Origin of the sequence: Massilia aurea (assembly GCF_024753205.1) — a bacterium.
GTDB classification, from domain to species: Bacteria; Pseudomonadota; Gammaproteobacteria; order Burkholderiales; family Burkholderiaceae_D; genus Telluria; species Telluria aurea.
On the sequence record NZ_JANUGZ010000003.1, the window covers coordinates 806,256 to 861,307 of the forward strand.

Annotated in this window: 57 protein-coding genes and 1 pseudogene (2 of these 58 cut by a window edge); 27 read left to right on the forward strand and 31 right to left on the reverse strand. The window is 64.5% G+C overall.

What is annotated here, in order from left to right; genetic code table 11:
• The 3 genes from ctaD to NX775_RS14155 all read right to left on the reverse strand — a co-directional run.
• Positions 1–949: the 5' portion of a cytochrome c oxidase subunit I gene (gene ctaD / locus NX775_RS14145; protein WP_258836578.1), read on the reverse strand. Its footprint begins 659 nt before the window's first position; only the first 949 of its 1,608 coding nucleotides appear in the window; it begins with the start codon at positions 947–949; its stop codon lies beyond the left edge, outside the window.
• A gap of 39 nt (positions 950–988) precedes the next feature.
• Positions 989–2,182 (reverse strand): cytochrome c oxidase subunit II, encoded by a 1,194-nt coding sequence (gene coxB / locus NX775_RS14150; protein WP_258836579.1) that lies wholly within the window; start codon positions 2,180–2,182, stop codon positions 989–991.
• Between the two features lie 298 nt (positions 2,183–2,480).
• The gene (locus NX775_RS14155; RefSeq protein ID WP_183557008.1) at positions 2,481–3,395 is read right to left on the reverse strand and encodes a methyltransferase domain-containing protein; all 915 of its coding nucleotides are present in this window, start codon (positions 3,393–3,395) and stop codon (positions 2,481–2,483) included.
• A gap of 60 nt (positions 3,396–3,455) precedes the next feature.
• Here NX775_RS14155 and NX775_RS14160 point away from each other — a divergent pair, with 60 nt between their 5' ends.
• Entirely contained in the window at positions 3,456–4,187 is a 732-nt protein-coding gene (locus NX775_RS14160) for a ComF family protein (RefSeq protein WP_258836580.1), read from the forward strand.
• Positions 4,188–4,211: 24 nt separating this feature from the next.
• Positions 4,212–4,682 carry a tRNA (uridine(34)/cytosine(34)/5-carboxymethylaminomethyluridine(34)-2'-O)-methyltransferase TrmL gene (gene trmL, locus NX775_RS14165; RefSeq protein WP_258836581.1) on the forward strand — a complete coding sequence of 157 codons (471 nt, stop codon included), beginning with the start codon at positions 4,212–4,214 and terminating at the stop codon, positions 4,680–4,682.
• Positions 4,683–4,974: 292 nt separating this feature from the next.
• Here the strand turns inward: trmL and NX775_RS14170 are convergent, their stop codons facing one another.
• Positions 4,975–5,652, reverse strand: coding sequence for a TetR/AcrR family transcriptional regulator (locus tag NX775_RS14170; RefSeq protein ID WP_258836582.1), 678 nt, complete (start codon positions 5,650–5,652; stop codon positions 4,975–4,977).
• A 75-nt stretch (positions 5,653–5,727) separates the two neighbouring features.
• Here NX775_RS14170 and NX775_RS14175 point away from each other — a divergent pair, with 75 nt between their 5' ends.
• Both NX775_RS14175 and NX775_RS14180 read left to right on the forward strand, forming a co-directional pair.
• Positions 5,728–6,159, forward strand: a complete 432-nt coding sequence (locus NX775_RS14175) for a pyridoxamine 5'-phosphate oxidase family protein (RefSeq protein ID WP_258836583.1) — start codon at positions 5,728–5,730, stop codon at positions 6,157–6,159.
• Positions 6,160–6,219: 60 nt separating this feature from the next.
• Positions 6,220–7,374, forward strand: a complete 1,155-nt coding sequence (locus NX775_RS14180; RefSeq protein WP_258836584.1) for an epoxide hydrolase family protein — start codon at positions 6,220–6,222, stop codon at positions 7,372–7,374.
• Between the two features lie 5 nt (positions 7,375–7,379).
• Here the strand turns inward: NX775_RS14180 and NX775_RS14185 are convergent, their stop codons facing one another.
• Genes NX775_RS14185 through NX775_RS14200 form a run of 4 tightly spaced genes read right to left on the reverse strand, consistent with a single transcriptional unit; the run spans position 7,380 to position 11,413 of the window.
• The gene (locus NX775_RS14185) at positions 7,380–8,561 is read right to left on the reverse strand and encodes an SGNH/GDSL hydrolase family protein (protein ID WP_258836585.1); all 1,182 of its coding nucleotides are present in this window, start codon (positions 8,559–8,561) and stop codon (positions 7,380–7,382) included.
• A complete protein-coding gene (locus NX775_RS14190) occupies positions 8,561–9,730 on the reverse strand; it encodes an aminotransferase class V-fold PLP-dependent enzyme (protein ID WP_258836586.1) in 1,170 nt (389 codons plus the stop codon). The genes NX775_RS14185 and NX775_RS14190 overlap by 1 nt, the downstream gene beginning before the upstream one ends.
• Before the next feature lie 5 nt (positions 9,731–9,735).
• Positions 9,736–10,209 carry a D-glycero-beta-D-manno-heptose 1-phosphate adenylyltransferase gene (rfaE2, locus tag NX775_RS14195; protein ID WP_258836587.1) on the reverse strand — a complete coding sequence of 158 codons (474 nt, stop codon included), beginning with the start codon at positions 10,207–10,209 and terminating at the stop codon, positions 9,736–9,738.
• Positions 10,210–10,222: 13 nt separating this feature from the next.
• Positions 10,223–11,413: a PilT/PilU family type 4a pilus ATPase gene (locus NX775_RS14200; protein ID WP_258836588.1), complete on the reverse strand. Its 1,191-nt coding sequence runs from the start codon at positions 11,411–11,413 to the stop codon at positions 10,223–10,225.
• 147 nt (positions 11,414–11,560) lie between these two features.
• Here NX775_RS14200 and NX775_RS14205 point away from each other — a divergent pair, with 147 nt between their 5' ends.
• Positions 11,561–12,508, forward strand: a complete 948-nt coding sequence (locus NX775_RS14205; protein WP_258836589.1) for a LysR substrate-binding domain-containing protein — start codon at positions 11,561–11,563, stop codon at positions 12,506–12,508.
• Here the strand turns inward: NX775_RS14205 and NX775_RS14210 are convergent.
• Both NX775_RS14210 and NX775_RS14215 read right to left on the reverse strand, forming a co-directional pair.
• Positions 12,486–14,183, reverse strand: coding sequence for a mechanosensitive ion channel family protein (locus NX775_RS14210; RefSeq protein WP_258836590.1), 1,698 nt, complete (start codon positions 14,181–14,183; stop codon positions 12,486–12,488). The two genes, NX775_RS14205 and NX775_RS14210, sit on opposite strands and share 23 nt — an antisense overlap.
• Before the next feature lie 365 nt (positions 14,184–14,548).
• Positions 14,549–15,208 carry a PAS domain-containing protein gene (locus NX775_RS14215; RefSeq protein WP_258836591.1) on the reverse strand — a complete coding sequence of 220 codons (660 nt, stop codon included), beginning with the start codon at positions 15,206–15,208 and terminating at the stop codon, positions 14,549–14,551.
• A gap of 145 nt (positions 15,209–15,353) precedes the next feature.
• Here NX775_RS14215 and NX775_RS14220 point away from each other — a divergent pair, with 145 nt between their 5' ends.
• Positions 15,354–17,921, forward strand: a complete 2,568-nt coding sequence (locus NX775_RS14220) for an HWE histidine kinase domain-containing protein (RefSeq protein ID WP_258836592.1) — start codon at positions 15,354–15,356, stop codon at positions 17,919–17,921.
• Between the two features lie 9 nt (positions 17,922–17,930).
• Here the strand turns inward: NX775_RS14220 and NX775_RS14225 are convergent, their stop codons facing one another.
• Positions 17,931–18,356, reverse strand: a complete 426-nt coding sequence (locus NX775_RS14225; protein WP_258836593.1) for an SbtR family transcriptional regulator — start codon at positions 18,354–18,356, stop codon at positions 17,931–17,933.
• Between NX775_RS14225 and NX775_RS14230 the strand changes: the two are divergent.
• Both NX775_RS14230 and NX775_RS14235 read left to right on the forward strand, forming a co-directional pair.
• Positions 18,347–18,475: pseudogene (locus tag NX775_RS14230) on the forward strand (SDR family oxidoreductase); the annotation flags it as partial. The gene NX775_RS14225 and the pseudogene NX775_RS14230 overlap by 10 nt on opposite strands.
• Before the next feature lie 86 nt (positions 18,476–18,561).
• Positions 18,562–19,407, forward strand: a complete 846-nt coding sequence (locus NX775_RS14235; protein ID WP_258836594.1) for a rhomboid family intramembrane serine protease — start codon at positions 18,562–18,564, stop codon at positions 19,405–19,407.
• 96 nt (positions 19,408–19,503) lie between these two features.
• On the opposite strand, the gene NX775_RS14240 is transcribed toward NX775_RS14235, so the two are convergent.
• Both NX775_RS14240 and NX775_RS14245 read right to left on the reverse strand, forming a co-directional pair.
• Positions 19,504–20,076, reverse strand: a complete 573-nt coding sequence (locus NX775_RS14240) for a PEP-CTERM sorting domain-containing protein (RefSeq protein WP_258836595.1) — start codon at positions 20,074–20,076, stop codon at positions 19,504–19,506.
• Positions 20,077–20,107: 31 nt separating this feature from the next.
• Complete coding sequence (locus NX775_RS14245) at positions 20,108–21,610, reverse strand: PhoX family protein (RefSeq protein ID WP_258836596.1); 1,503 nt, start codon at positions 21,608–21,610, stop codon at positions 20,108–20,110.
• A gap of 304 nt (positions 21,611–21,914) precedes the next feature.
• Between NX775_RS14245 and ubiA the strand changes: the two genes are divergently transcribed.
• The 4 genes from ubiA to NX775_RS14265 all read left to right on the forward strand — a co-directional run bounded on the left by ubiA (position 21,915) and on the right by NX775_RS14265 (position 23,827).
• A complete protein-coding gene (gene ubiA / locus NX775_RS14250; RefSeq protein ID WP_258836597.1) occupies positions 21,915–22,769 on the forward strand; it encodes a 4-hydroxybenzoate octaprenyltransferase in 855 nt (284 codons plus the stop codon).
• A 66-nt stretch (positions 22,770–22,835) separates the two neighbouring features.
• Positions 22,836–23,156: an ElaB/YgaM/YqjD family protein gene (locus tag NX775_RS14255; protein WP_258836598.1), complete on the forward strand. Its 321-nt coding sequence runs from the start codon at positions 22,836–22,838 to the stop codon at positions 23,154–23,156.
• Between the two features lies 1 nt (position 23,157).
• Positions 23,158–23,541, forward strand: a complete 384-nt coding sequence (locus NX775_RS14260) for a phage holin family protein (RefSeq protein WP_258836599.1) — start codon at positions 23,158–23,160, stop codon at positions 23,539–23,541.
• Positions 23,525–23,827, forward strand: coding sequence for a hypothetical protein (locus tag NX775_RS14265; protein WP_258836600.1), 303 nt, complete (start codon positions 23,525–23,527; stop codon positions 23,825–23,827). The genes NX775_RS14260 and NX775_RS14265 overlap by 17 nt, the downstream gene beginning before the upstream one ends.
• A 63-nt stretch (positions 23,828–23,890) precedes the next feature.
• On the opposite strand, the gene proC is transcribed toward NX775_RS14265, so the two are convergent.
• Both proC and NX775_RS14275 read right to left on the reverse strand, forming a co-directional pair.
• A complete protein-coding gene (proC, locus tag NX775_RS14270; protein WP_258836601.1) occupies positions 23,891–24,703 on the reverse strand; it encodes a pyrroline-5-carboxylate reductase in 813 nt (270 codons plus the stop codon).
• Positions 24,704–24,713: 10 nt separating this feature from the next.
• Entirely contained in the window at positions 24,714–25,415 is a 702-nt protein-coding gene (locus tag NX775_RS14275) for a YggS family pyridoxal phosphate-dependent enzyme (protein ID WP_258836602.1), read from the reverse strand.
• Positions 25,416–25,469: 54 nt separating this feature from the next.
• On the opposite strand from NX775_RS14275, the gene NX775_RS14280 reads away from it, so the two are divergent.
• Positions 25,470–26,513 carry a type IV pilus twitching motility protein PilT gene (locus NX775_RS14280; RefSeq protein ID WP_183556967.1) on the forward strand — a complete coding sequence of 348 codons (1,044 nt, stop codon included), beginning with the start codon at positions 25,470–25,472 and terminating at the stop codon, positions 26,511–26,513.
• 9 nt (positions 26,514–26,522) lie between these two features.
• Positions 26,523–27,659, forward strand: coding sequence for a PilT/PilU family type 4a pilus ATPase (locus NX775_RS14285; RefSeq protein ID WP_183556964.1), 1,137 nt, complete (start codon positions 26,523–26,525; stop codon positions 27,657–27,659).
• A 40-nt stretch (positions 27,660–27,699) separates the two neighbouring features.
• Here the strand turns inward: NX775_RS14285 and NX775_RS14290 are convergent, their stop codons facing one another.
• Together NX775_RS14290 and NX775_RS14295 are read right to left on the reverse strand one after the other, a co-directional pair.
• Positions 27,700–29,871, reverse strand: a complete 2,172-nt coding sequence (locus NX775_RS14290; protein ID WP_258836603.1) for a TonB-dependent receptor plug domain-containing protein — start codon at positions 29,869–29,871, stop codon at positions 27,700–27,702.
• A gap of 104 nt (positions 29,872–29,975) precedes the next feature.
• Entirely contained in the window at positions 29,976–32,249 is a 2,274-nt protein-coding gene (locus NX775_RS14295) for a TonB-dependent receptor domain-containing protein (RefSeq protein ID WP_258836604.1), read from the reverse strand.
• Positions 32,250–32,441: 192 nt separating this feature from the next.
• On the opposite strand from NX775_RS14295, the gene NX775_RS14300 reads away from it, so the two are divergent.
• Positions 32,442–32,930, forward strand: a complete 489-nt coding sequence (locus tag NX775_RS14300) for a glutathione peroxidase (protein ID WP_258836605.1) — start codon at positions 32,442–32,444, stop codon at positions 32,928–32,930.
• A gap of 12 nt (positions 32,931–32,942) precedes the next feature.
• On the opposite strand, the gene NX775_RS14305 is transcribed toward NX775_RS14300, so the two are convergent.
• The 9 genes from NX775_RS14305 to NX775_RS14345 all read right to left on the reverse strand — a co-directional run bounded on the left by NX775_RS14305 (position 32,943) and on the right by NX775_RS14345 (position 40,035).
• Positions 32,943–33,842, reverse strand: coding sequence for a DUF2145 domain-containing protein (locus NX775_RS14305; RefSeq protein ID WP_258836606.1), 900 nt, complete (start codon positions 33,840–33,842; stop codon positions 32,943–32,945).
• Complete coding sequence (locus NX775_RS14310; RefSeq protein ID WP_183556956.1) at positions 33,842–34,306, reverse strand: hypothetical protein; 465 nt, start codon at positions 34,304–34,306, stop codon at positions 33,842–33,844. Before NX775_RS14310 ends, NX775_RS14305 begins: the two co-directional genes overlap by 1 nt.
• 72 nt (positions 34,307–34,378) lie before the next feature.
• Positions 34,379–34,693 carry a hypothetical protein gene (locus NX775_RS14315; protein ID WP_183556954.1) on the reverse strand — a complete coding sequence of 105 codons (315 nt, stop codon included), beginning with the start codon at positions 34,691–34,693 and terminating at the stop codon, positions 34,379–34,381.
• 96 nt (positions 34,694–34,789) lie between these two features.
• A complete protein-coding gene (locus tag NX775_RS14320) occupies positions 34,790–35,431 on the reverse strand; it encodes a hypothetical protein (protein WP_258836607.1) in 642 nt (213 codons plus the stop codon).
• A 170-nt stretch (positions 35,432–35,601) separates the two neighbouring features.
• Positions 35,602–35,859, reverse strand: a complete 258-nt coding sequence (locus NX775_RS14325) for a Txe/YoeB family addiction module toxin (RefSeq protein WP_258836608.1) — start codon at positions 35,857–35,859, stop codon at positions 35,602–35,604.
• Positions 35,834–36,133, reverse strand: coding sequence for a type II toxin-antitoxin system Phd/YefM family antitoxin (locus tag NX775_RS14330; RefSeq protein ID WP_258836609.1), 300 nt, complete (start codon positions 36,131–36,133; stop codon positions 35,834–35,836). Before NX775_RS14330 ends, NX775_RS14325 begins: the two co-directional genes overlap by 26 nt.
• Positions 36,134–36,256: 123 nt before the next feature.
• Complete coding sequence (glcF, locus tag NX775_RS14335) at positions 36,257–37,483, reverse strand: glycolate oxidase subunit GlcF (RefSeq protein WP_258836610.1); 1,227 nt, start codon at positions 37,481–37,483, stop codon at positions 36,257–36,259.
• A 12-nt stretch (positions 37,484–37,495) separates the two neighbouring features.
• Entirely contained in the window at positions 37,496–38,554 is a 1,059-nt protein-coding gene (gene glcE / locus NX775_RS14340; RefSeq protein ID WP_258836611.1) for a glycolate oxidase subunit GlcE, read from the reverse strand.
• The gene (locus tag NX775_RS14345) at positions 38,554–40,035 is read right to left on the reverse strand and encodes an FAD-linked oxidase C-terminal domain-containing protein (protein ID WP_258836612.1); all 1,482 of its coding nucleotides are present in this window, start codon (positions 40,033–40,035) and stop codon (positions 38,554–38,556) included. Before NX775_RS14345 ends, glcE begins: the two co-directional genes overlap by 1 nt.
• 80 nt (positions 40,036–40,115) lie before the next feature.
• Here NX775_RS14345 and NX775_RS14350 point away from each other — a divergent pair, with 80 nt between their 5' ends.
• Genes NX775_RS14350 through NX775_RS14360 form a run of 3 tightly spaced genes read left to right on the forward strand, consistent with a single transcriptional unit; the run spans position 40,116 to position 42,140 of the window.
• On the forward strand, positions 40,116–40,670 hold the full coding sequence (locus NX775_RS14350; protein ID WP_258836613.1) for a cob(I)yrinic acid a,c-diamide adenosyltransferase: 555 nt from the start codon (positions 40,116–40,118) through the stop codon (positions 40,668–40,670).
• A gap of 3 nt (positions 40,671–40,673) precedes the next feature.
• Positions 40,674–41,366, forward strand: coding sequence for a 2OG-Fe(II) oxygenase (locus NX775_RS14355; protein ID WP_258836614.1), 693 nt, complete (start codon positions 40,674–40,676; stop codon positions 41,364–41,366).
• Positions 41,367–41,393: 27 nt separating this feature from the next.
• Positions 41,394–42,140 carry an SDR family oxidoreductase gene (locus NX775_RS14360; protein WP_258836615.1) on the forward strand — a complete coding sequence of 249 codons (747 nt, stop codon included), beginning with the start codon at positions 41,394–41,396 and terminating at the stop codon, positions 42,138–42,140.
• Here the strand turns inward: NX775_RS14360 and NX775_RS14365 are convergent.
• A complete protein-coding gene (locus NX775_RS14365) occupies positions 42,137–43,090 on the reverse strand; it encodes a LysR family transcriptional regulator (RefSeq protein WP_258836616.1) in 954 nt (317 codons plus the stop codon). The genes NX775_RS14360 and NX775_RS14365 overlap by 4 nt on opposite strands.
• 94 nt (positions 43,091–43,184) lie before the next feature.
• Here NX775_RS14365 and NX775_RS14370 point away from each other — a divergent pair, with 94 nt between their 5' ends.
• From NX775_RS14370 to NX775_RS14395, 6 genes are all read left to right on the forward strand, one after another.
• The gene (locus NX775_RS14370) at positions 43,185–44,087 is read left to right on the forward strand and encodes a DMT family transporter (protein ID WP_258836617.1); all 903 of its coding nucleotides are present in this window, start codon (positions 43,185–43,187) and stop codon (positions 44,085–44,087) included.
• Positions 44,088–44,213: 126 nt separating this feature from the next.
• Entirely contained in the window at positions 44,214–44,801 is a 588-nt protein-coding gene (locus tag NX775_RS14375; RefSeq protein ID WP_258836618.1) for an RNA polymerase sigma factor, read from the forward strand.
• A complete protein-coding gene (locus tag NX775_RS14380) occupies positions 44,798–45,457 on the forward strand; it encodes a zf-HC2 domain-containing protein (protein ID WP_258836619.1) in 660 nt (219 codons plus the stop codon). The genes NX775_RS14375 and NX775_RS14380 overlap by 4 nt, the downstream gene beginning before the upstream one ends.
• Positions 45,454–46,719 carry a S8 family peptidase gene (locus NX775_RS14385; protein WP_258836620.1) on the forward strand — a complete coding sequence of 422 codons (1,266 nt, stop codon included), beginning with the start codon at positions 45,454–45,456 and terminating at the stop codon, positions 46,717–46,719. The genes NX775_RS14380 and NX775_RS14385 overlap by 4 nt, the downstream gene beginning before the upstream one ends.
• Positions 46,671–47,348, forward strand: a complete 678-nt coding sequence (locus NX775_RS14390) for a TorF family putative porin (RefSeq protein WP_258836621.1) — start codon at positions 46,671–46,673, stop codon at positions 47,346–47,348. Before NX775_RS14385 ends, NX775_RS14390 begins: the two co-directional genes overlap by 49 nt.
• Positions 47,349–47,477: 129 nt before the next feature.
• The gene (locus NX775_RS14395; protein ID WP_258836622.1) at positions 47,478–48,401 is read left to right on the forward strand and encodes a hypothetical protein; all 924 of its coding nucleotides are present in this window, start codon (positions 47,478–47,480) and stop codon (positions 48,399–48,401) included.
• Between the two features lie 90 nt (positions 48,402–48,491).
• Here the strand turns inward: NX775_RS14395 and dxs are convergent, their stop codons facing one another.
• The 3 genes from dxs to NX775_RS14410 are packed head-to-tail and all read right to left on the reverse strand — an operon-like array spanning position 48,492 to position 51,523.
• On the reverse strand, positions 48,492–50,366 hold the full coding sequence (gene dxs, locus NX775_RS14400; RefSeq protein WP_258836623.1) for a 1-deoxy-D-xylulose-5-phosphate synthase: 1,875 nt from the start codon (positions 50,364–50,366) through the stop codon (positions 48,492–48,494).
• Positions 50,367–51,260: a polyprenyl synthetase family protein gene (locus NX775_RS14405; RefSeq protein ID WP_258836624.1), complete on the reverse strand. Its 894-nt coding sequence runs from the start codon at positions 51,258–51,260 to the stop codon at positions 50,367–50,369.
• Positions 51,257–51,523: an exodeoxyribonuclease VII small subunit gene (locus tag NX775_RS14410; RefSeq protein ID WP_258836625.1), complete on the reverse strand. Its 267-nt coding sequence runs from the start codon at positions 51,521–51,523 to the stop codon at positions 51,257–51,259. Before NX775_RS14410 ends, NX775_RS14405 begins: the two co-directional genes overlap by 4 nt.
• A gap of 331 nt (positions 51,524–51,854) precedes the next feature.
• On the opposite strand from NX775_RS14410, the gene NX775_RS14415 reads away from it, so the two are divergent.
• The 3 genes from NX775_RS14415 to NX775_RS14425 all read left to right on the forward strand — a co-directional run bounded on the left by NX775_RS14415 (position 51,855) and on the right by NX775_RS14425 (position 54,813).
• Positions 51,855–52,955 (forward strand): aromatic ring-hydroxylating oxygenase subunit alpha, encoded by a 1,101-nt coding sequence (locus NX775_RS14415; protein ID WP_258836626.1) that lies wholly within the window; start codon positions 51,855–51,857, stop codon positions 52,953–52,955.
• 72 nt (positions 52,956–53,027) lie between these two features.
• Entirely contained in the window at positions 53,028–53,948 is a 921-nt protein-coding gene (locus NX775_RS14420) for a DMT family transporter (protein ID WP_258836627.1), read from the forward strand.
• Positions 53,949–53,958: 10 nt separating this feature from the next.
• Positions 53,959–54,813: a sulfurtransferase gene (locus tag NX775_RS14425; protein WP_258836628.1), complete on the forward strand. Its 855-nt coding sequence runs from the start codon at positions 53,959–53,961 to the stop codon at positions 54,811–54,813.
• A 64-nt stretch (positions 54,814–54,877) separates the two neighbouring features.
• Here the strand turns inward: NX775_RS14425 and NX775_RS14430 are convergent, their stop codons facing one another.
• Positions 54,878–55,052, reverse strand: the 3' end of a protein-coding gene (locus NX775_RS14430; protein ID WP_258836769.1) for a ZIP family metal transporter. Its footprint extends 524 nt past the window's final position; only the last 175 of its 699 coding nucleotides appear in the window; its start codon lies beyond the right edge, outside the window; its stop codon occupies positions 54,878–54,880.

The following is a 55,052-nucleotide window of genomic DNA, read 5'->3' on the forward strand; positions in this document are numbered from 1 at the left end:
CGGTCGTAAACATGTGGTGCGCCCAGACGACGAACGACAGGATCGCGATCGAGGCCGTCGCGTAGACCATCGAGGCGTAGCCGAACAGCGGCTTGCGGGCAAACGCCGGAATGATCTGCGAAACGATGCCGAACGCCGGCAGGATCATGATGTAGACCTCGGGGTGGCCGAAGAACCAGAAGATGTGCTGGTACATCACCGGGTCGCCCCCGCCGGCGGCGTTGAAGAACGAGGTGCCGAAGTGGCGGTCGGTCAGCGTCATCGTGATCGCGCCGGCCAGCACCGGCATCACGGCGATGAGCAGGTAGGCGGTGATCAGCCAGGTCCAGCAGAACATCGGCATCTTCATCAGCGTCATGCCGGGCGCGCGCATGTTCAGGATGGTGACGATGATGTTGATCGAGCCCATGATCGACGAGGCGCCCATGATGTGCATCGCGAAGATCGCCATGTCCATGCCCAGGCCCATCTGCGTCGACAGCGGCGCGTACAGCGTCCAGCCGGCGGCAGTGGCCCCGCCCGGCACCAGGAACGACGTGGCCAGCAGGATCGCGGCCGGTGGCAGCAGCCAGAACGAGAAGTTGTTCATGCGCGCAAACGCCATGTCAGACGCGCCGACCTGCAGCGGCAGCATCCAGTTGGCAAAGCCGACGAAGGCCGGCATGATCGCGCCGAACACCATGATCAGCCCGTGCATGGTCGTGAGCTGGTTGAAGAATTCAGGGCGTACGAACTGCAGGCCCGGCTGGAACAGCTCGGCCCGGATCATCAGCGCCAGCACACCGCCCGAGAGCAGCATGATGAACGAGAACCACAGGTACAGGCTGCCGATGTCCTTGTGGTTGGTGGCGTACACCCAGCGGCGCCAGCCGTGCGGATGGTCGTGGTGTTCGTCGTGTGCGTGCTCATTGCCGTGACCCGGTGCGTGGTCGATCGTCGTGGTGCTCATGGCGTTACCCCTGCTCGTTACGTGCGTTGGTGGCGGACATTATTTGCGGGCGGCCAGGACTTCGGCCGGCTGGACGATATTTTCCGCAGCCTTGTTCGACCAGGAATTGCGGGTATAGGTGATCACGGCGGCGATCTCGGTGTCGGACAATTGCGGCCAGGCCGGCATTGCGGTCGGGAACTTGCCGCTCTTCTGGCCGTGCAGCAGGATGTCGATCTGGTGCGCCTTGCTGCCCAGCACATTTGGCGAGCCGTCCAGCGCCGCGAACGCGGCCGGGATGCCCTTGCCATTGACCTGGTGGCAGGCCACGCAGTTGGCGGTGTAGACCGCTTCGCCACGGGTTTTGAGTTCGTCGATGGTCCAGACCTTGGTCGGATCGTCGGCCAGCGCCGCCATCTCTTTTTTCTTGCCCGCGACCCAAGCCGTGTAGTCGGCATCGGACACGACGCGCACGACGATCGGCATGAACGCGTGGTCCTTGCCGCACAGCTCGACGCAGTTGCCACGGTACACGCCGATCTGTTCGGCCTTGAACCAGCCGTCGCGCACGAAACCAGGAATCGCATCCTGCTTGATGGCAAAGGCCGGCACGGTCCAGGCGTGGATCACGTCGTTGGCCGTGAACACCATGCGGATCTTCTTGTTGACCGGCACGACCATCTCGTTATCGACTTCGAGCAGGTAGTTGGCGGTGCGCGCTTCGGTCGGCGCCACGCCGGGCTCACCGATCTGCGAGCGCGGCGTGGACAGGTTCGACAGGAACGAGATGCCTTCGCCCTCGCCTTTCAGGTAGTCGTAGCCCCATTTCCACTGCATGCCGGTGGCCTTGATGGTCAGGTCGGCATTGGACGTGTCTTTCAGTGCGACGACGGTCTTGGTGGCCGGCAGCGCCATGCCGATGACAATCAGGAACGGCACGATCGTCCAGGCGATTTCGACGGCGGTGGATTCGTGGAAGGTGGCCGGCTTGTGGCCCAGGGATTTGCGGTGCTTGAACACCGAGTAGAACATGACGCCGAACACGGCGATGAAGATCACCAGGCAGACGATCATCATCCAGATGTGCAAGCCGTAGATGTCGGCGCCGACGGCGGTGACCGGGGCCTGCATATTGAGCTGATGCTCCTGAGGCCGGCCCGTCAGTTGCTGCGCCCAAGCCGGCACGGAGCCAGCGGCGGCGCCGAGTACGGCACAGCCGTACAGCACGGCCCGAAGTCGCGTTGCATATGTCATGTATGTCCCCAACCACCCAAAAAATAAGAATTATTTTTAAACGGTCAGCCATTCCACGAACGAACGACGCCGCTCCGTGCTGGCCGCAGAACACCGATGCCGTGCCGGGGCATCTCTGCGGCTGCTGCAATTCTTTTTCTGTTTCTGTTTTGATTCTGTTTCACGGCTTGCGATGCCGCTTTTTCAAGCGATTCTATCGGCTAGACGTGAAAAATAGCAATTGATTATATCTAAAGCACTAATTTTTATTCAAGGAATATCGGGGGCCCCGCCAATCTGCCCGTGCACGGCGACGACGTTACGGCTTGCGTGGCTGGAAGCGGACGATCGATTCACCAGCTGCCGTCTGGCGCGGCGCCGGGCGAAACGCGTGGCCGTAGATCACTTCGAAGGTCAGGCCCAGCTTGCCGTCGGGGAGGCGCTGCGCTTCGAGCGCAGCGAGCACACGCTGCCAGGCCGCACGGCCGATCAAGCCGCGCCGGCGCGATTCGAGCGGATTGCCGCCCAGCGCGCGCACGTCGCGCAGCAGCGCCTGCGGCGTATCGTAGGTGACCGTGATGCGCTCCATGTCCATGACCGGTGTCGAAAAGCCCGCCTCGACCAGCTGATCGCCGAAATCGTGCATGTCGACAAATGGCAACGTGTGCGGATAAGCATCCAGCGCCGCAAATGCCGTGCGCAGTTCGGTGAACGTGTCGGGGCCGAAGCTGGAAAACATGAGCAAACCCTCGACACGCAGCACGCGGCGCCATTCGGCAAATACGCGGTCGGGCAGCGGATGCCAGTGCAACGCCAGGTTCGACCACAGCAAATCGACCGAGTTCGGGCCGAGCGGCAGGTTGCCGTAGTCACCGCACAGGATGTCGACGCCCGCCTTGGCCGGCATCAGCCGGCTCAATAACTGATTGAGCGAACCCGAGGCGCCCGGCTTTTTCGCCGCGCGCGCCATGGCGCCGGCGCCATCCAGGCCGACGATCTGCGCCGAGGGATACGTCTTTTGCAGCAGGGCCAGGTCGCCCCCGGGACCGCAGCCGGCGTCGAGCACCTGCTTGGGGATGATCTTCACCAGGGCCAGGCGCTCATGCATGCGCGCGGCGATTTCGCGGCGCAGGAAATCCGACGACGCAATGCGTTCGGGCCGCGCGAACAGGTTGCGCACACGTGACAAGTCAATGGGCGCGCTCAGCTTGGACGGGGATTGAGGAGATGCCATGGGATCGGATGCGTGATGAGATAATGTGGGCAGTTTAACCGTTTGTGGGACGCCGAGCCGATGCCGGACCTTCGCCCGCTGCCGATGCGCCTCGTGCACGCGCTGCTGGACGCGTTCTTGCCCTCGTGCTGCGCACTGTGCGGCGGGCAGGCGCGGGCGGCAGTGTGCGCCGATTGCGAGCAGGCGTATGTGGCGCCGACGCCGCGCTGTCCTTGCTGCGCCAACCCGACCGGCGCGCTGGACAGCACACGGCATTGTGGCGCCTGCCTGGCGCAGGCGCCGCCCTTCGACGCCACCTGGGCAGCCTGCGACTACGCGGCGCCGCTCGATAGCCTGGTGCTGCAGCTGAAATTTGGCGCGCAACTGGCGCTGGCGCCGTGGATGGCGCGCGTGCTGCATGGGGCCATTGCGTCCGAGGCACGGGCATTGCCCGACGTGCTGTGTCCGGTGCCGCTGGGCCCGGCACGCCTGATCGAGCGCGGCTACAACCAGGCGCTCGAAGTGGCGCGACCGCTGGCCCGCGCGCTGGGCGTGCCGGTCGTCCCGCAACTGCTGCACCGGCTGCGCGAGACAGCGCCACAATCGGGCGCCGCACCCGGCGACCGGCGCAGGAACGTACGGGGCGCGTTTGGCGTGGCCAGCACATTCGACGTACATGGCCGGCATGTGGGCGTGGTCGACGATGTCATGTCGAGCGGCCACACACTGGCAGAAATTGCCGCCATATTGAAAGGGGCGGGCGCCGCGCGCGTGACGAACGTCGTCTTCGCGCGCACCCCGCCGCATGGATAAGCCTCATCATCAAGGAGAAGCACGTTGTTCCACGTCGTCCTGGTCGAACCAGAAATCCCGCCGAATACCGGCAATGTGATCCGCCTGTGCGCCAACACCGGCGTGCAACTGCACCTGATCGAGCCGCTCGGCTTTCCGCTGGACGACGCCAAGATGCGCCGCGCCGGCCTCGATTACCACGACTACGCGACGATGAAGGTGCACAAGGACTGGGCCGCGTTCCTGGCGGACACCCAGCCCGATCCGGCGCGCATGTTCGCACTGACCACGCACGGCTCGGCGCCCTTCGCCGACGCCCACTTCCAGCCGGGCGACGTGTTCGTGTTCGGCCCGGAATCGCGCGGCCTGCCCCCTGCCCTGCGCGAGACCTTCCCACCCGCCCAGCGCATCCGCCTGCCGATGCGCCCCGATAACCGCAGCCTGAACCTGTCGAACACGGTGGCAGTCGTCGTCTACGAAGCCTGGCGCCAGAACGGCTACGCCGGCGGCGCCTGAACCGGCGCTACAACTCATACAGCCGTCGTGTCAAAAGCCGGGGTCAGGTCTGACATTCGGACACGGCCTCGACTGCTGGGAGTTATACATACAGAAGCCGGGGTCAGGTCTGACATTCGGACACGGCCTCGGCTGCTGGGCGGGGTACGGTTGCTGGATCAAAGTAGAGCTTGTGTCCGAATGTCAGACCTGACCCCGGCTTGTAACCCCGGATTGCGGTAGAGCTTGTGTCCGAATGTCAGACCTGACCCCGGCTTGTTATACATGCCTGTGCGCCAGACAACGGTGCCACTCACCCGAAGGCGTCGAGCAGCCCGGCGCCGGCCAGCAGGTCGATGGCTTCATCGACCCGGCGCGGCGCGGCGGCGTCGAGTTGATCGCGGTCGGCGCCAACCAGGGCGCGCATCTGCTGCGGTACGATTACCAGGTCGATGAAACGCTGCGCGATGGCCGTGGCCGCTGCGATGCCGTCAGACGAAGGCGCTGGTCCGGCCAGCGCGTCGACAATGCTCGCTACGCCGCTGTCGCGCCCAGCCTGATCCACCAGTCGCGACAATTCGGGCAGCCGGGGCGCCGTTGTCAAACTTACCCGCAGCAGCGCCACCGATTTTTCCGTGAGCGCCTGCTGCAGCAGATGCAGTCCCACTGCGCGCAGGCGCTCCTGCAGCGGCATGGCTGACGGCAGGTCGGGCGCAGGCGGCGCCGCGCGCTCGAGAGCACGGTGCACGACTGCGCTGAACAGCGCATCTTTGTTGGCGTAGCGCGCATACAGGGTCGCCTTGCCGGCGCCCGCCATGGCGACGACCTGGTCGCAACTCGTCGCATCGAAGCCCGACCGCAGGAACAGCGTCGTTGCTGCATCGAGGATGCGGCGGTCCACTTCGCCCGCATGCTCAGCAGACGGCCGGCCACCCCGCTTGCGCGTGGTTGGTGTTGGCTCCAGCTCCGGCAGGTTTGATGTCACGCGCATGGCAAAATAGTCATCATAATAAACTGAACTGAATGGTATAGTTCAGTTTCTGGACTCTCAATCAAAGGTGAAGCGATGGACATGCGTTTGAAATTTCTATCTGACAATATGAAGGCCATTGATTTTGGCATGCTCTCGACCCGCACCGAAGGCGGCGCCTTCGCCAGCCGGCCCATGAGCAACAACGGCGAGGTCGATTATGACGGGGACAGCTACTTTTTCACTTATGACCAGGCCCGTACCGTGGCTGACATCGAGGGCGACGCAGCGGTTGGCCTGACCTTTACCGGTGCCCCCGGACCCCATGGGCAGCCACCGCTGTTCATCGCGGTACAAGGCAATGCGGAACTGATTCGCGACAAGGCCATGTTCGCAGCGCACTGGACGGCCGGGCTCGACCACTGGTTCGAGCAAGGCGTCGACACACCGGGATTGGTCATGATACGCGTTCGCGCCGCCCGAATCCACTACTGGAATGGCGCCGACCAAGGCGAGATCGTTCTGTAAAACCCGAACACGCACGGGTCACGCTGGCCCGTGCCCCATCACCGACTTGACAGGCCCGCCATGCACACTGCAATCGACGCATTTCCTATCCATATTCCAGACGCCGACCTGACCGCCCTCGCCGACCGCCTGGCGCGCACGCGCTGGCCCGATGCCGAGACCGTGAACGACACCTCGCAGGGCCCGCAACTGGCCCGCATCCGCGCACTGGTGGAACGCTGGCAGGACGGTTACGACTGGCGCAGCACGGAAGCCGCACTCAACCAATGGGGCAGCAGCCGTACCGTCATCGATGGGCTGGGCATTCACTTCCTGCATATCCGCTCATCGGAACCGAACGCGACGCCACTGCTGCTGACGCATGGCTGGCCGGGCTCCGTGCTGGAATTTCGCGAGCTGATCGGTCCGCTGACGCAGCCACAGGCGCATGGCGGCCTCGCATCCGATGCATTCCATCTGGTGATTCCAGCTTTGCCTGGCTTCGGCTTTTCCGACAAGCCGACTGAACCGGGCTGGGGCGTGGGGCGCACGGCGCAGGCCTTCGCGGAACTGATGCGCCGCCTCGGCTATGGCGAACGCTGGGTGGCGCAAGGCGGCGACTGGGGCGCGGCCGTCACGAGCGCCCTGGCGCACATGCGCGTGCCGGGCCTGGCGGGCATCCACCTGAACATGGTGATGTTCCATCCAACCGAGCAGGAAATCGCCGACGCGACGCCAGAAGAGCAACAGATGCTGGACGACGCCGCCCGCTACGAGAAAGAATATTCTGGCTACATGAAGCTGCAGTGCACGCGCCCGCAATCGGTCGCGTTCGCGCTGGCGGATTCGCCGGTGGGCCTGGCCAGCTGGCTGTACGCGCTGTTCCAGGACGTGTCCGATACCGAAGGCAAGCCGGAGCGCACGATCGCACCGGACCGCCTGATCGACGACGTGATGATGTACTGGCTGACCAATACCGGACCCAGCTCGGCGCGGTTTTACTGGGAAGGCGCGCGCGAGATGGCGCGCGGCATGCCCACCGCCCCGCTGCCCCTGCCTGCTGGCATCAGCATGTTTCCAGGCGAGCAGATGCGGCTGTCGGAGCGCTGGGCCGCATCGCGCTTTGCCGACCTGCGCTTCTTTGGCGAAGCCGAGCGCGGCGGCCACTTCGCAGCAATGGAAAACCCTGCCGTACTTGTCGAGCATCTGCGCGCGACATTCCGCACGATGCGCTGATCAAATCAGCCCCGAAAGCCGAACACGCCATCGGCAAACACCTGCGCATGAAACCGTTCGCCGATCAGCCGGTGCGTGGCGGCGTCCGGATGCAGCGCATCGGGCAGTGGCAGGTGCGCGTTGTCGTCGGCACCATACAGCGCGCTGCCATCGAGGTAATGGATGTGCGCATCGGTCGCTGCCCGATGCGCGACGATTCTTTGCAACTGCTCGCGGATCACACCCAGCGTCAGCTTGCCCTGGCGCCGCTCGGCATCATTGCCCATCGCCCGGAACAGCAGCCTGCCCTGTTCCATGGCCTTGCCATCGAACATGGTCGGCCCCGGCGTCGTTTCGTGGATCGGACACCAGGTCGGCGAGATCACCAGCAGCGGCGTGTTCCGGTGCCGCCCTTCGCGGATCGTGTCAAGAAACCCGTGCACGGCCGGCCCGAACGCGCGCACGCGCATCAGGTCGGTGTTGACGAGATTGATGCCCAGCTTCAGGCTGATCAGGTCCGCCGGCAGGTCGCGGATCGTGCGCGCCGTGAACGGATCCAGCAAGGCATTGCCGCCGAACCCAAGATTGAACAGGTCGACACCGGCCAGACCGGCAGCCACGGCAGGCCAGATGCCGGTCGGATGGGTCGCATTCGAGCCCTGGCTGATCGAACTGCCGTGGTGGAGCCAGCGGCGCTGGCCGCCTGCCAACAGCGGCGACACCGGCGCATCCGTGCGCAAGCTCACCAGCTCGGTGGTCTCGTCATGCGGCAGCCAGAGTTCAATGGTCTTGTCGCCCGCCGGCAGGTCGGCAAAGCGCAGCCAGTGCGGCTCGCCCGGATGTACCCGCGTTGCGCCGCTGATCATGTCGATCTCAAGGAGCTTGCCACCCGGCGCGCTCGCCTGGGCAAGCAGCTTCCCATCAACCACCAGATCATAGATACCGTCGGGTCGCGGCGCCATCTTGCCGTAGCGGCGCTTGGTCGGCAGCACCAGCACCTCGACGACACGGGCCGTCGTCCGGAACGCCAGCCGCACGCCGGATGGCTGTGCTGCGGCCAACGCCAGTTGCACATCCAGGTGCTGCGCGAGCGCCCAGGCCGGCAAACGCTGCGGCAGCAGGCCGGCGTCGGTGCGTTCGAGCTCGACCGCGCCATGGATCAAGTCTGCGGGAATCGGCGACAGCGTGTACATGGACGTGCCCGTCATCAGGCACCCGCCGCTTCGCGGGTCAGCACCGTCAAGCCCTCCACCAGGCGATCGAGTTCTTCCACCGTGGTCGTCAGCGCCACCGTGGCACGCACGAGGCTGGCGTCGCCCACCGCCCGCTCCACCGTGAACACGCCGAAGCGCTCCAGCAGCGCCGCCTGCACGTCACGCGCGCGCATGCCGTCGATCGTGAACGCCGCCAGCGCCGTGTCGCCCACCAGCGGGCTCATCAACTGCAGGCCCGGCAGGTCCGCCACGCGCTGCACCCAGTAATTTCTCAGCCACGCCAGCCGCGCGCCTTTGGCTGCCGAGCCGCCCAGCTGCGCATGCACGTCGAGCGCCACCGGCGCCGCCATGATCGCGCTCATCGGCGGCATGCCCGCGTGCAGGCGCCCCCGGATATCGTCCGCCGGATAATCGCGGTCGCCGAAATGCGGCTCGATGCGGTCCAGACGTGAAGACCGGATGTACGCGAAGCCCAGCCCCGGCGGCGCGCCGATCCACTTGTGCAAGTTGAAGCCGGCAAAGTCGATGCCCATGGCCTGCACGTCGATGTCCAGCTGGCCCAGCGCATGGGCGCTGTCGACCAGCACGTCGACGCCGCGCGCCCGCGCCAGTGCAGCGATCTCGCGCACCGGCACCGACTGGCCATTGGCCGGAAATACTTGCGAGAGCAAAAGCAGCTTCAGGCCCGGCGTATCGCGGATCGCCGTCGCATATTGCTCCAGCAGCGCGTCACCGGACAACGGCAGGCTCAAGTGAAGTTCGGTCGGCACCACGCCGCGCCGCCCTTCCAGCCACGCCATCGCATAGCGCATCGCCGGATAATCGAGGTTGCTCCACAGGACGCCGTCGCCCGGCGCCAGCCGGTGGTACTGGCCGATCAGCACCTGCATCGATTCGCTCGCGCTGCGCGTGAGCAGGATCTCATGCGGTTCGGCGTTGATCAGCCTGGCCAGGCGCGCGCACAGCACCCCGCCATGCTCGAGGGCCTGCCTGCTACGCAGGAACGGGCTCAGATGGCGATTCAGATAGTCGACCGATTCGACCAGCGCCGCCTGCACCGGCTGCGCCATCGCGCCAAAGTAACCGTGCTCGAGATTGACGATGTCGTCGGACGCCGCCGGATACAGGCCGGCCAAAGCCGGCATCACAGGGAGCTTGGCCATGCCGGTCAGCCCCGGATCCGCGCCACAAGCTTGGTGGTCGAGCGGTCATGCTCGAAGTCGATCGCCACCGCGCGCCCGCCATACGCCAGCACGGCCTGCCCTTCGGGAATCTGGTCCATCACGTAGTCGCCGCCCTTGGCATAGATGTCGGGCCGGCCTTCCTGGACCACTTCGAGCGCCGTCTGTTCGTCGAACTCGACCACCAGGCTGACCGATTCCAGCGAAGCCAGCACCGCCATGCGATCGGCCAGCGTGTTGTGCGGGCGGTCATCGCCCTTGCCCAGCCGCTTGACGGACGCATCCGTGTTGACTGCCACCACGAGCGAGGCGCCCAGCTCGCGCGCCTGCGCCAGATAGGTCACGTGGCCGCGGTGCAGGATGTCGAACACGCCGTTGGTCAGCACCACCGGCTTTGGCAGTGCGGCGATCCGCGCAGCCAGGTCGGCGCGCGTGCAGAGCTTGTTTTCAAATGAAGGCATGGGTATTTTAGTGTCAGTGTTTGGGCGGTTCGTCGTCGGGTTCTTCATCGAGCGCCATCGACAGTTCGGATGGCCGCGCCGCGCCGGCCGGCAGCCCCGGCTCCTTGCGCTCGCCCGACAGTTTGACCTGCAGGCGCAGGCCGTTGGCCGAGTCGGCATTGCGGATCGCTTCGTCGTAGCTGATGAAGCCTTTGTTGTACAGCTCGAACAAGGCCTGGTCGAACGTGCACATACCCAGCTCGCGCGACTTGTGCATGATCTCCTTGATGCTCTGGAAGTTCCCTTTCAGGATCATCTCGGCAATCGTCGGTGTGTTGAGCAGGATTTCAATGGCCGCCTTGCGGCCTTTACCATCCTCGGTGCGCACCAGGCGCTGCGAGACAATGGCGCGCAGGTTCGACGACAGGTCCATCAACAGCTGGTTGCGCCGTTCTTCGGGGAAGAAGTTGATGATCCGGTCCATCGTCTGGTTGGCATTGTTTGCGTGCAGCGTGCCCAGGCACAGGTGGCCCGTTTCGGCGAACGCGATCGCATGTTCCATCGTTTCGGTGTCGCGGATCTCGCCGATCAGGATCACGTCCGGCGCCTGGCGCAGCGTGTTCTTCAGCGCGTTGTGCCACGACAGCGTATCGACGCCCACTTCGCGGTGCGTGATCAGGCAGTTCTTGTTCTTGTGGACGTATTCGACCGGGTCTTCCACCGTGATGATGTGGCCGGCCGAATTGTTGTTGCGGTAATCGATCATCGCCGCCAGCGTCGTCGACTTGCCCGAGCCCGTGCCGCCCACGACCAGCACCAGGCCGCGCTTGGTCATCACGACATCCTTGAGCACCTCGGGCAGATCGAGCTTCTCGAAGTTGGGGATCTCGGACGAGATGGTGCGCACGACCATGCCGACGCTTTGCTGCTGCACGTAGACGTTCACGCGGAAGCGGCAGACGTTGGGCAGCGAGATCGCGAAATTGCACTCCATCTCTGTTTCGAACTCGGCGCGCTGGCGCTCGTTCATCAGCGACATCGCAAGCGCGCGCGTGACCTCGCCGCTCAGGCGCTGCTGGCTGAGGGCTTTCATGGCGCCCTGGTACTTCATGCTCGGCGGGAAATCAGCCGAGATAAAGAGATCGGAACCACCCTGGTGATGCATCACCGTGAGCAGTTTATGGATATAGACCTGGGCTTCCGCCGGGCCAAACGTGGTGGACATGCGGGCCTTTCAGAAAAGATGCATAGGCGGAGCCTATCAAGAGATTATATCGACTATCATTCTCGCTACACCATTATTTCATGGCGCGCACCCTGCTGCCCCGCTCACCACGCGGCGCTGGCAACGCGCCTAGTCGAGACACCCACCATGACCCTGACCGAGTTGAAATACATTGTCGCCGTCGCCCGCGCCAAGCACTTCGGCCACGCGGCCGAAGCCTGTTTCGTGGCCCAGCCCACGCTGTCGGTCGCCATCAAGAAGCTGGAAGACGAACTGGGCGTGCTGCTGTTCGAGCGCGGCGGCTCCGAAGTGTCCGTCACGCCGCTGGGCGCCCAGATCGTGGCGCAGGCCGAGCGCGTGCTGGAGCAGACCGCTGCCATCAAGGAACTGGCCAAGCAGAACAAGGACCCGCTGGCCGGCCCGCTGCGCCTTGGCGTGATCTACACGATCGGCCCGTACCTGCTGCCGCCACTGGTCAAAAACCTGATCGACAACGTGCCGCAGATGCCGCTGGTGCTGCAAGAGAATTTCACGCACAAGCTGCTGGAATTGCTGCGCCAGGGCGAGCTTGATGCCGCGATCATGGCGCTGCCGCTGCCCGACCACGGGATGGCGGTGCAGCCGCTGTACGACGAGCCGTTCATCGTGGCGATGCCAAAACACCACCCGTGGGCCAAGCGCAAGGAAATTTCGGCCGAAGACCTGAAAAGCGAGACGATGCTGCTGCTCGGTGCCGGCCACTGCTTCCGCGACCAGGTGCTGGAAGTGTGCCCGGAAATGGCGCGCTTCTCGGCGCCGGGCGGTGGCACCGGCATGCAGCGCACGTTCGAAGGCTCGTCGCTGGAAACGATCCGCCACATGGTCGCCAGCGGCATCGGCCTGACGGTGCTGCCGCGTGCGTCGGTCACCGACCTGAGCGAGTCAAACGGCTTGCTGGCCTATGTGCCGTTCACCAGACCGGCGCCGTCGCGCCGCGTCGTGATTGCCTGGCGCAAGAGCTTCACCCGCCGCGCCGCCATCGATGCGGTGATGCAGGCGGTGAGTGAATGTCACCTGCCCGGCGTCGAGATGATCACGTACGAGGCGGCGGCGTAGCGTCGGTCCACACGGCTGGCGGCGCGATAGCGACGGCTTCGGACTTCTCGTTCGCATCGGCCGCATCGCCGTTGACCGCAGCCCCACCCTTGAGCGCCTCGAGCTGCGACGGCGAGAACACGATGGTCTGGGTCGGGAACGCCAGGCTGATGTCAGCCGCTTCCAGCCGCTCGAAAATCGTCAGCAGCAGCTTTTCGCGAATGATCACCTGCGTGTCAAACTCGTGCACATCGATGTGGGAAAACACCTCGATGTTGAAGGCCCGCTCGCTGATGCTGCCCAGGCGCGCGCGGTGCCCTTCTGCCATGTTCTTTTCTTCGGCCAGGACTTGCTGGACGATGGAAATCGCTTCCTTCAGCTTGGCCGACGAGTTGCCATAAGCGATCGCGATCACGGGATTGAACAGGAACCGGTCGCGCGCAGCGTAGTTTTCGATCTGGCGCGCCGACAGGTCGCCATTGGGAATCGTCACCACGGTGCGCTCATTGGTGCGGATGCGGGTCGAGCGGATGCCGACGTCTTCCACGGTGCCCACCACGTCGCCAACCTTGATGAAGTCGCCCACCTGCATCGGGCGGTCGGCGATCACGGTCACGCTGCCGACCAGGTTTTCCACCGTCTTCTGGGCACCCAGCGCCAGCGCGATACCACCGATACCGAGCGCCGCAATACCCGTTGTGACGTCGATGCCGAAGGTGCTCAGGATCGCAATGCACGAAAACGCCAGCAGGATCACCTTGGCGGCGCGGCGCGCCAGCGTGATGACCGAAATGACCTGGCGCCGCTGGCTGCGCTGCATGCGGGCAATCGCCAGTTCCGAGATCGCGTCGACCAGCCGCAGGCCGAACCACACCAGCGCGATGACGGAAACGATGCCGGTGTAGCGCAGCAAGGTCTGGCGCGCCACGATCGACACCGGCAGCTGCTCGGCCCAGTTGTAGAACACCCCGACGGCGATCAACAGGCTCACCGGCGGCAGCGCCGCCTCGAAGAAGCGGTACAGGCCATTGGCTTCCGGATCGGGCACGAGCTTGCGCATGCAGAACACGATCAGCGCCGACAGCATCCACAAGCCGCCGAACACCAGCACGCCAAGGCCCAGCAGCAGCGCCCAGTCCTTCAGCGGTGCGCCGGCAACGATGACCTGGTCGGCCGCAGGCTCCGTGACCACGGGCGCGCGCTTGGTGGCCGCAGTGATCTGGGTGAGCGTCTCGCGCGAGACGCGCCACACCTGATGCTCGCCGTCCTGCCCTTTTGTGAGCAGCACCGGGATTTTCTTGTCCTGGATGGCGATCTCGCCGACGCGCTCCTGATCGACCGGCAAGTCGTCACTCACCTTGCCGTTGGGGTCGTTCGAGAGCGTGATGAAGGTGTCGAGCGTGCCGCCATCGTCCAACACCGCATGGAACGCGCGCGCCTGCTCCACCGCGTTGGTACGCTGGCGTGAGCTGGTTGCTGGCGGCAAATCGAAGTACAGCGCAGTGCGATCGTAGTCGGATTGGCCAAGGGCGCCGAGCAGGCCGGAAACCATGGAGCGCGGCGTCTCGCGCTTGAGGGGATCGGGAACGGCAGGTTCGGCGGCAGCGGGCGCCTCAGCATCCTGGCCGGCGGCAAACGCTGGCGGTTGGGTAAGCCCCAGCAATAATGCCAGGGACAGCGAGACCAGTAATCTCATGGAAAACATTCTATTCAAAACGACTCCTTGCACGTGTTTGATCGCATGGCGCATGGCGCGGCCCGGACGGGAGTGACGGTGCGGTCACCGCGACATCCCGCGAGATGGCATGCCTGCGGATGCGCAGAAGATGGGCATGCCGTGCCGGGGCAAACGCGCTGGCCCGGACCTGCGATGCGATCGGTCTGGATGGCCGGACAGTGGTGCCCGGGAACCAAAGTCTAGCATCCTGCCGATGTCATGCCCGCACAGTTGCTGCCGTCGCAGGACCAGTTACTGGAAGCCTTTGCCATCAGCGGCCTCACGCTGGCCAATGCATGAAGATGGGTTACGACAGTTGGAGTGTTTCTCAGCAGCCGTTATTCTCAATCCGTTCTGGTGCGCCCGGACACACCCTCGATCACCCCTTCGGTAGAGGCGATCAGTGTCAACGGCTGCTGCTCCAGCGCCGCAATCAACTTGCGCGCCGTTGTGCTGCGCGTGCTGTCGCGTTCGTCAGCTTCTTCGATCCGCCGGATCGTCGACACTGACACATCGGCCATGTCGGCAAGCTTGCTGGCCGACCAGCCGAGCATCGCGCGTGCCGCGCGCAAGGCGCCCGGCGTGATGTCAACGTACGGTGCAGTGGTGCCGGAGGACTCGGGCGCAAGCTGCCTGAACCGGTTCAATCCGGCGATGGGGAGCAGGACGCCAATCCATTGCTGGATGTCTCCCTCGACATTCACGATTGGCATTCCCCGCGCATTGAACCAACGATAAACACCATCGGCACATCGCACTCGATAATCGGTGTTGTAATGCGAGCCGTGTGCGATGGCGGTCATCCAGGCGGAGCGAACGCGCTCCACGTCTTCGCCATGGATTGCATTCATCCATCCCTCGCCTTTTAGTTCTTCGACGCTCTGGCCGGTCAGGGCAGTCCACTCCGGGATATCGACCGCGTATCCGTCCGCGCCAACCGTCCAGGTAGCTGCGCTCGTCTCAACAATCAACTCTAACAGTTGAGAAGTGTAAAGATTTTCCATGCATATATTTTACATATCGGATTTCTAAATAAAGAGTGATTTTCATTCTTTTGAGAAAAAAAATTATTTACATTTTGATTCTTTTTGATTCATTTGATATGATCATTCGCCTTAGCTTCACGATGAATACAAAGGAAGCTACACCATGGTCAATAGCTCGAGTGGACCCCGGATTGAACCGGCACCGTGTGAAAATGAACGTATCGCATTTCTGGGTCAGATTCAGCCACACGGCTTCCTGCTCGAGGTATCGCCGGATTGGAACGTCGTTCGCTGTTCCGAAAACCTCGGAAATTATCTGCCAACTGAGGTCGGCCAGGCAAGTGGGCGCCCTCTTCATGAGCTGATCGGGCGGCGCGCGCTGCACGACGTTCGCTGTGAGCTGCAAGTCATCGGCATGAAAGGTGGCGTGCGCCACCTGTTCGATGTACCGGTCGGTGCCGAGGGGATCGACACGCAATTGTTCGATCTGTCGGTTTCGCGTACGAGTGAGTCGATCATCATCGAATTCGAACCGTCGGCGGCCTCAGGTGACGATGCCTCGGGGCGCATGGTGTCATTGCTCAACCAGTTGCGTGACGCCAGTGATATCGACCGCTTCTGCGATGTGCTGGCGGCGCAGACACGCGCACTGTGCGGGTACGACAGGGCAATGGTCTACAAGTTTCACGAAGACCTCAGCGGCGAGGTCGTTGCCGAACGCAGTCGTGGAGGCATGGACAGCTTCCTGGGCCTGCGCTACCCCGCCAGCGATATCCCGGCGCAGGCGCGTGCGCTGTATCTGGTCAACCCGCTGCGCGTCGTCGCCAACGTACAGGCGCAGAACGCGTTCCTGGTGCCGCTCCTCGACTACAAAGGCGACATGCTCGACCTGTCGATGGCGTCCCTGCGCGCCGTCTCACCGGTACACATCGAATACCTGAACAATATGGGTGTGTGTTCCTCGATGTCGGTATCGCTGATCGTCGACGGCAAATTGTGGGGCTTGCTTGTATGTCACCATAATAGTCCCCGCTATCTGGCGGCGAAATTGCGGATGGCCCTCGAGTTCTACGGCCAGATGGCGTCGTCCATCATCGAGAACTTTGTCCGCCGTGAGCAGGAGCGCGGCCGCGCGGTGTCCCGCGACACGCACATGCGCATGTTGTCGATGGTGTCACCCAACGCAGTTGGCGAAGATAACCTGTTCGCGATGCTGTCGGACTTGCGAACAAGCTTGAATGCCAGCGGCATGGCCACGTATGTCGACGGCCTCGTGCGAAGGGTTGGCTCCACACCTGGCCTGCCCGCCATGATGCGGCTGGTGAAATTCCTGAACGGCGCCGCCATCAGCGAGGTATTCACCACGCATTGCCTGGCACAGACTTGCCCGGAAGCGGTGGCCGATTGTCCGGGCGTGGCCGGATTACTGGCAGTTCCCATCTCACGCAGCCCGCGTGACTTCGTGCTGTTTTTCCGCGATGAACTCGTCGCAGAGGTGAAGTGGGCGGGCAAACCCGACAAGGTCGTTCGTGCCGATGCAGGGGTCTTGCGCTATTCGCCACGCGCCAGTTTCGCGCTGTGGAAAGAACGTGTGCATGAGCAATCGGCGCAATGGAGCGATGCCGACCGTGACAAAGGCGAGTCACTGCGGGTCTCTTTGCTTGAAGTGATGCTCAGAATGACCGATACAGCGGAGAAGATGCGCAAGCAAAGCAATGATCAGCAAGACACACTGATCGCCGAGCTCAACCACCGTGTCCGCAATATTCTCAATCTCATTGTCGGGCTGGTACGCCAATGCGGCAACAGCGCCACCTCGGTCACGCAGTTTACCGAAGACATCAGCTCGCGCATCCATGCTCTGGCGCGTGCTCACGACCAATTGACCAGTAGCGGCTGGCGACCAAAGTCGCTGAGCGATATGGTACGCATCGAGGCTGCCGCCTACCTCGGCAACAACGCTGCCAGCGTCATCATCATCGGCAGCGACTGGGCCATTGAACCGGAGGCGTTCGCCACACTGGCGTTGGTGTTCCATGAACTGATTACCAATTCAGCGAAATATGGCGCATTCAAGCACGAGGGCGGCCATGCCAGATTGCTCCTGGAGCGTGGCGATACAGGTGATCTCTCGGTCCAATGGTCCGAACATGGCGGCAGCATCGTCGTGCAGCCTACCCGGCGCGGCTTCGGTTCGACCATTATCGAACGTGCGATTCCCCACGAGTTGGGGGGCAAAGCGGCGATCGAATTTTCTCCGGGTGGCTTGATAGCGCGCTTCGAGATTCCAGCCCGTTATATTTCAAGCAATGACGACGCACCAGCTACGTCGTACCCAATCATCGCGCACGCACCGTCACCCCTGCTGCCGCCACCTATCGGAAACATCCTGCTGGTAGAGGATAACCTGCTGATTGCAATCGAAACCGAGTCTACGCTGCTGTCGATGGGTGCCGAAAGTGTGCAGGTCGTCTCTACAGTCGCCGCAGCCCTGGAGACACTCCGCCAGTTCACGCCGGACTTCGCCGTACTCGATTACAACCTGGGCCGCGAAACCAGCCTGCCAATCGCAGAACATCTCAGCGACCAGAACATACCATTCATGTTTGTCACCGGCTACGGCGACACGGCGATCATTGACCAGCGATTCCGTGGACGACCCGTCGTCTCGAAGCCATATGATGCAAGCGCGTTGATTTTGCACATCGCATTGGGCGCGAAGCGCACGTGACTACCGAGGTTATTGAACGACAGGCGAAAACAAGAAGGCTATCGGTGCCTGATCCGGGTCTTTTACGCTGATGCCATTCAGGAACAAGTCCACCATGTGGCCAATACGCGATGTCGTTGAACGGTCAGCGTCGATCGCGATCGAAATGGCAGTGACCACGTAAATCAAATCCTCATAAGTGACATCGCTGCGGATGGCGCCCCCTTCTTGCCCGCGCTGAAGCAACCGCTGCCCTTCGGCCGTGATCGCATTGCATCCTGGCGTCCCGCATTGGATCACCGCCCCGATCGACGCAGCAAGGCTCTGATAAATGCTGGTGTTGCTGGCAAGCTCCTCAAGATAAGCACGTACCGCGTCGCCTGGCGCGAGGTCCGCGTTGCGCGCAAGGCTGGTCTGCGCCAACTGTTGAAGAGGCGCTGAATAAAAACGTTCCACTTGGGCGGCTGGCGGAGCCGAGCGAGGTCGCCCGGGCAGTGCTTTTCCTGGCATCAAGCGAGAGCAGCTTTGTCGCTGGACATGAACTCTTCGTCGATGGCGGTGTTGCGGCGGTGTAGGCGAAGAGCAAGCGATCCGCGATAGTGAATCGACGGCTTGTCTGAAAGGTGCTATTTTCACCGATAATTTATTTTCGGTAACAATCATGCAGACAACACCGGGCACGCGCCCGAGCCTTTTCACCACCCCTACCTTCTGGCTCATCCTGCTCAATATCGGCGCCTGGGTGTACCTGGGCATGAACGGCGTCGACTGGATGTCGCCCAGCCCGGCCGACCTGACTGCCTGGGGCGGCAACCTGGGCCCCTACACTCTCACCGGCGACTGGACGCGGCTCGTCACGTCGATGTTCCTGCACGGCGGCGCGCTGCACCTGGGCCTGAACATGTTCATGCTGTCGCAGATCGGGCCATTGTCCGAGGCGGTCTGGGGCCGCACGCGCTTTACACTGCTCTATCTGTTGTCGGGCCTGTTCGGTGGGCTGGCCAGCGCCTGGTGGTATGCAAGCGTGGCCGTGCGCAATACGGGCTACGACCTGGTGCCATCGGCCATGGGCTTCACGCCGCATTTCGCGACCACGGTCAGCATTGGCGCATCCGGCGCGCTGCTCGGCGCGTCCGGCGCCCTGCTCGTGCATGCGCTGTGCGCCGGCAACGCGGCGAAGATCGAATTGAAAGTCATCTTCCAGGTGGTGGCGCTCAATATCGGCATGGGCTTCTTGATGACCGGCACCGATAACGCGGCCCACGTCGGTGGCGCGCTGGCCGGAATCGCCATCGGCGCCCTGCTGATGTTGCCGGGGCGCGTGTTGCGGATCGGTACTGCGGTGCAGTCGGCGGTCGTGTTCGCTGTCAGCCTTGGCGTGCTGGTGGTGCTGGTGAAGCAGCCGCCATCCGACCAGGTCAGCCGGATCGCGCAGATCCTGCGTGCATCGGAGGTGCTCGCCGCGCAGCGGGATGCGGCGCGGGCCGTGAATCCGGAACGCCCGTAATGGCGCCCATGCGGTGCAATATTGGTTTGAACGCGTGGGCGGCATAGCCGCCCACCCTACGTCGTCTACGCGTTCAACGCAACGCAACCAACCCGATCAGCCCTGACGGCGACGGGCCACCATCAAGCCACCAAGCAGCAGCGGCAGCATCAGCGCGATCGTCGACGGTTCAGGCACTTCGGCCACGATCGAGAACGTGTCGCCAGCGCGCATGCCGCTGGTATCGAGCAGCCAGTCACTACGGCCATCGACGAGCGTCGGGTTCCCGAACTGGAACTCGGCCGGTTCGCCGTTGGCAAACGTGATCGCTGCGTTGTAGAACGAGCTGTTGACGCTGAGGTCTTGCGAGAACGCAGACACGGTGCCCGGCGCCGCGAAACGGATGCCCTGCAAGCCAAAGTTAAACTGCGGGAACGACATGCCGCTCAGGTTGATCACCATTGCGCTCAGGCTCAGCGGTCCAGCCAGGTCAGCTTCCTGCAGCACGAAGTTGAGCGTCGTGCCGGTGAAATTGCCCAGCGCCAGGTCGAACGAGACGGCGCCGGCGGCGCTGTAGTCGGTCACGGCATTGCCGGCCGCGCTGTCCGAGTTCACCAGCAGCGCCGCGTGACTCGACGTCGAGAACGCCAGCGCAACCAGGCCGGCGGTAATGAATTTGTTGATGGTCATGGTGAATATCCTTGAATGAATACGGTAAGAATTACAGCGGACCCTTGGCCCACGGACCCGAGATCGCGAACGTGATGCCTGGCGTCTGGATATTGACGAACAGGTAGCGGCCGGTCGGATCGAAGCAGGCGCCGGCAAATTCATTGCCGCGGCCATCGCCGGCCAGCGTCGTCGACTTGCCGGCGGCGGTCAGCTCGGCCGTCGTCAGGTTCACGTTATTCTTGGCGAAGATGTACGCGTCACCGGCGCCCGTCAGGCCCATCAGGCGCTGGCCGAAACCGAAGGTGTCGGTGATCGGGCTGGACGAGTCTTCGCAGATCAGCAGGCCATCGCGCGGGCTGACAGCGAGGTTGTCACCCATATTGCCGATCAGCGGGCTCGGGCTCGAATAGATGCACTTGAGCGTCTGGCTGGCCAGGTCCAGTTCCCAGATCGCGCCACGGTTGACCGGGCCGCCCGACGTGTCCATCACGTACAGCTTGCCCTTGGTATAAAAGATGCCTTCGCCGCGGTTCATGCGCAGCGCGCCCTTGGCCCAGCCCTGGTTGAACGGGCCGGCGGCATTGCTGATCGCCTGGCCATTCAGGCCCACGCTGTTGCCGCGGTTGGCGTCCGGGTTCGGGATCGACACCCATTCCAGTTCGTACGTCAGGTCGACCGATGCAGTAGCCAGGTTGACGTTGTTGACGCCCTTGACCTTGGCCATCTCGAGCACGCCGCCGCGCGCCAGCGAACCGGTCGCGCCCGTCTTGATGTCCGGCACGTAGCGGTAGAAGCCCGACTTGCCCGACGAATCCTCGGTCAGGTAGACATTGCTGTTGGTCGGATCGACCGCGGCTGCTTCGTGCGAGAAGCGGCCCATGTTCACGATCGGCTGGCCGGTCGTCTGGCGCGGATCGACCGTCACTTCGAACACATAGCCATGCTTCTTGCCGCCGGCGGTGATCGCGTCGGAACCGACTTCTTCGCAGGTGAGCCACGTGCCCCATGGCGTGACGCCGCCGGCGCAGTTCTGCTGGGTGCCGCCCAGGCTTGGCGTCATGCTGACCCAGTCACCGTCGCGGAACACCAGGTTGGTGGTGCCGCCGCACGAGCGGTTGGTCGTGGTGGTGTTGATCGTACCGCCGTCGTAGAAGCTGTAGGCGTTGATGAAATTGCCAGCTGCACTACTGGTGATTTCATGATTGCGCACCAACACCTGTTCGGTGCTGCGGCCGACCTTGCGCGTGGCGATCACGCCCATGCCGTCGTGGCCCGCCGGGCATGGCCGGCCATCGGTCATGATGTCGCCGCGCCAGCCATAGCTCTTGTACGTGAAGCCAGGCGGCAATTGCAGCAGCGGCAGGCCGGTGCTCAGGTCATTGGTTGGCGCGATCGCGCCGTACGGGCTGTCGACCAGAGCGGTGACGCCATTGGCGGCGGCAGCTTCACGGGCGTGCAGCGCGGCGAAGGCGCCGACGAATGGCAGCGCGCTGGCGCCGGCGATGCCCTTGAGCAGATTGCGGCGCGACGGCGACGTGTCGTGGTTGTTCATGTGTGCTTCTCCATTGATTGGACGTGCGAGCCGGTGGACCGGCATCTTGAATGTTGGCAGCGCCTGAGCGGCGGCCCGCCTGTCCTTACCACCCCGGCTTGGACCGATGCATTAAAGCAAACGATCATGTCAAGTTAATGACAACAAAAAGACAATTTTTCAGGCTGCACGGTTGGTCGTGACATCTGCCTGTCATGCACAGCGCATGGGGCCTGCTGCGGCAAGGGTGCGCCGCGCAGCGTCCCCAAACCGGCTAGAATTGCTGTCTTCCGATCAATATTTTTTGCGACAAAAAAGCGAACACATGAACAAGCTGGCGCTCTACTTTCGCCTGATCCGGGCCGACAAGCCGATCGGCATCCTGTTGCTGCTGTGGCCCACCCTGTGGGCGCTGTGGATGGCCTCGGGCGGCGTGCCGGCCCTCGATGTGCTGGCGATCTTCGTGATCGGCACGGCGCTGATGCGATCAAGCGGCTGCGCCATCAACGACTACGCCGACCGCGACTTCGACCGCCACGTCAAGCGCACGGTCGACCGCCCGCTCACGAGCGGCAAGATCCGGGGCTGGGAAGCGGTGATGGTCGCGGCCGTGCTGGCCATCGCGTCGTTCCTGCTGATCCTGCCGCTCAATGCGCTGACCAAGCAGTTGTCGGTGGTGGCCGTGGTGGTGGCCGGCACCTACCCGTATTTCAAGCGCTTCTTCGCCATTCCGCAGGCGTACCTGGGCATCGCATTCGGCTTCGGCATCCCGATGGCGTTTGCCGCCGTGCAGGGCGCAGTGCCGGGCGTGGCCTGGTGGCTGCTGGTGGCGAACGTGTTCTGGGCCGTGGCCTACGACACCGCATATGCGATGGTCGACCGCGATGACGACATCAAGCTGGGCATGCGCACGTCGGCCATCACGTTCGGGCGCTTCGACGTGGCCGCCATCATGCTGTGCTATGGCGCGTCGCTGGCCATCTTTTTGCTGTGCGGCTGGTCGCTTGGCCTGCGCTGGTGGTTCGTGGCCGGTGTGGCGGTGGCGGGCGCCATCGCGCTGTATCACTACACGCTGATCCGCCATCGCGACCGGATGAACTGCTTCAAGGCCTTCCGCCATAACAACTGGCTGGGGGCCGCACTGTTCATTGGTGTCGCACTAGACTATGCATTAGGTTAATATTGTCCGAAATGCATTCATCGCTGCTCCGGCAGCGTGATCGACCACCACATCAAGAGGCCTAATATGATCCAAAAAATCCCGACCCAGACCAACACCCGCGACCAGCTGGTCGACGACCTGAAGAGCGTCATCGGCGACGCGGAATCGTGGCTGCGCAACGGCAGCCAGCTGACCGGCGAAGAACTCAAGTCGGCCAAGGCCAAGTTCGAGCAGACGCTGGCCTCGGCCAAGGTCGGCCTGATCAACGCCGAAGAAACCGTGGTCGAGCGCACCAAGGTCGCCGCCAAGGCCACCGACGAATACGTCAAGGACAACCCATGGAAATCGGTTGGCCTGGGCGCTGCCATCGGTGTCGTCATCGGCATGCTGATCGTCCGTAAATAAGATGACGATCCCCGCGACCATTTCGCGCATCGGGGCCACGCTGCTTGCCATGCTGCGCACGCGGCTGGAGCTGGCGACGCTCGAACTGCAGGAAGAAACGCACCGCCTGTTCGGCTATGTGGCCTGGGGCATCGCGGCCGCCTTCTTCGGCCTGGTCGCGGTGCTGCTGCTCATCCTGTTCGTGCTGGTGCTGTTCTGGGATACGCACCGCCTGCTGGCCGTTGGCGGCATGACGCTGCTGTTCGCGCTGGGCAGTGTGCTGGCGTTCTTCAAGGTCCGTGGCGACCTGACGAACCGCGGGCCGATCATGGCGGCCACGCTGGCCGAACTGCGCAAGGATGCGCAAGCTGTCAAAGGAGAGCCGATCGATGACATCAAAATCTGAACCACTGGCGGTGCGCCGCCGCTTGCTGGCCGCGCAATGCGCCGAACAGCGCGCCCAGATGTCGGCCGACGTGACGCTGCTGCGCACGCCGTCGGCGATGGGCGGCACTACGGGCTACGTGGTGCAGCACAAGAAAGCCATCCTGACCGCCGCCGGCGTCGGGGTGGGCATCCTGCTGACCAAGCCGGCCTGGGTGGTCGGTGCGATCACCGCAGCGTTGTCGGCCTACAAGCTGGCGCAGAAGGTGTTGCCGGTGCTGGGGTGGAGGAAGTTCGAGGTGCATTGAACCCCGCACTCACGCATGACACGAAGGGGCGTCCGCATTGGCGGCGCCCCTTTTTTCATGTGCTCAGTCCTGGCCCAGCTCATCCCCGAGCGCCTTGCCGCGCGCAGCCGCGGCCTGCATCGCCGCGACGATCGCACCTTTGACGCCTGCCGCTTCCATGCTTTCGATCGCCGCATGCGTGGTGCCGCCTTTTGAGGTCACGCGCGCGCGCAGCACGTCGACTGCCTCATCGGACTGCGCCGCCAGCTGCGCCGCGCCCGTGAACGTGGCCAGCGCCAGTTCCCTGCCCTGCTCCGCATTCAGGCCCATCGCGCGGGCGGCTTCCTGCATCGCTTCAAGGAAGTAAAACACGTAGGCCGGCCCGCTGCCCGACACCGCTGTCACCGCATCGATCTGCGCTTCGTCGTCCAGCCACACGGTCTTGCCGACCGCGCGCATGACGGCGTCCGCCTGCTCGCGCTGCGCGGCGCTCACGGCCGGCTGCGCCGCCAGGCCCGTCACACCCATGCCGATCAGCGCCGGCGTATTCGGCATCGTGCGCACGATGGCGTCGTAGCCGCCGAGCCAGCGCGTCAGGTCGCTGCTGCGGATGCCCGCCGCGATCGACAGCACCAGCTGGCGCGTCAGGTGCGGCGCCAGTGCTGTGGCCACTTCGCGCATCTGCTGCGGCTTTACGGCCAGCACCACGACTTCAGCGTGCCGGACACCCTCGTCGATGTCGGTCGCGGTACGCACGCCATACTCGCGCGCCAGGCGCTCCAGTGCTTCGGGATTGCGGTCCACCACGTGGATCTGCGCGCCGGAACCCGCGACCTTCACGAGCCCGGAAATCAGGGCTGCGGCCATATTGCCGCCGCCGATAAAGACGATGTTCATGGTGATCCTGTCAGGTGTAATCGCGTTTGCCAAAGATGGCGCTGCCCACGCGCACGATCGTCGCGCCTTCGGCGATCGCGGGCGCCAGGTCGCCCGACATGCCCATCGACAGCGTGTCCAGCGCCAGGCCGTCAGCGCGCAGCGCGTCGAACAGGGCGCGCACGCGCGCAAAGGCGGCGCGCTGTTCTGCGACATCGGTGGTGGGTTCGGGGATCGCCATCAGCCCGCGCAGGCGCAGGTTCGGCAGTTGCGCGACCTCGCGCGCCAGCGCCGGTAATTCTTCAGGCGATGCGCCGCTCTTGCTGGCCTCACCGCTGATGTTCACTTGCAGGCAGATATTCAGCGGGCCCAGTTCGGGCGGCCGCTGCTCCGACAGGCGCTGCGCAATCTTGAGCCGCTCGACCGTGTGCACCCAGGCGAAGCTGGCGGCGATGGGCCGCGTCTTGTTGCTCTGGATCGGGCCGATGAAATGCCACTCGACGGCCGCATCTGGTTGCGCCTGCGCGACGCTTGCGATCTTGTCGAGCGCTTCCTGCAAATAGTTTTCGCCAAACGCCAGTTGCCCGACGGCCATCGCATCGAGCACCGCCTGCGCAGGGAAGGTCTTCGATACAGCCAGCAACTGGACGTCGTTTCTGGCGCGTTCCGATGCCTTTACAGCATCGGTGATTGTCGCTTCGACAGCTTGCAAGTTCCCGGCGATTATGGACATAATGATTTTCTATAGGAAATATTTTTGAGGCCGTTTGCGGCACTGGGATTATAAATGGACATATCGGAATTACTCGCTTTCTCGGTCAAGAACAAGGCCTCGGACCTGCACCTGTCGGCCGGCCTGCCGCCGATGATCCGCGTCCATGGCGACGTGCGCCGGATTAACCTGCCGCCGCTGGAGCACAAGGACGTGCACGGCATGATCTATGACATCATGAACGACGGCCAGCGCAAGCAGTACGAAGAAGTGCTCGAGTGCGACTTCTCGTTCGCGATTCCGGGCCTGGCGCGTTTTCGCGTCAATGCGTTCAACCAGGAACGGGGCGCCGCCGCCGTGCTGCGCACGATTCCGTCCAAGATCCTGTCGCTCGAAGACCTGAACGCGCCGAAGATCTTCGGCGAACTGGCGCTCAAACCCCGCGGCCTGGTGCTGGTCACGGGCCCCACCGGCTCGGGCAAATCGACCACGCTGGCGGCGATGGTGAATCACCTCAACGAACAGGAATATGGCCACATCCTGACGATCGAAGACCCGATCGAATTCGTGCACGACTCCAAGAAATGCCTGATCAACCAGCGCGAAGTCGGCCCTCACACGCTCTCGTTCAGCAACGCGCTGCGCTCGGCGCTGCGCGAAGATCCGGACGCGATCCTGGTCGGCGAGTTGCGCGACCTGGAAACGATCCGCCTGGCGCTGTCGGCCGCCGAAACGGGCCACCTCGTGTTCGGCACGCTGCACACGTCGTCGGCCGCCAAGACCATCGACCGTATCGTCGACGTGTTCCCGGCCGAAGAAAAAGAGATGGTGCGCGCGATGCTGTCCGAATCGCTGCAGGCCGTGATTTCGCAAACGCTGCTCAAGACCAAGGACGGCTCGGGCCGCGTGGCGGCGCACGAAATCATGATCGGCACGCCGGCTATCCGTAACCTGATCCGCGAAGCCAAGATCGCCCAGATGTACTCGGCGATCCAGACCGGCAGCAATGTCGGCATGCAGACGCTCGACCAGAACCTGACCGACCTCGTACGCCGCAACATGATCTCGTCGGTTGCTGCGCGCAGCGCTGCCAAGATTCCCGAAAATTTCCTCGGCTAAGGGCCATCCATGGAACGCGACCAGGCTACCAAATTCATGTTCGACCTGCTGCGCCTGATGGTGACCAAGGGCGGCTCGGACCTGTTCATCACGGCGGGCTTTCCGCCGGCGATCAAGATCGACGGGCGCATGACGCCCGTGTCGAGCCAGCCGCTCACCAGCGGCCACACGGGCGACCTGGCGCGCGCCATCATGAACGACAAGCAGGGGGCCGGGTTCGAGCTGACGCGCGAAGCCAATTTCGCGATCACGCCGGGCGACCTGGGACGCTTCCGTGTCTCTGCCTTCATGCAGATGGGCTGCGTGGGGATGGTGCTGCGCGTGATCACCACGGCGATCCCGAAGTTCGAGGAACTGAGCCTGCCCGACACGCTCAAGGACGTCGTGATGACCAAGCGCGGGCTGGTGATCATGGTCGGCGCGACGGGTTCGGGCAAGTCGACGACGCTGGCGGCGATGGTCGGCTACCGCAACGAGAACAGCTACGGCCACATCATCACGGTCGAAGACCCGGTCGAATTCGTCCACCCGCACCGCAACTGCGTGATCACGCAGCGCGAAGTGGGCGTGGACACCGACAGCTTTGAAGCAGCCCTGAAAAACTCGCTGCGCCAGGCGCCGGACGTGATCCAGATCGGCGAGATCCGCGACCGCGAGACGATGGAGCATGCGATTGCATTTGCCGAAACGGGCCACCTGTGCCTGGCCACGCTGCACGCCAACAGCGCCAACCAGGCGCTGGACCGCATCATCAACTTCTTCCCCGAAGAGCGCCGCCAGCAACTGCTGATGGACCTCTCGCTGAACCTGAAAGGCCTGGTGTCGCAGCGCCTGATTCCGAAGAAGGAATCGAAGGGCCGCGTGGTGGCGATCGAGATCCTGCTGAACTCACCGTTGATTTCGGACCTGATCTTCAAGGGCGAAGTCCATGAGATCAAGGAAATCATGAAGAAGTCGCGCGAGCTGGGCATGCAGACGTTCGACCAGGCGCTGTTCGACCTGTACGAGGCCGACAAGATCACCTACGAAGACGCGCTGCGCAATGCGGACTCGGTCAACGACCTTCGGCTGAACATCAAGCTCAATAGCAAGCATGCGAAGAACCGCGATTTTTCGAGCGGGACGGAGGCGTTGGGGTTAGTGTGATGAGTTGGTGTGATGGGCCCCATCGATCCATCGCCGGCTTTTAAAACCGCGACTCCAGCGTCACCCGCGCCATCGCCTGCCCATCCGAAAACGTCGTCCTGCGCTGCACGCCGTTGTCGTCCACGTAGCGCGACTCGGACACCGTATCCTGCGCCAGCAGATTGGTTGCCGCCAACCGCAGCTGGTAAGTCGGGTTGAACTTCCACAGCGCATACACATCCAGTTCGCGCCGCACGCTCTGGTAGCGTGACTGCTCCACGTTCACGCGCACGTTGCCGCCGTTCTTGAAGGCGAAGCTCGCGCCCGTCGTGAGCTTGCCGCCCGGCGTCTTGTAGTCCACACCGAGCGTGCCCGACACGGGCACCTGCTGGTCGAGCCGGTTGTCCGGCCCCGGCACCGCATCGACGCGCGACCAGTTGCGCGCCAGGCTCGCGCGCAGGTCGATGTCCGGCACGTCCTGCATCACGGCCGACAGTGGAAACTTCGCCTCTAGCTCCAGGCTGCGCGTGAGCGCGTCGCCATCGTTGACCGGCGTCTGGATCCAGCGGCCGTCTTCAAAGAGCAGGCCCTGGCGCGTGTAGTCGCTGATGCGCCGTACCGATACGCTGGCGCTCAGCAACGCCTTCTCGGCCCAGTAATGTTCGTAGGAGGCGTCGATGCCGGTCGCCAGTTCGGGCTTCAGGTCGGGATTGCCGCGGTAGTCAGGGTCGGTCTGGCTGTTGTTCGGTGTGGTGAAGCGCCGTGGGATCAGGCTGCCCGTGAGGGGTGCCTTGAAGGTGCGGGTCAGCGCCACGCGCACCTGATCGCGGCTGTCGGGGAGCTTGTACAGGGTCTGGGCAAGTGGACTCCAGACGCTGGTACGGTTGGTGCTGGTGTCGAACGTGTTGCCGCTGCTGCGCGTCTCCAGCCCTTCCCAGCGCAGGCCCGCGTACATCGACCACTGCTTGGTGACGTTCCACTCGTCCTGCACGAACAGCGCCAGGCGCTTGAGGGTGGCGTCGTAATCTTCATCGCGGCGCAGCGTGCTGCCCGCGAGCGGGAACAGTTCCACCTCGCCGCGCGCATCGTCGCGCAAGGTATGGCCGGCGTCCCAGCCCATCGACAGCGCGTGGTCCTTCTTCCATGGCCGCGAATACTTGCCCACCGCGGTGACGCCAACTTCGTCAGTGGCACTGAGCACGGTGGAGTCGCGCGCCAGACGATCAACACTGTCCAGCGTGCGAAAGTCGTCTTCATGCCAGTTACCGCGGCTGCGCGCCCCGTTCACGCCCAATTTCAGCTCGAATTTGGCACCTTCTTCCAGGTTATGCATCCAGGTCAGGTCCGAACGCAGCGTCGTGTTGGTGCCTTTGCTGCGCACGTCGCGCTCGTCGTACAGAGGGCGCAGGCCAAGAATGGTCTCGGTCGAAGTGCTGCCCTGGTAGTTGTTGCGCTGGTGCGCGACGAGCGATTGCCAGCTGACCGTATCGCCGTTCTCCAGGCTCCAGTTCAGCCGTGGTGTGAGGTTGATGCCTTGCGGGCTGCCACGATCGGTCTGCTCGCTGCGCCGCACGAAGATGGGGCGCCCGGCCGCATCGATCTGCGATTCTTCGAATGGCGATGGGCGATCAAACTCGTAGCGCCAGGCGCTCGCGGCGAGCGAGTACGACATCTTGCCGACGCGGTCCGACATGGTGAGGCTGGCGGAAGGATTGCTCACCTCCCCGCTTTTGCCGTAGCCCACGCGCAGCTCGCGCTGCGCCTTTTTTACTGCGCGCTTGAGGACGATGTTGATGGTGCCGGCGATCGACTGGGTCGAGAACTCGGCGCTGGCGGCGCGCAGGATTTCGATGCGCTCGATCGACTCTGGCGAAAGCTGATCGATGTCGAAGCCGGCCGGCGCGCGCTCGCCATTGAGCAGGATCTGCGTGTAGCCGCTGCCCAGGCCACGCATGCGGATCTCGCCACCGCCACGCCCGGCGCCGCCGCTGACGGTGATCCCCGGCAGGCGCTTGAACACGTCGAGCACCGAGGTGTCGCCGTAGCGCCGGATTTCCTCGGTCGACACGACGATCTTGCTGGCGGTATCGTCGCGGCGGGGATCATAGCCGTTGGCGTCGGCCTTGACTTCGACCTTCTGGACAGTGTCCGTGGAGAGAGCCGGCGCCGCAGTGTTCTGAGCGTAGGCAGGCAAGGCAGACAGGGAAAGCGCGACGAGCGTGGGGCGAAGCATCTGAGGGCAGTCATGGCAGATTCAAAGGTGCCGTATTCTGTCATGCCCCTGCTGCTCCGAACAGCACGTCGTCAAATTACCCGACCCGCATACGGGTCAAACGCTCACCCGCCCGGCCCCATGCCGCCGCCCGGGGGCCCGAACCCTTGGCCACCGCCAGGCCCGCCCCGCGCGCCATCCGGTCGGCGCCCGCCCGCACCGCCAAAACTGCCGAAGCGGTACGACAGCCCGACATACACGAGGCGTCCTTCCTGGCGGCGGATGCTGTATTCGCGCAGGCGGTCGGTCTCGGTGATCGATTCGGTCTTTTGCGAGTCGAAGACGTCGTTGACGTTCACGACGAGGCTCAGGGCCTGGCTCAGGTTACGGCGGTAGCTCAGGTCAGCGCTGCGCGTCGGCTGGCGGTAGCCTTCGCCGAACAGCGTCTTGCCCTGCGCATTGAGTACCAGCTGCAGGCTGTTGGTCGGGTTGATCTGGTAACTCACGCGCGCGCGGCCGCTGAGCGACGTGGCGCTGCGCTTGTCATCCTGGCTGTTGCCCAGTACCGACTGCTCGGAGTACCCCAGGTTGCCGCTGGCATTGACCGTCAAGCTGGGCGTGACGCGGCCGCTGAACGTGAATTCGAGGCCGCCCGAGTTGCTGCTGCCGGCGTTCTCGCGCGTGGTGAGCAGCACCGTATCGGAGATGAAGGTGCGGCGCTCCTGGATCAGGTCCGAATCGCGCCGTGCGTACAGACGCACATTGGTCTCGACCTTGCCCAGTTTGGTCTCCAGCCCCAGCTCGATCGAGTCGGTCTTGGTAGGCATCAGGTCGGGATTGCCCGACGAGACGTTGGTTTCGTCACGGTAGACGACGAAGGGATTGAGGTCGCCCGCGCCCGGCCGGCGGATGCGGTGCGCGTAACTCAGGCGCAGCGCCGTGTCGTCGGACAGGTCGTAGGTCAGGAATGCGCTCGGGATCGCGTCGAAGTAATGGTTGTTGGCCTTGACGTTGGTGGTGACCTGGTTCAGATCGAGGTCGGTGTATTCGGTGCGCAGCCCGCCCAGCAAGCCCCATTTTTCGGCCAGGCGCAGCTGATAGGTACCGTACAAGGCCACGGTCGTTTCATCGAGTTCGAAGCGGTTGGTGCGCTGGTTGCTGAGGCTCTCGGCCAGCGTCGCCTCGTCGACATTGAAAAAGCGCGTGTCGAACACGTTGCTGTTCTGCGCGACCTTGTAGCCCGCCTTGAACACGCCCTTCTCGCCCGGCAGTTCATAGTCGCCGGTGAAGTCGATCACGCGCGTTTCGGTCAGGTTGTTCTGGTGCGTGCGCGGCGCGGTCGAATTGGCGGGGCGCACCGTGTAATCGCTGGCAAAGCGCGTGTCGGCCTCGCCCTTGTTGCCCGACAAGCGCAGGTCGACCTTGAGGATTTCGCCGGGCCGCGCGCCCTTGTGATCCAGGCCGCCACTCAGGCTGTAGCTGCGGTTGTCGTTGTCTCGCACGCTCGAACGCAGGTAGTCGCCGTCGATGCTGCCGTCGGCGTTCAGGCCGCGGTAGCGTTCCTGCGACTGCCCGTCGCTGCCGTTGGCCGAGAAGCTGGCCTTGGCCGACAGCACATCCTTGTCGCCCAGGTTGTAGGTCAGCGAGCTGTTCATGCCCACGGCCTCGGTGTCGGTCTCGCTGTTCGAGCGCTGCGTGCTGCTGGCCACGGCGCCGGTGAGCGGATCGATCCGGTCGCGGTTTGTTTCGCCGTCGGAGCCACGCGTGTCGCGCCGGACGTACACGCCGCCCTGCACGCTCATGCGCCCGGTCGTGTAGCTGCCGAAGCTCGACGCATTGGCGCGCCCTTCCGGGCCGACGTTCGCGTTGACGGCGCCGAAGCCGCCCGGCGTGCGCTCGCGCCGCATCACCAGATTGATGATCGGGCCGCCCCCACCTTCGTTGCCGAACTGCGCGCCGGGGTTGTTGATCACTTCCACCGAATCGAGATCGGCCGCCGGGATCGCGCCCAGCGCCGCGGCGCGGTTCTCGCCCTGCATCATCGCCGACGGCTTGCCATCGACGAGGATCTGCACATTGCTGCGCCCGCGCAGCGTCACGTTGCCGTCCGGGTCCACCGCCACCGACGGCACCTTGTTGAGCGTGTCGGCCACCGTGTCGTTGGTCGAGGCAGCGTCGCTCTTGACGTCATACGCCTGGCGGTCGATCCGGTTGGATGAACGCGCCGCCGTGACGGCGACGGTGGAGGCGACGGGAACGTCCGCCGCCTGCAGCGCCGGCGCGGTTGGCGTGACGGCACCGGTAACGGGATCGGCCGGCCGGACGGCGGTTTCCTGGGCAAATGCACAGACAGGCGCCAGCAGCGCGAACAACAGGGCGGAAGAACGGTGACGTGACATGAATACCTGGGTGACGGGACGTTTGGACGAGCGTAATTGTCGCACGCGTCATGCCCGGAATTTGTTAAGAAATGCTAAGACGGACGAAATGTCACTGCATTGATCGGCGAACCGACACCGCCGGGGCCAACGCTCTGGTACGCGCCTGCCAGCAGTAGCGTAAACTGCACTGTTTACAACAAGGAGACTTCAATGAATGCCTACGATTTCAACGCCACTGCCCTCGACGGCCAGCCGGTCGACCTGCAGCGCTACCGCGGCAAGGCGCTCCTGATCGTCAATACGGCCAGCGCCTGCGGCTTCACGCCGCAATACCAGGGCCTCGAGGCGCTGCAGCGCCGCTATGCGGACCAGGGCCTCGTAGTGCTGGGCTTCCCGTGCAACCAGTTTGGGCACCAGGAACCGGGCGACGAAGCAGCGATCGGCGCCTTCTGCGAAAAGAACTATGGCGTGACGTTCCCGATGTTCGCCAAGGTCGACGTCAATGGCGACGACGCGCATCCGCTGTTTCGCTTCCTGAAGGGCGAAGCGCCCGGCGTGCTGGGCACCGAGGCGGTCAAGTGGAACTTCACCAAGTTCCTCGTCAACCGCGAAGGCGAGGTCGTCACGCGCTATGCACCGACCACCAAGCCGGAAGACCTGGGCGGGGATATCGAGAAGGTGCTGGCGAACAGGGTCTGATTGCGCCAGCGCTCACGGCGCAATGGCAATCACCTCGTCACCCGGCTGCGGCTCGCAGCTTGCGCCCAGTGGCGTCCAGCCGCGCCGCACGACAATCCGGCGCTCGTCGTGGCAGATTTCCACGCGCTGTGTTTCGGGCGCGCGGCGCTGCACGAAGGCCTCGATCGAGGCAGGCACGCTGACCTGGAGCGACAGCACGTGCAGGTCTTCCACCGGGTGGTCGTCCACGTGCACGAGCGGCACGAACTGCCCGGCAAACATCGTGAAGTGCGACGGCACCTTGACGGGGCCGGGGACGTAATCGTTCGCGCGCAGCCAGGCCTGCGCTTTTTTCCGCGCGTTGCCCTCACCTGCCGCACCGCCCCAGGCACTGGCCATCAGCTCGGCCACCCACTGGTTGCAGTTCTGGTATTTGGTGCCGTAGGCATAGGCGTTGGCACTGTATTGACCGGCCAGCAGGGCCAGCGCCAGCGCCTTGTCGCGGGCGGCGCGTTCGAGCGACGCGCTGTCGTCGGCGGGCAGGAATAACAAGGCGACATGGCCCTTGCCCGGTGCGTCGGCGCCGAGCGCGAAGCCGGCGATGCCCTGATCAAAGATGTACGGACGCGCCTCGTCGCACTCGTAATACAGCTGGCGCACGGCCCACGGGCTGTCCGGCGTGTCGCGCAGTGCGACGCCGGCGTGTGAATACACCAGATCGAAGCGGCTCAGGTCCGTGCCGGCGCGCGCGATCAGGGCGACCTTGCCGTTCGAGCGCGCCAGCTCCTGCTTGACGACGCCGGCAAAGCGCAGCACGCGGTCCTGCTCGGTCGCGTTGAGGTCGCGCGAGCGTTCACAAAAGGTGGGAAAGCCGGCCCAGGCACTGCCGCTCGCACACAACAGCAGCGCCAGCGCGGCCTGGCGCACGAGCATCAGATCGTGACTTTGCGCGAGCCCAGTTCGCGGTACCACTCGTCCTGCAGCGCCAGGAAGAACGGCCGCTGGGTGTCGGCGTAGGCGAATTCATAGCCGTAGGCGCGCTCGTTGACCTGGACCACGTCGCCCGCGATCACGGTGCGCGTCGCGAGGGCGCGGTTGGGCACGTCGAGCTCGAACGAACGGGCCTGGCCGGCAGCGGTTGCGCGCAGCGTCAGCCGGGTGGTATCGGGCTTGTTGGGGGCGTGTGCAATGTTGATCACGCGGTACTGGCCGGCGGCGACCTTGTCGTTGTCGCTCGAGCTGTTGCTGGAACCGCTGACCGAATCGGAAATGCTGGCCGACGACGCCGAGCCGGCGCTGGACGCGGACGACGCGAAGCTGTCAGCCTGCGCGGGCGCATTGCAGGCGGCAGCGAACAGGGTCAGGCACAGCGTGCGGGAGAGGATAGGCAAGGTCATGACACTCTTTCATTTAGCGAGCAGAACGCTCCTATGGTACAAGCCCTTGCGCCGAATGACCATAGGGCAATTTTATCGCGTCTGAATGCGGGCCGCGCCGTGGGTGATGCAGCCGCGGGTGACGTTGTCCAGGAAGCGGATCGCCACATCCATCGACAGGCCCGGTGGCAGCAGATTGGCAAGCCCGGGGTCGTCGTTCAGCCGATCGACGCCATACGCCAGCCGGCGCGACACGTCGCGCGCCAGTTGGCCATCGCTGTTGTAGAGCGCGTCGTAGACGCCGGCCGCTTCCCATACCGGCACGAGGCCCGGGGTGCTGCTGTCTTCGAAGACGATGGCGCGCGGACTGTCTTCGTCCTCGCGCACGAGTTGAAAGGTAAAGCTCAAGATCGTTCCTGCTGGTGTTCGTTGCTGGGGTCGGGGCGATGCTACCACGCTCGCCGCGTTGCTGCAGTGGCCCGATGTCCGGCGGACGTTCCCGAATCAGTTTGCCTTACCCTGTCGGCATCCGGTGGCGTAGGCGATCTTGTACGGTTTGTCAAAACAGCGCTGCAGGCCTTCGACCACATCGATATTCATGGGCCAGCGCATTTTGAGTGTCGTGCCGTCAGCCGTAGGCAGTTCGATAAAGCCATTCACCAGGGCTGGCACATCCTCTCCGGTCATTGGCGGTACTGCGGCAAGCTTTCGGTGTGCAGCGTCCAGGGCGATCCTGTCCTTGCGCAGGAAGGCGATCGATGCGTCTACATAGAAATTCCATCCCGAAGGATCATCTTCCACCGGCACGCGCGAATGTTCCATCAATGCTGCGGCAGGTCGGGACTGGCCGGCGATGGCGCGCATCTGCCCTTCGTGCCAGTGCAGCATGCTGGATTTGTTGCCATGGGCCTGGCGATAGTCACGCAGCAAATCGGCCGCCACGAGCTCGCAGCCCGGCGTATCGCCGAGCGGGCGCCACCCACCGCTCATGTCCTGATCAAACTTTGCTTCATCCAGGGCGAGCAGGCGGCTGCGATCATGACTGCATGATGTGCTCGTTGCATTTGCGGAGGGTGTGGCTGCCGCGGTGGCAGATAAAAACAGGAGCGTGCACGCCAGGGCAAGGGTCGAAATCGGTGAGGGCATGTGCAGGAGCGGTTAGTCAGCAACGTGCCAGATTAGCAAATAGCGGTACGAGAATAAGCGCGGATTCTCACCATCTCGATGCCGAAACGCCTTCTCGAACCCGACTGCAAAGATCATGACAACCGGTAGGTCGTGGCCATCCCCCATCCCGGCTTGTAACTCCGAAACCATCAGTAGTGGTAACGACAAGAGATGACGATCAGTTCCACGTCATTGACCATGTAGACAAACCGATTGGATTCATCAATGCGGCGCGACCAGCATCCGCTCAAGCCATGCTTCAAAGGCTCTGGTTTTCCAATGCCAGCAAATGGATCTCGTTGCACGTCCTTCACGAGATCGTTGATGCGTTTGAGCGTCTTTCTGTCTTGCGTTTGCCAATATACATAACTGTCCCAGCCCTCATCCGTGAACTTCAGCGTGCGCATTTTTCGATTCCTCGGCGCTGGATGGCGCTAACAACTCCCGCTGCTTTGCTTCGCCTGCACGCGCTTGAGCAATCGACTTGGCCAAATGCGCTGCATTTGCCGGTGAGCTGAGCAAATGAACCGTCTCCATCAGGCTGCTGTAATACTCGAACGACATGACGACAGCGTCGGGCGCATCGCGCCTGGAAATAACAGTCACGTCAGCATCATCGACGACCTGGTCGATGACATTCCTGAGACTGTTGCGGGCCTCAGAAAAATTGATGATTCTCATGCGCACCTCCTGTGTTGTTCTTAAAGCACCGACGACATTGCCCGAACTTGTCCTATATATCGTACAAGTATAGTGCAGGAATGGATATTAGCAAGTGCCATTGCAATGAGAGATGGCAGTCAATCAGGTCAGTCGCTGCTCCAGCAGCTCGATCCAGTGCTTCACAGGCGTCCCGGTCCCTGCCTGCAGATGCGCGATGCACCCGATATTGGCCGACACGATCTGCTCCGCCCCCGTCGCGGCCAGGCTGGAGAGCTTGCGCTCGCGCAGCGCGAGCGAGATGGCCGGTTGCAGCACCGAATAGGTACCGGCCGAGCCGCAGCACAGGTGGTTGTCGGCGCACAGCACCACGTCCACACCGGCTGCCTGCAGCACGCCTTCGACCTTGCCCCGGATTTGCTGGCCATGCTGCAGCGTGCACGGCGGGTGATACGCCACGGGTGGGCCGCCCTTCCCCTTTGCCAGTGCGGCGATCCGGTCCTGGAATAGCGCCAGGACTTCCGACAGGTCGCGCGTGATCGCGCTGATCCGTTCCGCCTTGGCGGCATACGCCAGATCGTGCGCCAGCAGGTGACCGTATTCCTTGACGGTGACGCCGCAGCCCGACGCGGTCATGACGATCGCCTCGACCGCGCCGTTTTCAACGCTGGGCCACCAGGCGTCGATATTGCGGCGCATGTCGTCCAGCCCGCCGTCCTGGTCGTTCATGTGATAGCGCAGCGCGCCGCAGCAGCCGGCCTTGGGCGCCACGGTCAGCTGCACGCCCAGCGCATCGAGCACGCGCGCGGCGGCGGCATTGATGTTGGGCGCCATCCCGGGCTGCACGCAGCCATCGAGCACCAGCATCTTGCGCGGGTGGATGCGCGTCGGCCAGCGGCCGGCGGCGCGCACGGGCGGCAACTTGGCCTGCAGCTTCTCCGGCAACAGGGGCCGCAGCAGGCGCCCGGCCCTGAATGCCGGCGTGGCCAGGCCCGCGCGAGGCAGGCAGGCCTTGAGCGTCGTGCGCGTGAGCCGCTCGCCCAGGGGCCGCGCCACGCGCTCGTCGACCAGCTTGCGACCGATGTCGAGCAGGCGCCCGTACTTCACGCCCGACGGGCACGTGGTTTCGCAGTTCAGACACGTCAGGCAGCGGTCCAGGTGCAACTGGGTCTTGCGGGTCGGCTCGGCGCCTTCGAGCACATTCTTGATCAGGTAGATGCGCCCGCGCGGGCCATCGAGTTCGTCGCCCAGCAACTGGTACGTCGGGCAGGTGGCGGTGCAAAAGCCGCAGTGCACGCAGGATCGCAGGATCGCTTCGGCCTCACTGCCCTCGCGCGTGCCCTTGATGAAGTCGGCCAACGTGGTTTGCATGTCTTATGCGCCTTATGGATACATGCGGCCGGGGTTGAAGATATGCGCGGGATCGAACGCGTCTTTCATGCGCGCGTGGATGCGCGCCAGCGCGGGCGCCAGTGGCTGGAATACGCCGGCCGACTTGTCGCCGCCCCGGAACAGCGTCGCATGGCCGCCGCAGGCCTGCGCGGTGCGCCGGATCGCCTGCGCGGTACCTGCGTCACCATCCGCGCGCAACCAGCGTTGGGCGCCACCCCATTCGATCATCTGCGCGCCGCCCAGCACCAGCGCGCCCGTGGTCGACGGTACCGACAGGCGCCACAGCGCGCTGTCGCCGTCAAAGAACGCCGTGCGTTGTTCGCGCAAGGCGTGCCAGAACGCATCGGGCTCCGGCATCACCTCGCCACTCAGACTCCGCACGGCGGCATCGACCGCTGCCTCGGCGCCCGACAAGCGCAGTGCCAGCGCGCCGTCGACCCAGGCGCTGGCCGAGATGGGTAATGGCTGGCCGCCCCACACATTCAGGCGCCGCAGCGCCTCGATCTCGCTGCACGCAAACCGCAGCGTGGTTTCGGCAAAAGGCCGTGGCAGCACCTTGACCGAGACTTCCAGCAGCACGCCCAGCGTGCCGAGCGAACCGGCCAGCATGCGCGAGACGTCGTAGCCGGCCACGTTCTTCATGACGCGTCCGCCAAAGGCCAGCACGTCGCCGCGGCCATCGAGCAGCGTCGCGCCCAGCACGAAGTCGCGCGCGGCGCCGCTCGTCGCGCGGCGCGGGCCGCACAAGCCGCCCGCAATCACGCCGCCCAGTGTGGCGTGCGGACCGAAATGCGGCGGCTCGAAGGCCAGCATCTGGTTGCGTTCGGCCAGCGCGGCTTCGATCTCGGCCAGCGGCGTGCCGCAGCGCGCCGTGATCACCAGCTCGGTCGGCTCGTAGTCGACAATGCCTGCATGGGCGCGCGTGTCGAGGATGGCGCCGGCCGGCGCGCCACCATACCAGTCCTTGGTGCCGCCGCCACGGATGCACAGCGGCTGCCCGCTGGCGGCGGCCGCCCTGACCTGCTGCTGGAAGTATTCAACGGTATTCATCAGAAGCGCGGCAATTCTGGAAACGGCACCTGCCCGTGGTGCACGTGCAGCTTGCCGAATTCGGCGCAGCGGTGCGGCGTGGGGATGGCCTTGTCGGGATTGAGCAGCGCGCACGGATCGAACGCGTGCTTGACGGCGAAGAAGGCGTCGAGCTCCTTGCGCCCGAATTGCACACACATCGACCCGATTTTTTCCATGCCCACGCCATGCTCGCCCGTAATGGTGCCGCCCACCTCGACGCACAGCGCCAGGATGGCCGCGCCGAAGGCTTCGGCGCGATCGAATTCGCCCGCCACGCTGGCGTCGAACAGGATCAGCGGATGCATATTGCCGTCGCCCGCGTGGAACACGTTCGAGCAGCGCAGGCCGTACGTGACTTCCATCGCCGCGATCCCGGCCAGCACACGCGCGAGCTGCTTGCGCGGGATGGTGCCATCCATGCAGTAGTAATCGGGCGAGATGCGCCCTGCCGCCGGGAACGCATTCTTGCGGCCCGACCAGAAGCGCCCGCGCTCCGCTTCGCTCTGCGAGACGGTAATCGCAGTGGCGCCGGCGCGCGCCAGCACTGCGCTCATGCGGCTGATTTCTTCGGCCACTTCGAGCGCCGTGCCATCGGCTTCGCACAGCAGGATGGCGGCAGCGTCCAGGTCGTAGCCGGCCTTCACGAACGGTTCGACCATTCGCACCGAGGTGCGGTCCATCATCTCGAGGCCGGCCGGGATGATGCCGGCGGCGATGACGTCGGCCACCGCATTGCCGGCCGTGACCACGTCGGCAAACGAGGCCATGATGACCTGCGCCAGCGCCGGCTTGGGCACCAGCTTCACGGTCACCTCGACAACGATGCCCAGCATGCCCTCCGAGCCGATAAACACGGCCAGCAGATCCAGGCCCGGCGCATCGAGTGCGCCCCCGCCCAGTTCGACGATATCGCCTTCGATCGTGGCCACGCGCACGCGCAGCACGTTGTGGATCGTCAGGCCGTATTTGAGGCAATGCACGCCGCCCGCGTTTTCGGCGACGTTGCCGCCGATCGTGCAGGCGATCTGCGATGACGGGTCGGGCGCGTAATACAGGCCGTGGCTGGCGGCCGCTTCGGAAATGGCCAGGTTGCGCACGCCCGGCTGCACGACGGCGGTGCGTGCCAAGTGATCCACCCTTTTAATGGCGTTCATGCGCGCGGTCGAGAGTACAACGCCGTCGTGGATCGGCAGCGCGCCGCCCGACAGGCCGGTGCCGGCGCCGCGCGGGACGACCGGCACGTTCAGTGCACGGCACACATCCAGGATGGCCAGTACCTGCGCTTCGTCAGTCGGCAGCGTCACGATCATCGGCAACTGGCGGTAGGCGGCCAGACCATCACATTCGTAGGGCCGCGTGTCTTCGGGTGCAAACAGGACGCACGCTGCGGGCACGCGCGCCAGGAGCGCGGCGACGACCTGCGCACGTCGGTCAGACAAGGCTGGATTGGACGAAGACATGGGTCGATTGTAAGCAAATCGGCAGGTTTTGTCGTATCCTCGTGCCATCGTATTTTCACCCTACTGCATAAGAGAACATCATGGGCAACCGCCTCTCCAAAATAGCAACCCGCACCGGCGACGATGGCAGCACGGGCCTCGGCGACGGCAGCCGCACCGGCAAGGACAGCGCGCGCATCCACGCGCTGGGCGAAGTCGACGAACTCAATTCCTTTGTCGGCCTGCTGCTGTGCGAAGACATGCCGCCGGATTTGCGCGACGAACTCGTGGGCATCCAGCACGACCTGTTCGACCTGGGCGGCGAGCTGTGCATCCCGGGCTACCAGATGATCAAGGAAGAACACGTGCTGCGCCTGGACACCATGCTCGAGAAATACAACGCCGACCTGCCGGTGCTGAAGGAATTCATCCTGCCGGCTGGTTCGCGCGCGGCGTCCACGGCGCACCTGTGCCGCACGGTGTGCCGGCGCGCTGAACGCGCGATCGTCGCGCTGTCGAAGGAAGAAGAGATTCACGCGCACCCGCGCCAATACGTCAATCGCCTGTCCGACCTGATGTTCGTGCTGTCGCGCGTGCTGAACCGCTTCGCGGGTGGCAGTGACGTGCTGTGGAACCACGAGCGCAAGGCCAAATAAGTCATGGACGACTTCATCGGCGTCTATGACGACGCGCTCACCGCGCAGCAGTGCGAAGCGCTCATCAAGCGCTTCGACGCCAGCGACAAGGTGGTGCGCGGGCAGACAGGCAACGGCGTCGATGTCGTCAAGAAGGACAGTTACGACATCACGATCAACCAGCATCCCGAGTGGGCCGACGCCACGGGCCTCCTGGTGGACACGATGGCGCGCCACCTGGCTGCCTACGCAGAACGCTACCGGATGCTGCTGATGGGGTCACTCTCGCCCACGCTCGAGCATCCCGTGACGGGCGTGCCGACCGTGCTGTCGATGGCCAACTTCGACGAACTGGGGAGACCCAACATCGATGAGTTGCTGCGCGTGCTGTACCGGCCCGGCACGATCAACCTGCAAAAATACCTGCGCGGCAGCGGCGGCTATCACCACTGGCATTCCGAGATCTATCCGCAGAACGCAAGCTGCGAGTCGCTCCACCGGGTGCTGCTGTGGATGGTCTACCTGAACGATGTGGCCGAGGGCGGCGAGACCGAGTTCCTGTACCAGGGCCGCAAGATCGCCCCCAAACAAGGCCGGCTGGTCATTGCACCGGCGGGCTTCACGCACACGCACCGTGGCAATGTGGCGACTAGTGGCGACAAGTACATCGCCACGTCGTGGATCCTGTACCAGCGCGCCGAAACGCTGTTCGCATAAATCACCTTGATCACCGGGAAGGCAAGCATGGACACCAATACAAGTAAAGTCGCCATCGTCACGGGCGCCTCGCGTGGCATCGGCCGGGCCATCGCGCTGCGCCTGGCTCAAGACAATATCGCTGTCGTCGTCAACTACGCCCATCGCGCCAGCGACGCCGACGACGTCGTGCAGGCCATCGAAGCGGCCGGCGGCAGGGCCATCGCGCTGCAGGGCGATGTGGCCAACGCAAGCGATTGCGCGCGATTATTCGACGCGACCGAGGCGCAGTTTGGCGGCGTCGACATCGTCATCAACAACGCCGGCGTCATCCAGCCCGGCACGACCATGCTGGCCGATACCGACGACGCCCTGTACGAACGCATCTTTGCCATCAACACGCGCGGCACGTTCAACATGCTGCGCCTGGCCGCCACACGCATGCGGGCCAACGGCCGTATCGTCAATTTTTCCAGCAGCGTGATCGGCCTGGCGCTGCCCGGCTACGCCATTTACGCCGGCTCGAAAGCAGCGGTTGAAACGTTCACCAATATCTTTGCCAAGGAATTACGTGGCAAGGGGATCTCGGTGACGGCCGTGGCCCCGGGCCCGACGGCAACCGACCTGTTCATGGAAGGCAAGACGCCCGAGCTGGTCGAACGCCTGGGCAAGATGGCGCCGCTCGAACGGCTTGGCACACCGGACGATATCGCCGGCACGGTGGCGTTTCTGGTCGGTCCGCAGGGCGCCTGGGTCAATGGCCAGACGTTGCGGGTCAATGGCGGAATCGTCTAGGGGACTGTAGGGCGGCGAAGGAACGCATCCCAGGGCGGGTGCTCGCCGAAATGCTCGAGCACGAAGTCGATGAACACCCTGACCTTCTGCGGCAGGAAGCGGTTTTCACGGTACACCGCCAGCACGTGTGTACCGAACATGCCTACCGGCGCGAGCGTCGGCAGCACGTGGACGGCGCGGCCAGCGCGAATATCCTCGCCCACGACGAAGGTCGGCAACAACGCGATGCCGGCGCCGCCGAGCATCGCCTCGCGCAAGGACTGGCTGCTGTTGATGGCCAGCGCAGCGGCGGGCTTGAACTGCAGGCGTGCGCCTGCCACGTCGAATTGCCAGGTGCTGACAGGGCCGGCGTCGCCGAAGGTCAGGCAGCGGTGCTCATGCAGCGCGGCGAGATCGGCGGGCGCACCATACTGTTCGAGGTAGTCCGGTGAGGCGGCCAGCACATAGTTCAGCGGCGCGACCGGCCGCGCAACGGCGCTCATCAGGTCGACCTTTGGACTCAGCCGCAGCGCAACATCGATGCCCTCTTCGACCAGGTCGACATACCGGTCCTGCAATTGCAGGACCACGCGCACAGCCGGGTAACGCGCCATGAATGCCGGCAGCAGCGCCGCCAGCTGCGCATTCCCGAACGCCATCGACGTGGACACGCGCAGCGTGCCGCCCGGCCCGGACTGCTGACCTGCAGCGGTGGACTCGATGGCGCGGGCCTCCTCGACCATCCGCAACGCATGCTGGTGGATGTCACGCCCCGCTTCGCTCAGGCCAATCCGACGCGTCGACCTGTTCAGCAGCTTGACCTGCAATGCCGCTTCCAGCCGCGCGACCGCCTTGCTGATGCTGGCTTTGGTGGTGCCCATCTGGCGCGCCGCTTCCGAAAAGCTGCCGGCATCGACAACCCGCACGAAGGCCCAGATATCCGAAAAGTCGCGTGGCGTTAAACCAGGCATGCGTATCCTTGATGGAAACAATATGTTGTAATTACAGAGGATTGTATCGGTAAACAGGGGGTCGTATGCTGTCTTCTCACCACCGGAGACCATCATGACCACGTTGCGTACTGCCCTTCCCGTCAGCCTGGCGCCACCCGTGCTTGTGCTGCCCATGCTGTTCATCCTGATGTGGAGTTCCGGCTACGTCGTCGGCAAGCTGGCCCTGCCCTTCGCCGGTCCGTTCACATTGCTGGTGCTGCGCTTTGGCCTGGCGGCGCTGGTGCTGCTGCTCGTGGCCATCGTCACCCGCGCGCCGTGGCCACGCCAGCACGCGCAGTACGCGCATCTCGTCGTCGTCGGGCTGCTGGTCCAGGCGCTGCAGTTCGGTGGCCTGTACTCGGGCCTGAAACTGGGCGTGAGCGCAGGCGTCTCGGCGCTCATCATCGGCGCGATGCCCCTGTGTACGGCGTTCGGAGCGGGCGCGTTCCTGCACGAACGCGTTGGCGTGCGCCAGTGGATGGGCCTCATCGCAGGCATCGCCGGCGTGCTGCTGGTGGCGCTTGGCAAGGGAGTCGCCTGGGACACGGGCGCCGCCGGAATCGGCGCCGTAGTGCTGGCCCTGGCCGGCATCACGCTCGGCACGCTGTACCAGAAGAAGTACTGCGCTGGCCTGGATCTACGCACTGCCGGCTGCATCCAGCTGGCAGTGGCAACGGCCGTCGCACTGCCGCTGGCGTTGGGCCTGGAAGGCTGGCAGGTAACGTGGACGCCGACGCTGATCCTGGCGTCCGGCTGGCTGTCGGTCGTGAACTCCATCGGCGCCGTCAGCCTGTTGTTCCTGATGATGCGGCGCGGCGACGCGAGCCGGGTCGCCAGCCTGTTCTACCTGATTCCGGGGACGACGGCGCTGATGGGCTTTGCGATCCTGGGCGAACGGCTTGGCCCCGTGTCGATCGCCGGCTTCGCCGTCACGGCCGGCGCCGTGTATCTGTGCACACGCACCGCCAAATCCTGAAAAAGCTGCACGCTGCCCTGCGACTGTCAGTTAGCATGCAGCGTGCCCCCATTCGACAATCGTAACGACGCCATGAACCTTTTCGGCGTGGCGGGGTATCTACCGTAGAAGAACGAGAGGACGTGCGTGGAACGACGATTTGACGCCAGACCGGCCGCGGCGCGCACGGAGCAGGATGAAGCGGGCCTCGTCGAGCGTGTCGCGACGGGCGACCGGCGCGCCTTCGAAACGCTGTACCGGGCCTACCACCCACGGCTGGCGCGCTTCCTGCAGCGCATGACGCGCAGCACGCCGCTGATCGAGGAAATCGTCAACGACACGCTGCTGGTGGTCTGGCGCAAGGCGGCGACATTCAATGGCAGCAGCAAGGTCTCGACGTGGATCTTTGCCATTGCCTACCGGCGTGCCTGCAAAAGCCTGCAGGCGCTCGACGAGCCGGTCGACGCCGGCAGCGATGAACGCGAGGGCATCGAGGCCGACCGCCCCGACTGGCAACTGGCGCACGTGCAGCTGACCGGTGCGGTCCATGCCGCGCTGGCCCAATTGCCGCTGGCGCAGCGCACCGCGTTCCAGCTGACTTTTTATCATGACATGAGTTACACAGAGATTGCCGAGATCATGGAGTGCCCAGTGAATACCATCAAAACCCGCCTGTTCCATGCCCGCAAGCGCCTGGCCGTGCTGCTGGAAGGCCAGATCGAGGTGCGGTCATGACCGACCTGTCTGATCGCGAGGCGGCGCACCGAGAGACGCAGGACCTGCTGCCCTGGCTGGCCAACGGTCGCCTCGACGGCGCAGAGCTGCAACGTGTCCAGGCGCACCTGGACACCTGCGCCACATGCCGCGCCGATCTCGATGCGCTCCACACACTCCAGGATGTCGCCGACCTGCCGCCGCCAGTCCTGGATGTCGACAAGGCGTTCGCGCGCCTGCTGCCGCAGCTCGATGCGGTGGCGCCGGCGGATGCAGCGCCCGTCGTCCCCGGCTGGCGCACGCGCCTTGCCGCGAACGACGGGCGCTGGCTGCGCGCCGCCGTGGGCCTGCAGTTCTGCGCCATCGTCGTGCTGGGCGCACTGCTGCTGCGCCCGTCCGGCGACACGCAGATGGCCGCGCAGGATGCGGCTTACCGCGTGCTCGGCGCCGAGACGGGCGCCGACAGCATCGTGGCCGTGACCTTCAAGCCGGACACGCCCGAACATGAATTGCGCCGCATCGTGACGGCCAGCGGCGCGCACATCGTCGGCGGCCCGACGGTCACGGGCGCGTGGATGCTGGGCAGCGCGCAAGCGCCAGCCGATGTCGCGGCGCGCCTGCGCACCGAATCCGCCGTCACGCTGGCCGAGCCGCTCGGCATGCAGGCCAGCCCATGAACCGGCTGCTCGCGTGGGCGACCCTGATCGCCGCCCTGCTCGGCCTCGCCGGGGTGCCGGCGCACGCACAGGACCATGCCGACCCGCTGGCGCAGGCAGCGCGCCGTCAGGTGCTGGTGATGCTGCGCCTGCCGGCCCAGCACTTTCGTCCCGATGCATCGTACGGCGGCGGCTACCTGAAGGATGGCGGCAGCGCCGCACGCCGCCGCGTGGCGGGCGATATCGCAGCCGCCCACGGTTTGCGCCTGCTCGACAGCTGGCCGATGCCGGCGATCGGCGTCGACTGCTTCGTGATGGAAGAACCCGATGACGCGCCGATCGGGCGCGTGGTGGCCGCGCTGTCGCACGATGCGCGCGTGGCATGGGCCCAGCCGCTGGCCGATTTCCAGGCACAGGACGGCGGCGATCCGCTGTACCCGCTGCAGCCGGCGGGCCACGACTGGCACCTGACCGACCTGCACCGCGTCAGCACGGGACGCAACGTGAGCGTGGCCGTGATCGACAGCGGTGTCGATGCCGACCACCCCGACCTGGCCGGCCGCATCAAGGTGCGCCGCAACTTCGTCGACGACACCGGCGATGTCGCCGAGGTCCATGGCACGGCGGTCGCGGGCATCATCGGCGCACTGGCCGGCAATGGCGCGGGCATTGCCGGCGTGGCGCCGGGCGTCAAACTGATGGCCCTGCGCGCCTGCTGGGAAACCGGTGCGCAACCGGCGCGCTGCAACAGCCTCACGCTGGGCAAGGCAATCAACTATGCGCTTGAAAACGGCGTGCGGATCATCAATCTGAGCCTGGCCGGGCCAGCCGACCGCCTGCTGCAAGCGTTGCTGCAGGCGGCACTGGCGCGCGGCGTGATCGTGGTGGCGGCGGCCGATCCGCGCCTGCCCGACGGCGGCTTCCCGGCCGCGCTGCCGGGCGTGATCGGGGTCGCGCGGCCGGGTGACCACCACCCGGCGCCATCGACGCTGGTGTATGCGCCCGGGACCGACATTCCGACCTGCGCACCGGGCCGGCGCTGGCACATGGTGTCCGGTTCGTCGTATGCGGCGGCGCACGTGGCCGGCCTCGCGGCACTGCTGGCCGAGCGCCAGCCGGGCACGGTCGCACAAACGCTGCGGCGCCAGACGGACGGCCCCGTGGCTGCACGGCCGGGTGGTAACATTGACGCATGTGCCGCCCTGTCACGGGCAGCTGACACCTGCGTCTGCCTATGCCCGTCCACCGTCGCCACGGCGCCATCCTCCTCGCGCTTGCGCTGACCCTGCCGCTGTTCAAGGACGCACGGGCCCAGACCAGTGGTGACCTGACGCTGGTGTCCGAATATGCCGGCCGCGGCGTCGCGCCGTACACGCGCCCTGCGCTCCAGTTGCGGGTGGAGCACGACACCGCCGCAGGCTGGTACGGCGGCGCCTTCGCGTCGCCCGTCACGCTGGACAATCGCACACAGGGCCAGCTGACCGCCTATGCTGGCAGAGCCCGCAGGCTGACGTCGACGCTGTCATGGGATGCGGGCGTCACGCGCAACACCTACCTGCGCGATGGCCACCGCAATTACCACGAGTTCTATGCCGGCGTGGCGCTGCAACGCGCCAGCGTGCGCGCGTTCTATTCACCCGCCTACTATGGCGAGGGGCGCAGCGTCTACCTTGACCTGAGCGGCGCCTATCCCCTTTCCGACACAGTGCGCCTGGCCGCCCACGTCGGTGTGCTGCATCCTTTCGCCTACGACGGCATCGCGGCCAAGGACAGCGCCGATGTGCGCATCGCGCTCGTGACCGACGTTGGTGACGTCACGCTGCAGGCCGGCTGGCAGGCGCGCTGGCGGACCTACCTGCCTGACTTCCCTAAGCCAAGTGCATTCACGGCCAGCGCCAGCTACCATTTCTGACACGTCCCCACTTATCCGCATCGCTTGAAAAAATTTGTTGATCTTCATTGAACCCTGGCCGCGCACCAGGGTATTAACGGTTCAGGACACCAGCGCATCGGGCGCCACGTTCCGACAACGGAGAACAGCATGAAAAATTGGATGGTGGCTTGCAGCATGGGCCTGTTGATGACTGCGCAGGCTGCGTACGCAGCAGATTCGGCCGGCTGCGAGAGCGGCGGCTTCACGGTACTGGGCAAACGCGGCGCGCAAACGGTGTCGGTCGCGCCGGGCGCCGTGACATCGGTGTTTCGGGTACAGGGCCGCTACGTCCAGTTCGATGTCGACGCCGCCTCGTTCGGCATTCTCAATTACACGCTGACCGGCGCTGCCAACAAGGAAGACATCACGGGCGGCAAGGCAACGCCCGTCTTCGACAGCAAGATGCCCGACCACCGGGGCCTGGTCCTGAACGGCGCCGTCAGCGTCGAATTGAGCAGTTCGGCCGACATCGTGCTGACCCGCAGCGGGCCGGGCGTCACGATGAAGATCCAGGCCAAGGATTGCGCCACCGGCGGCCTGTTCCAGATGGAAGTCGAGCGCAGCGACGAAACCAAAACCGTGTTCACGCACAAACTGGCGCAAAGCGCCTTCTACTTCGACAACCGCAATTTCCGCAACCGCGAAGGCGATACGGTGCCGTTCAAGGACACCACGCTGACCGTCACGCCGCGCATCAATTTCGGCAATGACTACGCGGCGAAATTCGTCGGCCGCGACAGCCCGCAGTTCGCCGACCGCATCGCCGAACCGCTGTGCACCAACAATATCGTCACCCGCACGGGCGGCGTCGCCAGGGTCCAGCATTGCGGCGGCGTGTCGCAGTGGTCCGTCGCCAGCGGCGGGCGCATGGGTCAGGTAATGGGCGAGGATGCCGTCGAAGTGGCGCCACCAGCCACCGCCTGCACGCACAAGTGCCAGGCGCAGAACCGCACCCGCGGCGGCGCCGTCGTCCTGGGCGCGCCGTTCCCGGTGGCCGAAGCCGATCGTCTCAAGGCGCGCCAGGTGCAATAACCGTCAAACAGACGGGATAAAAAAAGGGCTGGCGTCGATCGCCAGCCCTTTTTTGCGTCACGCCGCGCGAGAAACAGCGCAGAAACTGCGTCAGCCGTTGTTCACCACCAGGCGCGGTTCACCGGATGCCGACAAGCGCGCGCGGATCGATGCCGCGATGCCCTTGGCGTCCAGGCCCACCGACGACAGCAGCGCCACCGGGTCACCCTGATCGATGAAGGTATCCGGCAAGCCCAGATTGAGCACCGGCTTGGCGATGCCGGCAGCGGCCATCGCTTCCATCACGGCAGCGCCCGCGCCGCCCATGATGCAGCCCTCTTCCACCGTCACGATCAGGTCGTGCTCCTGTGCCAGCCGCTTGACCAGGTCGACGTCCAGCGGTTTCACGAAACGCATGTTCGCGACCGTCGCATCGAGTTCGTCACCGGCCAGGATGCTGTGCGAGACCATCGAGCCGAACGCCAGGATGGCGATGTTCTTGCCGCTGCGGCGCACTTCGCCCTTGCCGATCTCGATCGAATTCAAGGCCTCCACGATTGGCGTGCCGACACCGGCGCCGCGCGGATAGCGCACGGCCGCAGGGCCCGGATAGTGGTAGGCCGTCGTGAGCATCTGGCGGCATTCGTTTTCGTCCGACGCAGCCATGACGACCATGTTCGGGATGCAGCGCAGATAGGCCAGGTCATAGTTGCCGGCGTGGGTTGCGCCGTCGGCGCCAACCAGGCCCGCGCGGTCCAGCGCGAAGGTCACGTCGAGGTTCTGCAGCGCCACGTCGTGGATCAGCTGGTCGTAGCCGCGCTGCAGGAACGTCGAGTAGATCGCCAGCACGGGCTTGACGCCTTCGGTCGCCATGCCCGCGGCGAAGGTCACCGAATGCTGCTCGGCGATGCCGACGTCGAAGTAGCGCTGTGGGTATTCCTGGTGGAAGCGGACCATGCCCGAGCCTTCACGCATCGCCGGCGTGATCCCGACCAGGCGCTGATCGGCCGCTGCCATGTCGCACAGCCAGTTGCCGAAGACTTCGGTGTAGGTGATCTTGCCCGGCGCGGTGGCCGGCTTGATGCCCTCGAGGTGATTGAACTTGCCGGTGCCGTGGTACAGGATCGGCTCGGCCTCGGCCAGCTTGTAGCCCTGGCCCTTCTTGGTCACCACGTGCAGGAACTGCGGGCCCTTGAGCTTCTTGATGTTTTCCAGCGTCGGGATCAGCGATTCGAGGTCATGGCCGTCGATCGGGCCGATGTAGTTAAAGCCGAATTCCTCGAACATCGTGGCCGGGACCACCATGCCCTTCGCATGTTCTTCGAGCTTCCGCGCCAGGTCGAGCACGGGCGCTGGCAGTACGCTCTTGCCGACGTTCTTGGCAGCGGCATAGAACTGGCCCGACAGCAGGCGCGCGAGGTAGCGATTGAGCGCGCCGACCGGCGGTGAGATCGACATGTCGTTGTCGTTCAGGATGACCAGGAGGTTCACGTCGTCTTCGACGCCCGCATTGTTCAGCGCCTCGAACGCCATGCCGGCGGTCATGGAGCCGTCGCCGATGACGGCGATGGCGTGGCGGTCTTCACCCTTGATCTTGGCCGCTGCGGCCATGCCGAGCGCCGCCGAGATCGAGGTCGACGAGTGGGCGGTGCCGAACGTGTCGTACTCGCTTTCGTCGCGTTTCGGGAAGCCCGACAGGCCGTTCAACTGGCGCAGCGACGGCATGCGGCCGCGGCGGCCCGTGAGGATCTTGTGCGAATAGGTCTGGTGGCCCACGTCCCAGACGATGCGGTCGCGCGGCGTGTCGTACACGTAGTGCAGCGCGATGGTCAGTTCGACCGTGCCCAGGTTGGACGACAGGTGACCGCCCGTTTTCGAGACCGACTCGAGCAGGAACTGGCGCAGCTCCTTGGCCAGTGGCGTGAGCTGGGTGCGCGGCAGCTTGCGCAGGTCGGACGGGTCGTTGATATTGTCTAGCAGGTTCATTTAGGCCTTCCGCTGCACGATCAGGTCTGCCAGTTCACGCAGCCGCTGTGCTTGTTCTCCGAATGGCGCCAGCGCGTCATGCGCGTCACGCCGCAATTGCTCTGCCAGATCGCGCGAAGGCGCCAGGCCGAGGATCGACACATAGGTCGGCTTGTTGTCGGCCGCATCCTTGCCGGCGGTCTTGCCCAGCGTGGCCGAGTCGGCGGTCGCATCAAGTACATCGTCGACCACCTGGAACGCCAGGCCGATCGCGGCCGAATAGGCGTTCAGGGCCTCGACTTCGCGTGGCGTCAGGTCGCGGCCCGCGAGCGCGCCAAGCAGCACCGACACGCGCAGCATGGCGCCCGTTTTCAACTGGTGCATGCGTTCGAGTTCGTCGCGCGTCAGCGCCAGGCCGACGCTGTCAAGATCAATGGCCTGCCCGCCGCACATGCCGTTCGAGCCGGCCGCCTGCGCCAGCAGGCGCACCATCGTCAACAGGCGCGCCGGCGGCACGGTGGCGCATTCGGCCAGCACCGTGAAGGCCTGCGCCTGCAGCGTGTCGCCCACCAGAAGCGCGGTCGCTTCGTCGTAGGCCACGTGCACCGTCGGCTTGCCGCGGCGCAGCGCGTCGTCGTCCATGCACGGCATGTCGTCGTGCACGAGCGAATACACGTGGATCATTTCGACGGCGCTAGCCACCCGCGCGAGCGCGGCCGGGTCGGCGTCGAACAGCGCGCCGGCGGCGTATGCCAGCAGCGGACGCACGCGCTTGCCGCCGCCCAGCGTCGTGTAGCGCATCGCTTCGTGCAGCTTGTGCGGCATCTGGGTGGCCGCTGGCAGGAACGCGTCAAGCGCGCCCTCGACGTCGTGCTGGACCTGGCGGGTCCAGTCGGCGAACGCTGGCGCGCTCATTGCACGCCCTCGTCGTCGCCAGAGAACGGCTTGAGCATGTCGCCTTCAAGTACCTTGACCTGCGACTCGACTTTCTCGAGCTGCCCTGCGCAGTACTTGACGAGTTCGGAGCCGCGCGCATACGCCGCGACCGAGGCGTCCAGCGGCAAGGCGCCGGACTCCATCTGTGTCACGAGCTGGGCCAGTTCGGCCATCGCCCCCTCGAAGGATTCGGGTGGCGCCGCCCCTGCTGCTGCGCTGCCCGCTGTCATATTCTTTGCCATAGGTCGGTATCGTAAGGGCGTCCAGTTGTGCGCCGTGGGTCAATCCAATCGCGTATTTTAGATCAATCCCACACCACGGGGGGCGCACATTGCACCATTCGCAACATGCAGCCCCGTCCATCGATTGGGCCACGCCCTCCCTCATCATGAAAATCATGCCACGAAGGCAATTTCCCCGCCAGCGCACACAACAGCCGCGCGCTGGACCAAGACGGTAGAGCTCGTTCCGAAGTATAATCGCCGGTTCTGTCCGAAATACCGTATTCCTTTACTTAAATACTGGTCTTTGGATTCTTTCTCTTCTTTGGATGCTTATTTAAGGGGGGTTGGGATGTCCGATCTGGCTACCCACGCCAAGCTGGCGCGATCCAACGCGCAGCTTCCGGTAACTGTGTATTTTGACGAGGCGCTGCTCAAACAAGAGATGCAGCAGCTGTTCGTGAATGGCCCGCGCTACGTCGGCCATGAATTGATGGTGCCCGAAACGGGCGACTTCGCCACGCTCGCCGCCGAGCACGAAGGCCGTATGCTGGTGCGTAATGCCAATGGCATCGAGGTGCTGTCCAACGTCTGCCGTCATCGCCAGGCGCTCATGTTCAATGGGCGCGGCAATGCGACGAACATCGTCTGCCCGCTGCACCGCTGGACCTATGACCTGAAGGGTGAACTGATCGGCGCGCCGCATTTTGCCGATACCCCGTGCCTGAACCTGTCCAAGACCCCGCTCCAGAACTGGAACGGGCTGCTGTTCGAGCAGAACGGTTACAACGTGATGGACAAGCTCGGCCAGTTGTCGGTGACGAAAGACCTCGATTTTTCGGGCTATATGCTCGACCACGTCGAAGTGCACCAGTGCGACTACAACTGGAAGACCTTCATCGAGGTCTACCTCGAGGATTACCACGTCGAACCGTTCCACCCGGGCCTGGGCAACTTCGTTTCGTGCGACGACCTGAAATGGGAATTCGGCGCCGACTACAGCGTGCAGACCGTGGGCGTGAACCGCGCGCTGCAAAAGGCCGGCTCACCTGCCTATAAACGCTGGCAGGAGCAGATCCTCAAGTTCAACAACGGTACGCCGCCGAAGTACGGCGCAATCTGGCTCACGCTCTACCCGAACATCATGGTCGAGTGGTATCCGCATGTGCTGGTGGTGTCGACGCTGTGGCCCGATGGCCCGGACAAGACGCGCAACGTGGTCGAGTTCTACTACCCCGAAGAGATCGTGCTGTTCGAGCGCGAATTCGTCGAGGCCGAACGCGCCGCGTACATGGAAACGGCGGTCGAGGACGATGAAATCGGCCTGCGTATGGACGCCGGTCGCAAGATCCTGGTAGCGCGCGGTGTCAACGAAGTCGGTCCGTACCAGTCGCCCATGGAAGACGGCATGCAGCACTTCCATGAGTGGTATCGCAGCAAGATGGCGCTTTAGCCGTGTCGTGACACGCAGCGCTGCGGAGGGTGTGGCCAGTCGGCTGCCCCTCCTTTTTTTATTGGGAATACCATGGCTTCACTCTGGATGCTGTTCGCCAGCTTCGCGTTCGCCGCGATGGGCGCGGGCGTCAAGCTCGCCTCCGAGTTCTACTCCACGTCCGAACTGCTGATGTACAGGGGCCTGATCGGCACCGTCATCCTGCTGGCGATGGTGCGCCATCGTGGCGGCACGTTCAGGACGCCGTTCGCCAAATCGCACCTGATCCGCAGCTTCGTCGGCGTGACCGCGCTGTGGATGTGGTTCTTCGCGATCGGCCGCCTGCCGCTGGCCACGGCCATGACGCTGAACTACATGGCCCCGATCTGGATCGCGGCCTGGATGTTCGCGCTGGGCTGGTGGACCGGCACCAAGCATGCCGAATGGCCGCTGGTCGTCGCCATCGGCATGAGCTTCTTTGGCGTGACGATGGTGCTGCAGCCGGCGGTCGAAAGCCAGCAGTGGCTCGGCGCGCTGGCCGGCGTGTGCTCGTCCGTGGTGTCGGCCGCAGCGTATATGCAGGTGCGCAAACTGGGCCTGCTGGGTGAACCCGAATACCGCGTCGTGTTCTTCTTTTCGCTCACCACCGCAGTCGTGGGTCTGCTCGCCACGCTGGCCGGCGACGGACCGAAGGGCGCCGTGTTCCACGCCCATACGCCGTATGGCCTGCTGCTGCTGGCAGGGATCGGCGCCGCAGCGCTGATGGCGCAGATGGCCATGACCCGCGCCTACCGCGTCGGCAAGGTGCTGGTGGTGGCCAACCTGCAGTACACCGGCATCGTGTTCTCGTGCCTGTGGGGTCTGCTGCTGTGGGGCGACACGTTCGACTGGCACGTCTGGCTGGGCGTGGGCGTGATCCTGGTGTCAGGCGTGGCCGCGACGTTCTACAATACCCGCAAGACGGCGCGTGGCGCCGTCGTCAAGGACACCGATCCGATCGCCAGCGAAACGTAAAGGAACCGTCATGCACCAGACCCTGATTTCTGCCGCCGATCTGGCTGCGCACATCGACGACCCGGCCTGGGTCGTCGTCGATTGCCGCCACGACCTGATGAACCTGGCCGCCGGCCGCGATGCGTACGCGAGCGGCCACCTGCCAGGCGCGGTGTTTGCCGATATCGAGACGGTGCTGTCGGGCGCCAGGAACGGCGCCGATGGCGTGTTCCTGGGCCGGCATCCGCTGCCCGACAAAGAAGCGCTGGCCGAAGCCCTGCGCGACTTCGGCATCGACGACACCACGCAGTTGGTAGCGTATGACGCGCACGGCGGCATGTTCGCGGCGCGCCTGTGGTGGCTGCTGCGCTGGCTGGGACACGAGGCGGTGGCGGTGCTCGATGGCGGGATGGCCGCATGGGAGGCTGCCTCGCAGCCGTTGACGACCGAAGTGCGCACCAGGCCGCGCGGCGCCCTGAGCGTCCGGGCGCCGTTCGTGCCGACCGTGACGGTGCGCGAGGTGCTGGACAATCTGGAAAGCGGCAAACGGATCGTGATCGATGCGCGCGCGGCTGACCGCTATCGCGGCGAAAACGAGACCATCGATCCGGTGGGCGGGCATATTCCCGGCGCGAAGAACCGCTTCTTCAAGGACAACCTGGGGCCTGACGGGCGTTTCAAGGATGCTGCGCAGTTGCGCGAGGAATTGGGTGCGCTGATCGACAAGCCCGAAGCGGCCATCATGCAGTGCGGGTCGGGCGTGACCGCCTGCCACAATCTGCTGGCACTGGAAGTGGCGGGCTTGCCGGGCGCCGCGCTGTATCCGGGGTCGTGGAGCGAGTGGGTGGGCGATCCGGCGCGGCCGGTAGCCAAAGGCGCGGATTAGTCAACCAACCTGGGTTCCAGCCTTGGCTGGAACCCAAGTCCGCAGCGCCGCCACTAATTCAACATCAAAACGCGTGCAACGCGACGACGATCGCCACGCCCAGTCCGATCAGCACCACCTGCGGTATCGACTCGCGCAACGTCGAGCGACGCTGCATCTGCGGCATCAGGTCGCTGACCGCAATATAGATGAAGCCTGACGAGGCAAACACCAGCACGTACGGAATCAGGCCGCTGGCC

Bases quoted from the DNA above. Each gene is read 5' to 3' on its own strand.
- coxB (WP_258836579.1), bottom strand. From the start codon at position 2,182: ATGACATATGCAACGCGACTTCGGGCCGTGCTGTACGGCTGTGCCGTA.
- NX775_RS14155 (WP_183557008.1), bottom strand. From the start codon at position 3,395: ATGGCATCTCCTCAATCCCCGTCCAAGCTGAGCGCGCCCATTGACTTG.
- NX775_RS14160 (WP_258836580.1), top strand. From the start codon at position 3,456: ATGCCGGACCTTCGCCCGCTGCCGATGCGCCTCGTGCACGCGCTGCTG.
- NX775_RS14170 (WP_258836582.1), bottom strand. From the start codon at position 5,652: ATGCGCGTGACATCAAACCTGCCGGAGCTGGAGCCAACACCAACCACG.
- NX775_RS14175 (WP_258836583.1), top strand. From the start codon at position 5,728: ATGGACATGCGTTTGAAATTTCTATCTGACAATATGAAGGCCATTGAT.
- NX775_RS14180 (WP_258836584.1), top strand. From the start codon at position 6,220: ATGCACACTGCAATCGACGCATTTCCTATCCATATTCCAGACGCCGAC.
- NX775_RS14185 (WP_258836585.1), bottom strand. From the start codon at position 8,561: ATGACGGGCACGTCCATGTACACGCTGTCGCCGATTCCCGCAGACTTG.
- NX775_RS14190 (WP_258836586.1), bottom strand. From the start codon at position 9,730: ATGGCCAAGCTCCCTGTGATGCCGGCTTTGGCCGGCCTGTATCCGGCG.
- rfaE2 (WP_258836587.1), bottom strand. From the start codon at position 10,209: ATGCCTTCATTTGAAAACAAGCTCTGCACGCGCGCCGACCTGGCTGCG.
- NX775_RS14200 (WP_258836588.1), bottom strand. From the start codon at position 11,413: ATGTCCACCACGTTTGGCCCGGCGGAAGCCCAGGTCTATATCCATAAA.
- NX775_RS14205 (WP_258836589.1), top strand. From the start codon at position 11,561: ATGACCCTGACCGAGTTGAAATACATTGTCGCCGTCGCCCGCGCCAAG.
- NX775_RS14210 (WP_258836590.1), bottom strand. From the start codon at position 14,183: ATGAGATTACTGGTCTCGCTGTCCCTGGCATTATTGCTGGGGCTTACC.
- NX775_RS14215 (WP_258836591.1), bottom strand. From the start codon at position 15,208: ATGGAAAATCTTTACACTTCTCAACTGTTAGAGTTGATTGTTGAGACG.
- NX775_RS14220 (WP_258836592.1), top strand. From the start codon at position 15,354: ATGGTCAATAGCTCGAGTGGACCCCGGATTGAACCGGCACCGTGTGAA.
- NX775_RS14235 (WP_258836594.1), top strand. From the start codon at position 18,562: ATGCAGACAACACCGGGCACGCGCCCGAGCCTTTTCACCACCCCTACC.
- NX775_RS14240 (WP_258836595.1), bottom strand. From the start codon at position 20,076: ATGACCATCAACAAATTCATTACCGCCGGCCTGGTTGCGCTGGCGTTC.
- NX775_RS14245 (WP_258836596.1), bottom strand. From the start codon at position 21,610: ATGAACAACCACGACACGTCGCCGTCGCGCCGCAATCTGCTCAAGGGC.
- ubiA (WP_258836597.1), top strand. From the start codon at position 21,915: ATGAACAAGCTGGCGCTCTACTTTCGCCTGATCCGGGCCGACAAGCCG.
- NX775_RS14255 (WP_258836598.1), top strand. From the start codon at position 22,836: ATGATCCAAAAAATCCCGACCCAGACCAACACCCGCGACCAGCTGGTC.
- NX775_RS14260 (WP_258836599.1), top strand. From the start codon at position 23,158: ATGACGATCCCCGCGACCATTTCGCGCATCGGGGCCACGCTGCTTGCC.
- NX775_RS14265 (WP_258836600.1), top strand. From the start codon at position 23,525: ATGACATCAAAATCTGAACCACTGGCGGTGCGCCGCCGCTTGCTGGCC.
- proC (WP_258836601.1), bottom strand. From the start codon at position 24,703: ATGAACATCGTCTTTATCGGCGGCGGCAATATGGCCGCAGCCCTGATT.
- NX775_RS14275 (WP_258836602.1), bottom strand. From the start codon at position 25,415: ATGTCCATAATCGCCGGGAACTTGCAAGCTGTCGAAGCGACAATCACC.
- NX775_RS14280 (WP_183556967.1), top strand. From the start codon at position 25,470: ATGGACATATCGGAATTACTCGCTTTCTCGGTCAAGAACAAGGCCTCG.
- NX775_RS14285 (WP_183556964.1), top strand. From the start codon at position 26,523: ATGGAACGCGACCAGGCTACCAAATTCATGTTCGACCTGCTGCGCCTG.
- NX775_RS14290 (WP_258836603.1), bottom strand. From the start codon at position 29,871: ATGCTTCGCCCCACGCTCGTCGCGCTTTCCCTGTCTGCCTTGCCTGCC.
- NX775_RS14295 (WP_258836604.1), bottom strand. From the start codon at position 32,249: ATGTCACGTCACCGTTCTTCCGCCCTGTTGTTCGCGCTGCTGGCGCCT.
- NX775_RS14300 (WP_258836605.1), top strand. From the start codon at position 32,442: ATGAATGCCTACGATTTCAACGCCACTGCCCTCGACGGCCAGCCGGTC.
- NX775_RS14305 (WP_258836606.1), bottom strand. From the start codon at position 33,842: ATGCTCGTGCGCCAGGCCGCGCTGGCGCTGCTGTTGTGTGCGAGCGGC.
- NX775_RS14310 (WP_183556956.1), bottom strand. From the start codon at position 34,306: ATGACCTTGCCTATCCTCTCCCGCACGCTGTGCCTGACCCTGTTCGCT.
- NX775_RS14320 (WP_258836607.1), bottom strand. From the start codon at position 35,431: ATGCCCTCACCGATTTCGACCCTTGCCCTGGCGTGCACGCTCCTGTTT.
- NX775_RS14325 (WP_258836608.1), bottom strand. From the start codon at position 35,859: ATGCGCACGCTGAAGTTCACGGATGAGGGCTGGGACAGTTATGTATAT.
- NX775_RS14330 (WP_258836609.1), bottom strand. From the start codon at position 36,133: ATGAGAATCATCAATTTTTCTGAGGCCCGCAACAGTCTCAGGAATGTC.
- glcF (WP_258836610.1), bottom strand. From the start codon at position 37,483: ATGCAAACCACGTTGGCCGACTTCATCAAGGGCACGCGCGAGGGCAGT.
- glcE (WP_258836611.1), bottom strand. From the start codon at position 38,554: ATGAATACCGTTGAATACTTCCAGCAGCAGGTCAGGGCGGCCGCCGCC.
- NX775_RS14345 (WP_258836612.1), bottom strand. From the start codon at position 40,035: ATGTCTTCGTCCAATCCAGCCTTGTCTGACCGACGTGCGCAGGTCGTC.
- NX775_RS14350 (WP_258836613.1), top strand. From the start codon at position 40,116: ATGGGCAACCGCCTCTCCAAAATAGCAACCCGCACCGGCGACGATGGC.
- NX775_RS14355 (WP_258836614.1), top strand. From the start codon at position 40,674: ATGGACGACTTCATCGGCGTCTATGACGACGCGCTCACCGCGCAGCAG.
- NX775_RS14360 (WP_258836615.1), top strand. From the start codon at position 41,394: ATGGACACCAATACAAGTAAAGTCGCCATCGTCACGGGCGCCTCGCGT.
- NX775_RS14365 (WP_258836616.1), bottom strand. From the start codon at position 43,090: ATGCCTGGTTTAACGCCACGCGACTTTTCGGATATCTGGGCCTTCGTG.
- NX775_RS14370 (WP_258836617.1), top strand. From the start codon at position 43,185: ATGACCACGTTGCGTACTGCCCTTCCCGTCAGCCTGGCGCCACCCGTG.
- NX775_RS14380 (WP_258836619.1), top strand. From the start codon at position 44,798: ATGACCGACCTGTCTGATCGCGAGGCGGCGCACCGAGAGACGCAGGAC.
- NX775_RS14385 (WP_258836620.1), top strand. From the start codon at position 45,454: ATGAACCGGCTGCTCGCGTGGGCGACCCTGATCGCCGCCCTGCTCGGC.
- NX775_RS14390 (WP_258836621.1), top strand. From the start codon at position 46,671: ATGCCCGTCCACCGTCGCCACGGCGCCATCCTCCTCGCGCTTGCGCTG.
- NX775_RS14395 (WP_258836622.1), top strand. From the start codon at position 47,478: ATGAAAAATTGGATGGTGGCTTGCAGCATGGGCCTGTTGATGACTGCG.
- dxs (WP_258836623.1), bottom strand. From the start codon at position 50,366: ATGAACCTGCTAGACAATATCAACGACCCGTCCGACCTGCGCAAGCTG.
- NX775_RS14405 (WP_258836624.1), bottom strand. From the start codon at position 51,260: ATGAGCGCGCCAGCGTTCGCCGACTGGACCCGCCAGGTCCAGCACGAC.
- NX775_RS14410 (WP_258836625.1), bottom strand. From the start codon at position 51,523: ATGGCAAAGAATATGACAGCGGGCAGCGCAGCAGCAGGGGCGGCGCCA.
- NX775_RS14415 (WP_258836626.1), top strand. From the start codon at position 51,855: ATGTCCGATCTGGCTACCCACGCCAAGCTGGCGCGATCCAACGCGCAG.
- NX775_RS14420 (WP_258836627.1), top strand. From the start codon at position 53,028: ATGGCTTCACTCTGGATGCTGTTCGCCAGCTTCGCGTTCGCCGCGATG.
- NX775_RS14425 (WP_258836628.1), top strand. From the start codon at position 53,959: ATGCACCAGACCCTGATTTCTGCCGCCGATCTGGCTGCGCACATCGAC.